The sequence below is a fragment of the Clostridium sp. AF34-10BH genome, from assembly GCF_003478095.1.
GTDB classification, from domain to species: Bacteria; Bacillota; Clostridia; order Lachnospirales; family Lachnospiraceae; genus Acetatifactor; species Acetatifactor acetigignens.
In genome coordinates this window covers 279,196-336,866 of the sequence record NZ_QUEC01000001.1, presented here as the reverse complement: position 1 = coordinate 336,866, position 57,671 = coordinate 279,196, and the positions used below count along the sequence as shown (strand labels likewise).

Genomic DNA, 57,671 nt, shown 5'->3' with positions numbered 1-57,671 from the left:
TCTTCGGTCTCATCCGTCAGCTCCTTATAGCTTCCGGTAATGGAAAAAGTCACTATGGACGTGCCGGTCTCATCCTTGCTGTCCGTAATATTGCTGATCTCTACATCATCAATGCTCTGCATGTTGCGGATATTCAGAATCGTACGGGCTGCCGCTGCTTTCCCTTCCACCGTCACTGACATGCTGATGCCGGTCTGGTCGGAGCTGAAGCTATTGGTATAGAAGCTGTCCGGCAGGATCTGTTCCAGTTCATTGATGAACTCCACCAGATTCTCATTGGGAGTCTGGGTATAAGCATATAAATATGTGTATTTATCATACTGGGCTTCTGCCGCCAGATAATCGTTGTATACTGCCTGTGCCGGCTGCAGCTCCTGTACCCGGTTCTGCAGATACACATTCTGCGCCACATTTCCCAGATATCTGGTCACAGAGGTGGCTGCCATGGCGATGGACAGGATCACTCCCAACACCAGTACTGCCACACTGACGAAGGTATAATTCGTGCCACTGACCACGGTCAGTCCCTTGGACTTCTGGGTGCTCTTGTCGATCAGTCCCACAGGGGCGAGCACCGCACCCAGACAGGAAATATAGGCTGCGGGTCTGGTGGAACGGATGGCCTTGCTCATGCCGATCTTGTCATCCATCTCGGACAGGGTATGTACCTTGCGCTCCAGACAGTTGGTGAACAGCTTGCTCATGCCGCTGAAGCTGCCGCCCAGACCGGTAACATAGGACTTTTCAATGAGATTTTCACTGTTTCTGGAATCATAGAAGTCAATGACACGGCTGACACCCACGATCAGAGGCTCCAGAGAAGCGGTGATCTTTTGTCTTGCTGCTGTGACCTCCACATTACCGGCATCCTCATCTTCCCAGCGTCCGGCATTTTCTTCCCAGACTTTGTCTCCCTGATGGAGTACTCTATTCAGACATGTTTTCTTCTGGAAACGTTCTACCGCACTCATGGGATCGTTCACGGCATAGGCTCCGGAAGCGATCATAGTATCAATAGCATCCTGCACACCGTAAGCCACCGTTCTCTGTAATAACACCTTACCGGCGGAAAGCACGGTCACAATGGTGCTGTTCTCGTCGATCTTGATAACCATGGTGACCTTCTCGGATTTTTCATCACGAAGCACCTGGTATAAGCTGTTACTGCTGTAGTCGAAACACTCGATCTCCCAGCCGCACATCTGCGCCAACTGATAATAGCTGTTTAAAAGAGCCTTGGGTACGGCCAGAGCCATGACACGAAGCTTGCCATTCTCTGCCAGACCGCCTGCCAGATAATGTCCGATCTCATATTGGGTCAGATCCACCGGAAAATAGTCACTGGCATTGGTCTTCACCAGTGCCTCGATCTTACTCGCCTTGACATTGGGAATCTGTACCTCACGGCTCGCCACTCTGGTAGAAGAAATGGTAAAGATTACTTTCTTCGTCCGAATGCCGTTCGTCCCCAGTGCATTCGCCAGATGATCTGCGTAATCCTGTGTCGGCTGCAGCATACCATCCACCACGATGCCCTCCGGCGTCTCCACTGTCAGTACCTTATAGACCTTCGGCTTTTTCACCTTATAGTCCATCTCGCAGATCTTCGTAAAAGAGTTTCCGATCTCAATACTCAATACGCGATTGTTCATTGCCATGTTTCTACCCTTCCTCTTCCCGGTATTTATCATATTTCAAAAGCCTTCCGCCATCGCGGAATCTTTGAAGAACTTTCTGAAATCATGTTCGAAATGCTGATATCATTTATAAGTAAAAATGCAGATACCACTGTAAGAATTCATTTCCCCAGAGGACGGCGATTGCCACCCCCGCAGAAAGATACGGTCCCATGGCGAGGACATGTCCTTCGCCGCTTACTTTCATACGGATCAGATGGATCACGGAACCGATGATACATCCCAGTAAAAATGCGAAAATAATCAGTTTCCAGCCGAGCAACAGTCCGCAGACTGCCATCAGCTTCACATCTCCGCCACCGATGGCTCTGCCTCCGGTAACATAATACAATAGAAGCAAAAATACACTGACACACAGGAAGCCGATCAGGAAATCCAGCCACTGTGTATAGTGGAAGATTCCTTGGATCAGCCCCAGTGCCAGTATAAATAAGTTAAATCCCACAGGGATCTCATATGTTCTGAAATCAATCACACTTAAAGCAAGAAGTGCACTAAATAACAAGCAGTAGACTAGGGAATCCACGCTCATCCCAAATTTCCAGAATACGATCAGGTACAGCACTCCGTTCAGTGCCTCGATGACGGGGTACTGAGCGGAGATATGTGCCTTACATTTCCGACATCTGCCTCCCAATGTCAGGTAGCTGAACAGCGGTACGAGATCGTACCACCGCAGCTGGTAACCGCAGTTCATGCAGTGAGACCTGGTCGTTACAATATTCTCTTTTTTCGGGATACGGTAGATCAACACATTGAGGAAGCTACCGATCACGATTCCATAAAGGAAAATCACTATGTAGAGAAGAATTGTTGGGAGCATGTCAGGTGCCTTTCAAAGAATTAGTGTGAAGCGCCCTCATAAGCAGACGCATCGGGATAAATAGCATACGTTCCCAGTGTAATTCCAGTTACACCATTGGTACTATCAAACGTTATGTTCCACTCGTAGGTTTTATTAACCTTTGAAATAGGTATCTTTGTAAAGCCATCAATATTTGAAACCGCTGCACCACCTGCAATATCAGCACCAGAGGTAATACCAATAGTTGAAATATCAACTTTATCATCAGCAATAGCAACATTAATTGCAGATGCAATCTCCTGTGCATTTGTTACGTCGGTAGAAATCTTAGATCTCTGTACATATTTCAAATACTGAGGTGCCAGTACACCAATCAGAACTGCCATAATAGCGATAACGATGATCAGCTCTACCAGGGAGAAACCTTTGTTAGTTAAGCTCTTCTGTTTCTTGTTCATAATTACATTCTCCTTTTTATGTGTTTTTTAATTTCAGGGTAGTAATTTTTCCGCCCCATTTATTAATTATCGTTCTGTCCCTACACAGAACGGATAATCCAATATTATAAATTATCCAATGCCGCATACATAGATACCATAGGTGCCATACATGCTGCGATCAATCCACCAACTACAACTGCCAGTACAATGATGATCATAGGTTCCAAAGCAGCCATCAAAGACTGGATTTCCATTTCTACTTCTTCATCATAGTAGTCTGCAATCTTGTCCAACATTTCTTCCGTACTACCGGCTTCTTCACCGATACGGATCATCTGGTATACCATAGGTGGAAACAGCCCACTCTCCTGCAATGGTCTGGATAAGGGCATACCGATGGTAATTTCTTCTCTTGCATCCTGCAAGGCTTCTTTAAAATAGATATTGTTCATAACTCCGGATACGATATCCACAGCTTCAATCAACGGAACACCTGCACCCATCAGTGTGCTCAGAGTTCTTGCCATCATAGCGGCTGCCGACTTCACGGTAAGTTTCTTGAAAATCGGCAGTTTCAAAGCAATCTTGCCAAATACATGCTTTCCGGGATTCGTACCTGCAAAATATTTAATTCCAATTGCCGCCGCAATAATAACCGGAATAATAATAAACCAATAATTTTGTATGCCATGGCTCATTGCCACATAAAATTTAGTGATCCACGGCAAATCCGTTCCTAAATCAGCAAACATATCCTCGTAGGATGGAATAACCTTTACTAACATTACAATCGTCACGATCACAGCCACGATACATACCACAATCGGATAAATCATTGCCTTTTTCAGCATTGCCTGTGTCTTGCTGTTTTTCTCCAACTGCACTGCCACTCTATCGAGTGCAATTTCCAAGCTACCGGATGCCTCACCGGCAGCCACCATGTTCACCATAATCCCTGGGAATACCTTCGGGTGTTCTGCCATGGAGTCTGCCAGGGTCTCACCCTTTTCCACGCTGATGCGGACTTCTTTCAGTGCATCCTGTAATCTCTTATTCTCTGTCTGTTCACAGAGCATTTTCAGGGATTCGAGGATGCTGACGCCCGCTTTGGTCATGCTGACGAACTGGCGGCACATGACGCTTAGATCCCTGGCCTTGGGCCATCCGCCGATCTGGATGTCGATGTCTTTCGTCAGGAAGCTCTGTTCTCCCAGATCGATAACGGTCAGCTCCTGCCTTCTCAGTTCTGCCATTGCCAGATCTTTGTTGTCCGCTTCCAAACTTCCCTTTACTTCTTTTCCAGCCTTTGTGATGGCCTTGTAGCCATAGGTCGCCATGTGCCTTCCCTCCAATTACGTCTCTATCTTTAACTGTCTCCCCAACTATGTAAGACGGACCCGGGTCCTAGAAAGGCCCAGGTTTTTGAAAAAATTTTATAAATTTTGATAAATTTCTATAAAATATTGCGGTTTTTATAGAATTATACGTCAAATGATACCTTTACCATCTCGGAGAAGGAGGTGGTGCCGTCCAGTACGTAGTCCGTGGCACTCATACGCAGGGTATGCATTCCTTCCTTTAATGCTTCTTCCTTTAAGATATCGGCACCCTCCCGCTTGCTGATAATGGTTTTCAGTTTCGGAGTGATCTGCATGATCTCATAGACACCGATACGGCCTTTGAAGCCGGTATTGTCGCATTTGCTGCATCCACAGGGCTCGTAGATGGTCACATCTTCCTCTTCCCTCATGCCCATGAACTCTTTTTCATCCCTGGTTGCCTGCTTCGGCTTTTTACAGAAAGGACAGAGTCTGCGTACCAGTCGCTGGGCGATAACGCCGATGACGGAATCTGCGATCAGGTAGGATTCGATGCCCATATCTTCCAGACGGGTGATGGTGCTGGCGGAGGAATTGGTATGCAGGGTACTTACCACCAGGTGTCCGGTGATGGATGCCTGTACGGCAATGCTGGCGGTCTCCTGGTCTCGGATCTCACCGATCATGATGATATCCGGGTCCTGTCGCAGGATGGAACGCAGTGCCGATGCGAAGGTCAGGTCTGCCTTGGTGTTGACCTGTACCTGGTTGATACCGTCAATATTGGCCTCGACAGGATCCTCAACGGTGATGATGTTCACGTCTTCTTTATTCAGTTCGCTCAGTGCGGTATACAGGGTGGTGGACTTACCACTTCCGGTAGGTCCGGTTACCAGGATGATACCGTGAGGATTTTTCAGGATATAGTCAAACTGTTTTAATTCGTAGGGTTTGAAGCCTAACTGGCTCTTGTCGCGGTTCAGTGCACTCTTCGCAGCAAGACGCATTACGACTTTTTCCCCGTATACGGTAGGCAGGATGGATACACGGATATCGTATTCCACACGGTCTACCACCTGGGTGATACGGCCGTCCTGCGGCTTTCTCTTCTCGGAGATATCCATGCCGCCGATAATCTTAATACGGGCGATGATGGCAGACAATACATTGACACCGTATCTCGCTCTCTCATAGAGGGCACCGTCGATACGGTAACGGACACGGATGATATTTTCCATAGGTTCGATATGGATATCGGACGCACGCTGGCGGACTGCTTTTTCGATCATATCCTTTACCAGCATTACGATCGGGGAACTGTTGATGTTCTCCTCCGTGGCGATGTCTTCCACCACGTCCAGTTTCTTCTCTTTGGCGTAGGCCGCCAGTGCCTCGGTTACTTCCTCCTGACCGAAATATTTATCGATGGCCAGCATGATGCTGCGGGTGGTGGCTACTACGGGCTCTACCTGGAAGTTGGTGATGATGTTGATGTCATCGATGGCGTTGTAATCCAGGGGATCCGCCATGGCGACCATGAGAACGTTGAAGTTATTTTCTTTGTAGGCGAAGGGGAATATCTTGTTCTTCTTCAGGACGTTGACCGGTACCAGATTCAGTACTTCCTTGTCCACATTGACGCTCTGGAGATCGATCATATCCAGATCCAGCTGGCGGCTCAGTGCCTTCGCCAGATCATCCTCCGATACGATGCCTTCATCTACCAGGAATTCTCCCAGCTTCTTGCCCTGACGATTGGGGTTGTCCAGTGCCTGCTGCAACTGCTCTGCCGTGATCACCCCACTGTTTACCAACAATTCACCTAAACGGACTTTTTTTCTGCCTGTTTCCATAAACTCTCCCACCCATTGCTTTTGTCGATAATTGGAAATATGTGTGAAATTGTAGTATTTTTTGGCTACAACTCACAAATATTTTGTCTCAATACGGAAATATTATAGCATATTTTAGATTTATGTAAATTGCTTTTAGTACTTTTGTTTCAATTTCTGAGAAAAACATTTTTGTTGCTTTCTTTCCTGTTACACAGTACAATTATTTCATTTTATTTTGAAAGTTTCTAAATACGCCAATTCTTCGGCGAATTTTCCCAACATTTATTGACTTCACGTATTATACGTGTTACCTTAAGAAAGGAGAGATAATCCATGCGTTTTCGCGAATTAGAGCGAATCATCCTTGACGATGGCTGGGTTTTGTCTGATATCAGAGGCGATATTCCTTTGCGAGTTGTTAATTCTATTTTTAAACAGGCTGGACTAAAATAATATGGAACAGCCTTTGAAAGGAGTGATCTTATGAATTATATATATCCGGCTATTTTTTACCCGGAAGCGAATGGGAAATACTCTGTCATTTTTCCCGATCTTAATGATCTCGCCACCTATGGTGACAGTCTTGCAGATGCCTTTGCCATGGCACAGGAAGCATGTGCACAATATCTGTTTACTTCTCTGAGAGACGGCGATGCTCTTCCCGCCCCTACTGCAATTAATGCAGTGAAATCAGATGATCCCACTGCATTAATAAATCTAATCTGTGTGAATTTGGATAATTATGCCCGTGCTTATGATGACAGGGCTGTTAAGAAGACACTGACTATTCCGGCGTGGTTAAACACTGCCTGTGATAATTGCGGTATCAATTATTCCAAAGTTCTAAAGGACGCTCTCATTGCCAAACTGCAACAAGTGCAAATGTGACCGTATCACAAAGTCACCGCGTATTCACTGTCGTACATTTTCTTCAGATTTTCTACGCTGTTATATTTTTCGCCGATGCAGAATTCCTTGGACCAGGTCATGTAGTAAGCCCAGGGGATTCTGCTTTTTTGCAGAAGATCCACATCTGGAAGGTATCCCACTTCTGCCAGGGCAGCCACTTTGCCACGGGAGGTGGCTGTCACCAGTTTCTCATAGGCATCCGCATAGTCTGTGGACTGATACTCCGGGAGGTAGACATCCATGGATACTACATCCACGTATTCATCTCCGGGGTAGGCTTTTGGTACGTCGCTGTTCCATACCCAGAGAAGGTTGTGCAGGTCTTTCTCACCTGTGTAGTAATCGAACATCAGGTGATACAGGTTTCTCGCCACTTCCGGGCCCTGCGCTCCCCACCAGAACCAGGTACCGTAGGATTCATGGAACGGGCGCCAGAGAATGGGAATCCGCTCTTCCTGAAAGCGCCGCAGGATCTCCGCAATCACACCCATGTCATGATAGAATGCCGCTCTCTCTGGGGTTCCCTCTTTCAATACTTCCCTTGCATCAAAATCCGTGTGTTCGGTATAGAAGCTCTTGTCTCTGCCTTCCAGAGGCGAGAACCAGTGAAAGGTAAAGGTGAGAATACCACCATTTCCGGCTTCCCGCTGTTTTCTGGCCCATTGCAATGCCGTCTCCACGGTCCCCTTATTTTCTTCCACTTCCTGGATGCATTCCGGGGAAGCATCTTCATAATTGATATTCGGAGAATACGCCAGCAGTTCAAAGCCCCGCAGCTTCGGCTCTTTTCCGGTGGTCTGCCGGATATAAGCAATCTCCTCACAGGGGATGGTCTGGGTGTGCTGACCGGTGATGATCTTTTTTCCTGCGACGCAATGAAGCTCTCGCAGCAGCTCCTGCGCTTCCTTTGTTGCCTCTGAATCCGCTGTTGTAATATTTTTCTCGTCCATATATACACCTCTTTCTCCTCCATACCCGCACTTACGACTTCCCCGGGTATACAAGCTTGTTTTTTCTCTCCATGCCCGCCGCCACAAAAAAATCGAGGGTACAGAGACAATCTTTCCCTCTCTGTACCCTCAGTTTAATGCAATACGGAACGAATCGCAAGCTCTATTCCGGCTTTATACTTCCTGATAATCGTTACCGGTGTCGTTCTTCTCTACTGGCTTTGCATCTTCTGCCTTTTCCTTGGCAAAGCCCTTAGCCAGCATCTCGTTGATGTCCAGTCCGGTGGACTCCTTGATACCATCGGTAACCTGGGTTACAGTGGTCATGATGTCCCCTGCCAGCTTGCTGGAATCGCCACCGAACATCTTGATGGAATCTACGTTCATGTAGCCCTTAGCCACAGCCTCGGCGATCTTGGGCAGCTGCTCGAAGTATACTTTCAAAGTATCCAGCTCCATCTGCTGTCTTGCAGCATCACCGTACTGTTTCATAGCTTCCGCTTTCTTCAGAATACCGGCTGCCTCTGCCTCTGCTTTTGCCTGAATGGCTTCTGCTTCCGCCTTACCTTTGGCTGCAACGGCTGATGCCTCTGCCAGGCCTGCTGCCTTGACTGCCTCTGCCGCCTGCTCCTTGGCGAATCTTTCTGCCTCGGATTTTGCCTTTTCTGCCTCTGCCTGTCTCTGGATTTCGAAGAGTTCGGCCTCCGCTCTCTTCTGTCTCTCATACTGCTCGGCATCTGCCTTCTGCTGTGCTGCGTATTTGTTTGCTTCTGCGGTCTTCTTGACCTCAGCTTCCAGAGCTTTCTCCTTGATGGATACTTCTCTCTCCTTTAATTCCAGTTCCTTCTCCTGACGGGCCAGGTTCGCATTCGCTGTGGTGATCTCCACGGTCTTACGCTGTTCCTCTTCCTGGATCTTGTATGCTGCGTCAGCTTCTGCCTTCTTGATATCGGACTCTTTCTTCAGTTCTGCCTTCTTGATCGCCAGTTCGGTCTGCTTCTGGGCAATCTCGGTCTCTGCGATGACCTGTGCATCATTGGCATCCTTCTGTGCCTGTGCTCTGGCGATGGCCACATCTCTGTCTGCCTGTGCCTTTGCAACGGAAGCATCCTTCTGGATCTGGGACATGTTATCCTGTCCTAAAGCAGTGATCAGGTTGTTCTCATCCTCGATCTTCTGAATGTTACAGGACTCGATCCAGATACCTAAAGCGTTCATATCCTTCTGCGCCTTTGCCTGTACCTCATCACCGAAAGTCTTACGGTCATTACACAGTTCCTTCAGGCACTGGGTACCGATGATCTCACGCATGTTACCCTGTAAGGAATCAGTCAGTGCATCGCGGATCTGATCTTCGTTCATGTTCAGGAAGTTCTTCATGGCTGCGTTAGCCATCTCGGTGGTGATTCTCTTGTTCGCATCCGCACCTGCCACGACTTCACCCTTCGCATTTACGGTGACATCTCTCTGGGTCAGGACTCTGACCTTTGCCACGGCGTCGATATCCACACCGATGAAATCCTTGGTAGGTATATAACCGTTGGTCTTGATGTCGATACTGATCTGCTTCAGGATCAGCTCATCCTTCTTCTCCAGAAAAGGAATCTTGATGCCGGCACGACCGATCAGAACCTTAGGTTCTCTCTTGATACCGGAAATGATGTAAGCTTTGTTCGGTGACGCCTTCACATAACCGGATGCCAGGATGGCCAGGATGGCAATGGCCAATACAATAATTGCGATAATACCAATGTTAATTTCCATATGTACTCCCTCATTCTTTCTGCTTTTGTAATATATGAAAAGCTGCTTGTATGGTATGTATTTTACCATACAGGCAGCTTGACGAACAGTGATATCTATTATTTTTTTCTCATTTTATTGTAGCAAAATGTGCACGATATTCCACGTGTGTTACCGGTCATCGGCATTCCTTCAGGTATTCCATGAAGTTCTGCTTGTTCTCCAGTGCCGTGGTGGTGGGTCTTCCGAGATCTTCCCTTGCGCCGATACCACATTTTACTTCGATAAAGGTCAGGGTCTCTCTCTCTTTTGCAGCGGTCAGTTCCCGGTCCAGTTCCTCATAGGTGGTAACGGATACTGCATGGGGATAGCCGCAGGCCTTTGCAATGGAGACAAGATCAATATCGGCTGCCACGGTAGGCATACCGCCCACGGTCTCATGGGCACCGTTATTGATGACGATGTGTACCATATTTTCCGGGGCCGTGCTACCCAGTACTGCCATGGAACCCATGTGCATCAGCACTGCGCCGTCACCGTCCACGCACCATACCTTCGTCCCGGGCTTCTGTACTGCCACACCCAGGGCGATACTGCTGCTGTGTCCCATGGAACCTACGGTCAGGAAATCATACTTATGGCTCTGTCCGTTGTGTTCTCTGATCTCGAACAGTTCTCTGCTGGCTTTGCCCGTGGTGCTGACAATGGGATCCTCGCCGGAAGCCTGCACGATGTGGCGGATGATCTCTTCCCGGATCATGGGATTGTCGTTGCGATACTCCACCTTTTCCTCATAACTGAGGGCACCCTTCCGGATCACGAACGCTACATCCTCACCACGATCCAGCTCCTTGCGGAACTCCTGCATGGCAGCACTTACTTCCTCTTCCGTTGTGTCTTTTCCGATGACAAAATAGCGGATTCCCATATCCTCCAGCAATTTCAGGGTCACTTCACCCTGGTAGATATGCTGGGGTTCGTCGTGGATCCCCGGCTCACCGCGCCAGCCGATGACGAAGATCATGGGGATGGCATAGACTTTATCGTTCAGCAGGGATGCCACGGGGTTGATGATATTGCCTTCTCCGCTGTTCTGCATATAGACTACCGGGACTTTGCCGGTAGCCAGATGATAGCCGGCGGCCAGTGCCGTGCAGTTGCCTTCGTTCGCCGCGATCACATGATGCTTCGGATCGATCCCATAGGTGTGCATCAGGTAATTGCAGAGGGCTTTCAGCTGGGAATCCGGTACCCCGGTATAAAAGTCCGCATTTAAAATTTTCGCAAAGTTTTCTGCTTTCATGTAAGTATTCCTTTCCTGCCCCTGTCAGTTAAATTTCGTCTATTAAAGTTATAATATCTTTGATCGGCATCAGTCTGCTGTCCACTTCCTGTGCCCTGTGATACCGCAGGATGTCCTCGGCGGTCTGCTGCATGGCGGGGAAGGCACTTCTGGTCAGCTGGTTCGCATAGATCACGATATTGACGCCGTGGGCGGCCAGTTCGTTTTCCGTAATGCTGTTAAAGGAAGACGGCACCACCACGATAGGTGTCTTCGAATCCTCTGCCCGGAATTTATCACAGAATTCCAGAATCTCATCCGGGGATTTCTTACGGCTGTGGATCATAATACCATCCGCTCCCGCTGCTACGAAAGCTCTGGCACGGTTCAGTGCATCTTCCATGCCTCGCTCCAGGATCAGGCTTTCGATTCTGGCAATGATCATGAAATCATCTGTCAGCTGTGCCTTTTTGCCGGCTGCGATCTTGGCACTGAAGTTCTCGATGCTGTCCTGAGTCTGCTCCACTTCGTTGCCGAAGAGGGAATTTTTCTTAAGTCCGGTCTTGTCCTCAATAATGATGGCGGAAACACCCATTTTTTCCAGTGTTCTCACTGTGTATACGAAATGCTCCGTCAGTCCGCCGGTATCTCCGTCAAAAATAATGGGCTTCGTGGTCACTTCCGTCACGTCATCAATGGTACGGAAACGGGAAGTCATGTCCACCAGCTCGATATCCGGCTTGCCCTTCGCCGTGGAATCGCACAGAGAGCTGATCCACATGGCGTCGAACTGGTCCAGCTCGCCGTCATGCTCCACGATGGTCTTCTCTGCGATCAGCCCCGTCAGTCCGCTGTGTACTTCCAGCGCCTTGACAATGGGACGGATCTCAATGAGCTGGCGCAGGCGCTTTCTGCGGTATTCCGGCATGGCCAGCTTTTCCTTGATCCTCGTATCAATTCTTTTTACTTCTTCATTATATGTATAAGGGACATCTATGATCTCACCGCCGTATGTCTTCAGCAGTCCTTCCACGTTGTCACGGATAGCCTTCAAAGCTCCCTCCTGCCAGTTATCCCCATGGATCACGTAGTCAGGGCGCAATTCTTCAATGACCTTATCATACATTACATCATCCTGCACGACCACATTGCTGACTTCCGGGATATCTTTTACCAGCTGCATACGCTCCTCGAAGCTGATGGTGGGAAAACGGTTAAAACGGATCATTGCCGCATCACTTAAGACGCCGATGGTCAGCTCGCCGTATTTTCCGGCTTCTCTGATGATATTGCGGTGCCCCTCATGAATGACATCTGTACAGAAACAGGTATATACTCGCTTCATTTGATCCTATGCCTCCTTATATTTTGCCGGAATCTGAATTTTATTGACTTCCAGTGCTTCTCTGAACACTTTGAAAAAGGCTTCGATATCCGGTCTGTCAATCGCACCCAGCGCACACAGGCGGAAGGTATTGGTAGTAGAGATTTTGCCGGGGTAAATGGTAAATCCCCGCTCATAGCAATAATCATGTACTTTTTCAAAATTCCAGTTTGGATCATCGGGATACTTCACAGACACAACCAGTCCCGACTGCCATTCTCTGCGGATCACATCGTGGAATCCCAGTGCATCCAGTCCCTCATGGATAGCTTCGAAGACTCTGGTGTGTCTCGCCCACTTGGCTTCCTCTCCCTCTGCCCAGTATTCCTTCAATGCCTGGATCGTAGCGTAGATTGTCTGTACCGGCGGGGTAAAATGCATCTCCCCGGTTCTCTGGAAAAAGTCATACTGCTGATACAGGTTACAGTAATAAGAGCGCTTCGGATAGTCCTTCGATGCCTCTAAGACTGCCCGGCTTCCCACGACAAAAGAAAGTCCCGTCATGGCCATCAGACCTTTCTGTGCGGAGGCCATACAGAAGTCGATATTGTCCTCTTCTATATTGATCGGCCGCATGGCATAAGTCGAGGTGGTATCCACGGTAAAGGTGGCATGATATTTGTGGGCCAGTGCACCGATCTCACGGATCGGATTGAGAATGCCGGTGCCGGTCTCATTATGGGTGGTATGTACCAGGGCAATGTCCGGATTCTCTCTCAGAGTCTGCTCCACTTTTTCTAAGTCTGGCAGTTCGTCCACCGGGAATTTCAGGTCAATATAGGGAAGTCCGTAATACTGGCATACTTCCACAGCTCTGGTGCTGTAGGCTCCGTTATCCACCACCAGTACTTTGCCGCCCTCCGGCAGCAGGGAGCTGATGCAGGCATCAATATTGATGGTGCCGGATCCACAGAACAGGACGCTGGTATACTTTTCCAAGTCTCCATGCACAATTTTTACAAGGTCTTCTCTGAGCCCCTTCATCAATCCGCCGAATTCTTTCTCTCTGGGACAGATGTCCGGCACGACCTGTGCGTATTTTACGGTATCAGTGGTGGTAGACGGTCCGGGATTCAATAAAATATTTCTTTTGACGGGTTTTTGTATCAACTGCTCCATTATGGGATTCCTCCTTTTTTTGTTCACGTTCTTTTCCCAATCGTTCATTAATGTATGATATGTTTTAATTCTTTGAACGGTTTTCATAGGTTTTCGGCTAAAATAAGTACACAAAATGTCTGCGTTCCATTTGCAGACACTTTGTGTTAAATATGAACATATCATAATACCATTCGCACAAAATAGCAATACTTATTTTTCCTTAAACATCATACGTCTTGTCGATGGCTTTCAGTTCCCGGAAAGTATCGATCTCGATAATGTCATTTTCCTGGCATTCACGTACTTCTACCTTATAATGCTTCTTGCAGAATACCAGAGGCACCTGCTCCCAGTAGCGCTCTTTTCCGCCGGGTTGCTCATAGGTCATCTTGATATCGTCTGACAGCTTGTGTCCATCCTCTTCGTTCCAGTAAGAGATTCCCACCATCTGCCAGCAATCCAGTCCGCCGACCTTCTCCTCTACGATGACGCCGTCCTTCACTATGAAGCACCAGTCATCGGTTCTGTCCTTTTTAATAGCCAGGAAATCAGAGGTGTAATGATACTTGGTAATGATCTTCGGATTGGAGATCAACAGATCCGCCTCGAAGACATAGGCATTGGAAAGCATGTATCTGGCCACCATGGCGGAGGAAATATTGTTAGCTTCATTGTAAACCGGATTTTCCAGGAATCTGATCATGGGATATTTGTACAGCAGCTGATCAAACTGCTCTGCCAGATACCCCCGGACAATATAGATTTCATTAATCCCGGCATCCAGACAGGCATCGATCAGTCCGTCAATAATACGCTGTCCATGCACACGTACCAGTGGTTTCGGGGTGTTAAAGGTAATGGGCACCAGCCGGCTGCCGAATCCGGCTGCAATGAAGATGGCGCGTTTTGCACGGTAAGGCTCCAGTGCGGAGATTCCGGCACCTGTGATCTCTCCCTCTGTCACATACTGTAATTCGGTCAGTTCCTGCATGACACGGTTGACCGTTCCCAGAGAGTGTCCGCTCTTTTCTCCCAGCTGTCTCTGGGATAAAGTACCTTTTTCCTCTGCCAGTATCGATAAAATATCAAATTGTTTTCTTGTCAGTGTCTGATTCATCTTCTGCTTCCTTTCTTTTTTCCATTCTCCATGACCATCGTCCTGTTTCTATCGAAATTATCGAATTTCCGTTAAGTCATATGGTGTTGTCTGGTATACATAATAATTGAGCCAGTTGCTGTAAAGGTTGTTACAATGAGATCTCCACTGTAACAGAGGTCTCTGCTCCGGGTCATCGTCCGGGTAATAATTATAGGGGATCTGAATGGGCAGTCCCTTGTCCAGATCTCTATGATATTCGTTGTTCAGTGTATAACGGTCATATTCCGGATGGCCCGCTACAAAAATCTTTTTGCCCTCTTCCGCCATTGCCAGGAATACGCCGGCCTTCTCCGATTCCGCCAGGATCGTCAGATCCTTACAGGCATGAATGGCCTCCGACGGAGTCTCGGTATGACGGCTGTGCGGAGCCATGAAAATATCATCAAATCCCCGGACCAACGGAACTTTCCGGTTGGATACCTTATGCGCATAGACGCCGAACAGCTTCTGGGACAATTGTCTCTTGTTGATTCCGTAATAATGATAAAATCCGGCCTGTGCCGCCCAGCAGATATGTAAGGTGGAGGTCACATGGGTCTCCGCCCAGTCCAGGATCTGACAGGTCTCCTCCCAGTAATCCACTTCCTCGAAGGTAATATCCTCCACCGGTGCTCCGGTAACGATCAGTCCATCGAATTTACGATCCCTGATCTCATCAAAGGTAGTGTAAAATTTGTTCAGATGGCTGGCCGGGGTATTCAGTGACACATGGGTCTTGGTGTTCATGAAAGTGACATCCACCTGCAGCGGTGTATTGGACAACGCCCGCAGCAGCTGCAGCTCCGTATCCTGCTTTACCGGCATATTGTTCAGGATCAGTACCTGCAGGGGACGCATGTCCTGATGTACCGCACGAAATTCGTCCATGACGAATATATTTTCATTTTCCAGTATCTCTTTGGCAGGCAGATCATTTTGTGTTTTGATAGGCATTTTATTTTCCTCCGGGTCTTTCTTGCTTATTCCTCGTAAGGAATATTATAGGTTCTCAGAAATTCCTCTTCTGTCAGAATGGGAACCTGTAATTCTTTTGCTTTTTTATTTTTCGATGATGTAGATGTAATATCATTGTTGATCAGGCAGGTGGTCTTGCCGGTGACACTTCCGGTCACCTTGCCGCCTTTTTCCTCAATGACCTCTTTCAGATCATTCCGGCTGGCATAATGGTTCAGGCTTCCCGTCACCACGAAGGACATTCCTGCCAGTGTCTGTGCACTCTCATCGATCTGTGGTGTCTCTATCGTCAGGATTTCCTTCAGATGAGCTATTTTCTCCAGATTTTCCGCATCCCGCATATAATCCGTAAATGTAGATGCCAGCACCTCTCCCACACCGGGAATGGCACTCAATGTTTCTTCGTCCGCTGCCTGCATTCGTTCCAGATCGTAATCAAAATACCGGCACAGCACCTTGGCATTGGCCACGCCGATTCCTGCGATCCCCAGTCCGTAGATCAACCGGGGCAGTGTGGTATGTCTTGCAGTCTCGATACTGTCCATCATATTCTGATAGGATTTTTCTCCGAATCCTTCCATTCCGGTAATGACCTCCTTGTAACGGTCCAGCCGGAACAGATCCGCATATTCATGGATAAAGCCCTGATCGATCAGCTTCTCCAATGTTGCCTCGGAGAGTCCGTCAATATTCAGCGCATCTCTGCTGACGAACAGAGTGTAGGATTTGATCTCCTTGGCCGGGCATTTCTCATTGGTGCAGTACAGAGACTGTACCTCATTCATCTGTCGGATCTCCGTGGGCTGTCCGCACACCGGACACACCTTTGGAATCTCCACATTATCACTGCCTGTCAGATTCTCAGCGATCTGGGGAATGATCATGTTGGCCTTATAGACCGTGATATGGTCTCCGATTCCCAGTCTGAGGGATCTCATGATACTGATATTATGCACGGAAGCGCGGCTCACCGTTGTGCCTTCCAGTTCCACCGGCTCAAAAATAGCTACCGGATTGATCAGACCGGTACGGCTGGCGCTCCACTCGACCTCTTTTAATGTAGTCTCCCGCAGTTCATCCGCCCATTTGAAAGCAATGGAATCTCTGGGGAACTTCGCGGTTCTGCCCAGGGACTGTCCGTAGCTGATACTTTCATAAGTAAGTACCAGACCGTCGGAAGGAATATCGTAGTGCTCGATCTTGTGTTCAAAATCTTCAATGGCAGATAAAATGTTCTCTTCCGTTACTGCCACATGTTCCACCACTGCAAAGCCCTGCTCCTGCAAAAAAGCAAACTGGGATTCCTTGGAATCATGAAAATCCACGCCATCCGCCTTTACCAGCGTAAAAGCAAAAAAGCGGACATTCCGTCTGGCCGTGATCTCATTGTTGAGCTGCCTCACAGAGCCGCTGCACAGATTTCGGGGATTCTTGTATTTTGCCTCTGCATCTGCGATCTCCCCGTTGATCTTCTCAAAATCACTGTAGGTGATCACCGCTTCTCCCCGCAGGATCAGTTCTCCGGTATAGGAAATATTCAGCGGAAGATTCTTAAAAGTACGGGCGTTATTTGTAATGACCTCACCGATCTCGCCGTTGCCACGGGTAACCGCTTTTGCAAGTTTTCCTTCACGATACGTCAATACAATGGTCAGCCCGTCCAGTTTCCAGCTGAGAATTGCAGGATTGCCTTGCAGCCAGTCCCGCAGTTCTTCCCGGCTTTTCGTCTTGCCCAGAGACAGCATAGGACTCTCATGGCGCTCCTTGGGAAGCTCATCCACCGCTTCGTAGCCTACGTTTACCGTAGGACTGTTGGCCAGGGTAACGCCTGTCTCTTTTTCCAGTTCCACCAGTTCATCATAGAGCTTGTCGTATTCGTAGTTGCTCATGATCTCCTGATCCTTGGCGTAATAGCTTTCGGAAGCTGCATTCAGTTGTTCTACCAGATCTTTGATCCGGTCTATTTTGGAAGACTGCATCTTGTATTCCTGCCTTTATATATTTAATTGCGATTTAACATTCCGGTGTCTCTTTGAAGCTGTTCCAGCTCTTCTCCGGTGACCTCGCGCCACTTTCCCGGCTTCAGATCCCCCAGCAGAACGTTCATGATCCGGATTCTTTTCAGCGCTTTTACCCGGTATCCACAGGCTTCACACATCCGCCGGATCTGTCTGTTGACTCCCTGAGTCAAAACGATACGGAAGGTAAATTTTCCGATCTGTTCAATCTCACATTCTCTGGTAGTGATGTCCAGATCTTTCAGATAAATACCTTTCGCCATTTTCTCCAAAAAATCGGGTGTTATTTCCCTATCTGTCTTTACGATATATTCTTTTTCATGACGGTTGGCGCCCCGCATCATGGCATTGATCAGATCTCCATCATTGGTGAGCAGGATCAGGCCTTCGGAATCTTTGTCCAGACGTCCCGCATAGGTCAGCCGTTCCGGATAGCGGATCATATCCATGATCTTTTTCTCTGCATGAGGATCTCTCTCCGTGCAGGTCACTCCCACCGGCTTGTAAAATGCCAGTACCTTCTGTGTCTGTTTTCCCTGCAGAATCTTCTTACCCACCTGCACGGTGTCCGTTTCTTCCACCTGCTGTCCCATTCCGGCCACCTGACCGTTGACCAGTACTTTTCCCTGTTCAATCAGCTTATCCGCATCTCTTCTGGAACATACACCGCACTGTGCCAGATATTTATTCAGACGCATTCTATTCCTCATTCCTTTCCGAAGCCCTTAACTTCCGGGCTACAGACACACGGCCGCAAGTATATGTTTTCACGCTTCCACACCATCTGCCGCTTCGAAGTCACTGAGACTTTTGACTTTGGGAATACCGTTTCCGTTTGCCACACCCAGCTTTGCGGTCTCATCTGCCAGCTCGTTGTATTTTACCTTCGAATGAGCCGGTACTTTGGTAAAGCGGATCTGAATCTTCTGTCCCCAGCCCAGCATGGTCTGTGCATATTTTTTCGTCAGATCATTCTTACTTTTCCAGGCACCGGTGACCCATTTCTCGATTCCTTCATAGTCGTAGCGGATCTCGATGACTGTAAAGCCGCTGTTTAAGGCAAACCGTACCGCATACATGGCTCCCAGCATCTCTCCGGAGACATTCCGCTGTTTCAGAGAGTCCGGATTGTCACCATTACCGTATTCTGTATAGATGCGTCCATCGGGAAGAATAAAAATACAGCCGAAACCGTATTTTTTCAGTGCATCCTGATAGCTTCCGTCCACATAGGCCAGCAAGGTACCCTCTTCCGGACGATCATTCACATCCGCATCCTCCGGATATCTTCCCAATCCATTCCACTCTGCCATAATTCATCTGTCTCCTTATCGAATAAAGTTGGTCTTCTGCGCCGGTTCTCTCTCCGGGAAATCCACGCCCGCAGCTTTTCCTGCGGCAATGCATTTGAGCAGCCATGCCATATTGTTACCCAGGGTACGCATGGTCTGCATGCCTTCCAGATCCTGTTTTACCTCTTCGGGAGTATTGCCGTGTACCTGATTCCAATACTGGCTGGATACCACCGGCATACAGTTGATGGTAAAATATTTGTTCAACTGGTCAAAGGCTGCGGAAGCCCCACCGCGTCTGCAGCTGACGATGCAGGCACCGGGCTTGCCCTGGAACAGGGCGCTCTTGCCGTAAAATGCCCTGTCCAGGAAGGAAGTGATCATACCGGAAGCAGATGCATAATGCACCGGAGATCCGAAGACAAATCCGTCTGCAGTCTTCGCTTTTTCCACAAATTCATTCACGCCATCCTCCCGGAAACACTTTCCGTTCTTCAGACAGGCATTGCAGCCGATACATCCGGCGATGGGCTGTGTACCCACCTGGATGATCTCCGTCTCAATACCGTTTTTCTCCAGTGCTCCCGCTACTTCCTCCAGAGCTGTGTAGGTACAGCCCTTCGCATGTCCGCTTCCGTTTACCAGTAATACTTTCATTGCTTTTACCTCTTTTTCTCTTATTGTTTCTCTTCTCTGTTATTACCACCCGAAATGTGGTATGCTATCTGATAGATTTTGATATTTTTATCAGCATTTTAACAAACCGGAAAGGATCCCTTATGAATCATCGCACCCGTTCTTATCTGCTTTTTGTATTGCTTATCGGCTGTATCTGTTATCTGGTGTCCCATTTCGTGGTACAGCTGTATTTTGTAAACGGTTCTTCCATGGAACCGACCTACACCTCCGGGCAGCCGGTCTTCCTTCAGAAATTCGGTCTGCCAGACTGTCTGGACTATAACGATGTCGTTGTCATCCGCCACGAGACGCTGGGACGCGATATCGTCAAACGGATTGTGGCCCTGCCGGGAGATACGGTACAGATCACAGAGGGAATCCTCTATGTCAATGATGTTCCTCAACCGACCCCCGATGGCTTCTCTCTTATGGAAGACGCCGGCAATGCCGCAGTTCCCATAACTCTTCAGCCCGGAGAATATTTCGTTCTGGGCGACAACCGCAACCACAGCATTGACAGCCGCTTTGCGGAAGTCGGGATCATCCCCGCCGCTTCTATCGCAGGAAAAGTTATTACCGGTCGAACACCCTTCCGGTAGGCACCATAGTTGTCAGATCCTGTGCATGGCCTTTCTGGAGATATTCTACCATGTGTTTCTCGTTGCCGGGAGCGTATTCCAGAAAACGTCTCTCTCTGGTATCTCCCTCTTTCCAGTCAAACACTGCGTCGCTCTGCGCGCCATCCAGCAGTCGGACATACGCCTCCTGCAGGTCTTCGTAGCTGATGGGTGCTTCTGAAATCTGCATGGTATCGTGCTGTTCATTTCTTCCTTTGATCAGAAGCAGCGCTGCCTGCCGCAGAAAGTCCTCTTCCTTTTCTCCCATGCCGTTGTATCCGTGATCCGCCATTACGATCAGAGCGGTGTTGTCATAGGCACCACTGTCTTTCAATGCCTGAATATAATTTGCTGCCAATGTAATGGAAGCTTCCATGCTCTGACGGTAAGATCCCTGTTCCACACCGATAACATTGGCGTCCTTGTCATAGATAAAAGGTGCGTGGGCTCCGTTCAGATGGATGAACTTGAAACGGTTTCCCGTCTCATCCATCACCACACCCTGGGCTGCCAGCCCCTCCTTGAAAGCCGTATTATCCGCAGTAAATGCCTTGGAATCCGAACCTTCCGGATGAGATTCCCGTAATTCATTAAAATAGACTTCTTTGATCACGCAGTATCTTTTCAGATCATACGGTGCATACCGGAATCCAACGAGCTTCAGCTCCTGCTTTGCCAGTTCCAGATAAGAAACGGGGGTGACCTTAGTAAAATAGACATTGTCAAAATTGTCCACGATGGAAGCATCCTGTGCACGGATATCATCCTCATAGAGGTCGATCTGATAATTTCTGCTCTTCAGTTCCTTCCACAACGGTGCCTCTCTGTAGACTCTGTCCAGATAGTCCTGAAAAGATCCCTCATTCTCATACCATTCACCGGATAAAATAAAAGGAATAGCATTCAATGTGCTAGTGTAAGTTCCCATGGTATTCTCAAAATAAGTAAAATCTCCAAAGATCTCCCGGTACTCCGGATGTTCCTCTAACAGTGAGGTAAACTCCCTGGAATCTGCCGTATCCAACACAAGGATCACAAAATTGTTGTCCGCAGACATCTCGAATTCTTCTTCCACGCTGACATGCAGATGCAGTTTGGAATGCAGTGCCCCGCTAGTAATCACGGTGCTGCATGCGGTAACCAGAAGCATCAGGGTCATGCATCCGCTGATGAACATTACCACATGGACAAATTTCTGCTTTCGCAGCGCGATCATTGCCGCAATTACAACGATCAGCACTACTACCCAAAGAAGCAATGTATCTTTCCGGAGAATATCGTATTTGCCCCACCAGATTGAAGTTCCGTCCAATGGCGGCAGTCTGTCGATCATAAAATTCCCCTGGATATAGGTGCAGATAAAAAGTGCAATTCCTCCGGCCAGTGTGATCCGGTACACATATGGATGAATCAGCATAGCAATCAGATACAACACCGCCAGTACGGCGAAACAGGCTGCAAACATCCCCAGTGCAGTGATCAATAACGTGGAAAAATCAAACCAGAATTCCGCTGTATTCGCACAGTACAGATCGATCGGAGCATACAGAAACAGCAGGAAACTGATGGCCAGGGATATGAAAATCCCCGGCATCAGCTGTCTGCCTGTTATCTTTTTTCTCACAGTATTTTTACTCACACTTATTCTCCCTGTCACATTGTTGCATTTCTTTCTAACGATTATACTCTCTTCCGGTAGCCTTCATGGTATTCCTGTCAAACGCATATCCCGTCTGCACATATTCCTGCATGTGATCCTCATCCAGAAAAGAATATTTTAAGAACCGGCGCTCCCTTACATCGCCTTCCTTCCAGTCGAAGGCGGCCGTGCTCTGCTTTCCGTCCAACAGACGTGTATATGCTTCCTGCAGATCTTCAAAGCTTATGGGTGCCTGTGAGATCTGCATGGTATCATGGGTTTCCCCCATGCCTTTTATCAACAGCAGCGGACACTGACGCATCCAGGCTTCCTCTCCGCTCTCATCTAGGCTTCCGTTGTATCCGTGATCCGCCATAATGATCAGCACCGTATTGTCATAAGCTCCACTTCCGCGCAGCTTCTCCACATAGTTCCCAGCCCCGGAGAGCACCGCCAGCATCGTCTGTTCATAAGTTCCTTCCTCTTCATCAATAATATTCATATTTTCATCATAGATGAAGGGGACATGGGCTCCATTCAAATGAATAAACTGGAATTTTGCCTGTGTATCCTGTTCACTGATCCCTCTTTGGTCCAGTTGACTCTTAAATATATGATCTTGCTGGCTGAAACTGTATTTTTCTTGTGCATTTTCCACTTTGACCAGTTCATCGATAGCCGCCATCTTGAAAATACATTTCTTCTTCAGTTCAAAAGGGGCATATCGGAATCCCACCAGTTTCAACAAAGGTTTTGCAAATCTGACATAGGAACTCAGTTCAAAATCCACCCGGTATACATTGCTGAACATCTGGGCTATCTCGTCATCCAGATAAAGTTCTTCATCATAAAACTCCATCCGGTATCCCCGTTCCTGTAATGTCCGGAACAGTGGAGATTCTCGGTACATCCGGCGCATATAATCTTCAAACGGTTCATCATTCTCGTACCATTCCCCTGACAAAATATAGGGTACGGCTCTCTCGGTACAGGAATACGCCCCTACGGTATTTTCAAAATAAGTAAAATCCTGAAACTCAGCTGCATATTCCGGATGTGTCTCCAGCAATTCTGCAAAAGTTCTGGAGTCCACGGTATCCAATACCAGAATTATAAAATTCTGTTCATCAGACATTACGAATTCGTTATCTCCGCCAAGCTGATAACGCGCTCTCTCCTGCAATGCCCCGCTGGTAAATACTACGCTGACTGCCGTGATCAACAGCATCAGGGTAAGTCCACCGCTCAGATACATTACGGTTCTGGAAAACAGATCTTTTTTCAGAAAAACGTACATAAGAACGACGATCAGCAAAGCAACACTCCAGAGGATCAGATCTTCTGTCCGCAGTATCGTATAATTCTCCCATTTGATGGTCGTTCCATCCAGCGGAGGCAGCTTGTCGATCATAAAATTGCCCTGGATATAGGTACAGATAAAAAGTGTCAGCCCTCCAGCCAGTGCGATCCGGTACACATACTGATGAATCAGCATGGCAATCAGATATAACACCATCAGTACAGCAAAACAGGCAGCGAACATCCCCAGTGCAGTGATCAATAACGTGGAAAAATCAAACCAGAATTCCGAAACATTCGCGCAGTACAGATCGACAGGTGCATATAAAAACAACAAAAAGCTGATAGCCAGGGATATGAAAATCCCCGGCATCAGCTGTCTGCCTGTTATCTTTTTTCTCACAGTATTTTTACTCACACTTATTCTCCCTGTCACATTGTTGCATTTCTTTCTAACGATTATACTCTCTTCCGGTAGGAATCATGGTATCCATATCAGAAGCATACCCCGTCTGTATATACTCCTGCATATGATCGTCATCCAGGAAAGAATACCGTAAGAACCGGCGTTCTCTTGCATCGCCTTCCTTCCAGTCAAAGACCTCATCACTCCGCCTGCCGTCCAGCAGACGCACATATGCCTCCTGGAGATCCTCAAAGCTTATGGGTGCCTGTGAGATCTGCATGGTATCATGATGCTCATTTCTTCCCTTGATCAGAAGTAATGCACACTGACGCATCCAGGTAGCCTCTCCGCTTTGTCCCAGGCTTCCGTTATAGCCATGATCCGACATCACAATGAGGACTGTATTGTCGTAGGCTTCACTGTTGCGCAGATGTTCGACATAATCCATTGCACCGACCATCGTGGCCTGTGCGCTCTGTTCATAGGTGCCGTCCAGTTCATTGATGATATTCATATCCTTATCATAGATATAAGGAACATGTGCTCCGTTCAGATGAATAAATTTGAATTTTTTGGAGGAATCTTCCACGGTAATTCCCTGCAGATCCAGCTGACTCTTAAATACATGATCCGATTCACTGCAGCTGGTTTCCTCAGGTGTATTCTCTACCTGGAGCAGTTCTGCGAATGCAGCCTTTTTAAATGTACACATTTTCTTCAGTTCAAAAGGCGCATACCGGAAACCGATCAGCTTCAACAGTGGTTTCGCAAATTTCGTATAAGAACTCAGTTCGAAATCCACTACGTGAATGTTGCTGAACATATGCATCAGTTCGGTATCCATATACAATTCAGAATCACAGAGTTCCATATTGTAGCCACGTTCCTGCAATGTCTGAAACAGTGGGGACTCCTGGTACACCCTCTTGCCGTAATCATCAAAGGGTTCATCATTTTCATACCAGTCTCCTGACAGAATATAGGGAACGGATCTCTCTGTGCAGGAGTATGCTCCTACCGTATTTTCAAAATAGGTGAAATCACGAAATACCTCACTGTATTCCGGATGCTCGTCCAACAGTTCCGTGATCGTTCTGGAATCCACCGTATCCAGCAGAAGGATCACGAAGTTCTGGTCTTCAGACATCACAAACTGTTCGTCCGCACCATATTGATAATGTACTTTTTCCTGCAGTGCACCACTGGTAAATACAAAACTGACTGCTGTGATCAGCAGCATCAATGTCAGTCCACCGCTTAAATACATTACCGTTTTGGACAAAAGATCTTTTTTCAGGAAAATATACATGAGCACTACAACAACAAAGCCGATGCCCCAGAGAATAAAATCCTCTGTCCTCAGAGATGCATATTCTTCCCATCGAATCGTCGTTCCATCCAGGGGCGGCAGATTCCTGATCAGAAAATTTCCCTGAATATAGGTACAGATCAGCCCTAAGAATCCACCTGCCAGTCCGATACGGTACAGCACCGGATGGATCAGCCACAAGACAATATAGATCAGAAGCAGCACAACGGTGCTGATCAAAAACAGGCCCAGTGATGCCCTGATCAGAATTCCGAAATCAAACCAGAACTCGGATATATTACTACAATACAAATCTACCGGTGCATATAAAAACACCAGGAAACTGATGGCAGCCGCCACCACGATTCCCGGCAGCAGTTGCTTTTTATCCCGCTTTTTCATGTCAGATTACTTCTCCTGCTTGTCCTCTGCCTGATCCAGCATAATGTCATCGGATTCTACTTCTTTGTTTCTGTTCTCATCGATTCCCAGACTCTTGTCGATCTTCTTCTTGGCCTTTCTCCAGTAGATACCGGCTGCAGCGCCTACGGCGATGACTACACCGGCTACTGCCTGAATAGCATAGTTCATAACAGAAGGGTCAATATATGCATCTGCAGTTCCGGAAAACAGTACTGCGAATGCTGCTGCAAAAAATGTTACCTGTGCGATCTTGCTTAATTTTTTCATGTTTTTACCTCTTTCTTTTACTCTTTTTGTATTTCAGATTTTTATTGTTCTTTTGCTTTTTTGATCTGTTCCTGGACTGCCTGTACAATGTACTTTGCACCTACTTCGGCACTGTTGCCCAGATTGTATACATATTCTTCCACGAACTTTTCGATTCTGTCATGGTAAGCATCCTTCTGCTCCAGCAGATTTCTGACCTTGCTTTCGGTCTCCTCTGTCTTTGCAGGATCCAGACGGTCTCCGATGACATCCCTCATCCAGATATTGATAGGTATGGTGTCGATCTTCTGGTATTCCGGATTCATGACCTTCATGGGAGTATCCACGAACAGAACCGGCTTCTTGGTCGTAAAGGCATATTCATACGCGATACCGGACCAGTCAGTCACCAGCAGATCCGCCTCGAATACCGTGCTGTTGGATGAGAAGTCTGTCTGAATGTCAATATCCGGGTTCTTGGCATAACGCTCTTTCAGGCGATCCATCTTATCCTGCTGCAGACGCACCTGTTGAGGATGAGGACGTACTACCACTTCATAACCCTTACCTGCCAGATCATCCAGCATGCCTTCCAGACAGCTGTCCACGATATTGTCCTTCTGCCAGGAAGGCGCGATCAGAATATGCTTTTTCTCATGAGGCGTCTTATCCGCTTTCCTGTAATCTTCGATCATACGATCCAGCAGGCAGTAGCCCCAGTCGATCAGTTTCTTGGGCGGCAGACCGTAAGCTTCCTCTGTCTTGCGGATTTCCTCAGTATGATGCTTACCGACGCAGTATACGGTATCGTAGTGATCCATGGAACCGGTACGCATGGTCATATTCAGACTGTCCATACAGTGAGGAATATAGATATATTCAATATCCTTCCTTATATAGCTTCGCTTAATATGGAAGTTCTCAATATCCGGCATAGTCATGACCACTACGTCTGCATCCATCTTCATCATCAGTGTGATCAGACGTTTTTCTCCGATATAATACGCCCGGATCTTGTCTTCTTTTTCCGCCAGTGCAAAGATCTGATCTTCCGGATCACTGGTGATATAGTGGATAGTCAGATTGGTATGTGCCAGGAGCCATTCGATAATGCCCTGATAATATTTATAGAAGCCACTGCTCTCGGAATAAAATACCAGATGCTTGTTCACTACAGAGAAGAAACGTTTGAAATCTTTCTTCTCTCTCTTGGCATAGGGATTTTTCTCGAAGAGTTTCTTCTTGCCACCAATGGACTGCAATTCCTCCAGTTCCTGTTTGCTGGCCTCCAGTTCCTCATAATCCACATAATCCTTGGGATTGATGGCCCAGTTCAGCAGATACTGCTGTAAAATTGCGAACAGGTTGCTGGCGATCCAGTACAAAGCCACACCTGCCGGAACAAACCAGCCCAGATACAGGGACAGGCCTACCGAAAATGCCATCATACCGTATTTGTTCAGCTTGGACTGCTCTGCCTGAATGACATTGGCTGCATTCTGTGCCACACACAACAGCCATGCGGAAATACCGGCTGCAATGGGAACGATGATATCAATGCCCCCCACTTCGGAAGGTACCCAACTTAAATTCATGCCGCAGAAGTTCAGGGAAATTCCCTGCACCTGCTGTAATACAGACGCAATGTCCACACCTGCCAGTCCTGACTGCAATGCTGCGAACTGTTCTGCATAATTACCACTCTTGATCATCTCCACTACTGCCAACTGAATAGAGGAGCTCTCCGGATTTGCTCCGGCCAGGCTGACAGCCAGGCCATTGAATGCCGTGATCACATCCTGTGGCAGATGAAGCAGATAATCCAGCGGGTGATAGATAACCTCTACCAGTCCCATCAGCAGAATAATCTGAACTGCCAGCGGAATCAGGGATGCCAGCGGATTGTACTTCTCTCTCTTGAAGATCTTGGACTGTTCGTCCGCGATCCGGTCTGCATCCCCGAAATGTTTTGCCTTGATCCGGTTGATCTCAGGCTGCATCTTTACCATTTTAATGGAATTCTTCTGTACCCAGACGGATACCGGCAGCAGTACAATCTTGCTGATCAAAGTGAACAGAATGATTGCCAATCCATAATTATGCACCAGATAATAGCAAAAGTACATTACATATCCCAGTGCTTCTGATAGTATTCGCATTTTAATTAACCATGCCTTTCTCAAAATCTGCAAAGTTTGGGCCGCAGGCACAAATTTGCGTGTGAAATTTATTTTCACACTGTTCTCCTTTTAGTCAATAGTACTAATTATAACATAATCGTATGTTTTTTCAACATGGAAAGCAATTTTCCGTTCAAAAAACAGGCAGAACCCTCTGTTATTATAACAGCAAATTTCTGCCTGCTTCCCTATTTTTCTGTATTCTTTGTTCTATTTCCGTTTTATTGCGTATTGTCCGTTGTTTCTTCCTCTGGCTTTTTATAGAATGCAAAATCATTCTTGCCGTTCTTCTTCACCTGATACATGGCATCATCCGCACACACGATCAGCTGTTCCAGATTATCCGTATCCTTAGGATAACTTGCAATACCAATGCTGCCGCCGATCTTCCGCTTCGTACCGCAGAGCACCACATCCTTTGTGAATACCTGTCTGCACTGGTACGCTGTCTTCTCCACCAGCATATTCTGGCTGCTGCGCAGGATCAGAATAAATTCATCTCCGGCGAAACGGTATGATGTCAGTATCTGGGACTGCATCTCTTTCAGGCGGTTTGCCACCTGCTGCAGCGCTTCGTCTCCTGCCGTATGTCCGTAAGTGTCGTTGATCTTCTTGAAATTATCAATATCCAGCATCATGACGGTACAGGGAACCTTCGCATCGATCATCTGCTCCAGATCCTTCATGAATTTGCTGCGGTTCGGAAGTCCCGTCAGGAAGTCATGCTGTGCTGCCGCCTCCATAATTGCACGTGCCTGCTCCAGTTCCTGCAGCAGCTTTCGTCTGCGGTAATTATCGAAGCACACCCAGCAGATAATAACATTGAGTGCAGTGATAAGTATAAGTGCCGGTATCAAAGCCTCTCGGTTCCTGACAAAAAAATTCTCCCGATGATTTACAAATTCGGTATCTTTGGGAAACTGTGATGCCTCCAGCCCGAACTTCCGCATGACGTCTTCATCTACACAATAAATGTTGGGACTGTCCTTTACCACATTGATCTCTGCACTGTCGGTACCATTTGCGATATCCATGGCCATCTGTGCTGCGATCTCTCCGGACTTATACATGGATACCACATTACCGCCCAGCAGTCCGTCACCGATTCCGGCCTCCACCATGCGGTAAACCGGTACTTTGGCATAATCCACAATCATACACAGCGCCTGGTCACTGGTATATTGTTTGCCACTGCCGTCCTTAGACATAACGATATAGATCAGTATCGTCTTATCATCCACCTTACTGATAGCCTGCTGCAATCTGGCTGTTTCCAGTTCCGCAGCATTGATCTCAGAAAATTCCAGCTCCGGATAGTTTTCCGCTGAGTTGTAAAAATTCTTCCGTTCTGCATCTGCGGTCACTGAATCATCCAGTATCGCCACTACTTTATCGGCTGTCGGATTCACCTTCAGCGCCATGTCTATGTTCTTCTCTACGGACAGTTTTTCAATAATTCCCGTCACAAGAGGATTCTCTGCCGCTTTCATGGCATATTCTTCATCGTTCACACCTTCGAAGACAACCGGTATCTCCGGGAACAGTTCTTCCCGGTATTCCATGGCAAACTGCAGCGCCGCATCATCTCCCACGATCACCACATCATAGGGATCCGTATTCTCCAGATGGTATTTCAGCATATCATGAAACATATTCAGCCACTCATCTGTCCGAAAACGCTTCGTGTCCATAAATTCATAGTCGATAGTGGTATTCTCGTCCACCCCCGCCTTGATTCCTTCGATCTGCGTCTGGACTGTGTCCCAGCCATAAGAATACGAGCTGATAAACAATACCCGCTTTCCCTGATTCAGATTCTGTGCTTCTGCCGTTACTGACACCGTCCCAATAGTCCCAATGCCTATGAGAACAGCCAGCGCAAACAGCCATGCTTTCCACTTTCTCATATTCCTTCCCCCTAATTCCAACAGGTATGCTACCGGGGTCAAAAGTCTGAACCCAATACCACGATATGAGGAATTACATTACTGGTACTATTGTACCACATTGTCTGTTGAAAGCAAAGAGCTTAATTTAATCTTGCGATAATACCTTCTTCTTTTTTCTGTTTCATTTTTCCGATAACGGTAGGGATTGCTCCGAGCGCCACAAACAGATACTGTAGAACCAGATTGCCTATGTAGCTTCCCATATCAATAATTTCTGCGGAAAGTGCCGCAGGGATCAGTCGATAACACTCGAACAGACTATAACCTGCTTCCGCACCGCCGCCCTGATTGAACAAAATAATCGCCCAGTCCACACGGTCTGCAAAATACGTCATAAGGATCATGATCACAGCGCTGATGACTACTGCCTTTTTGGTCAGTTTTCCGCCCAGCAGCTCATATCCCTTCAGAACGCACACCGCCATGATCACACCGGATAATGCTGCTACATATCCCAACTGGCTTAAGATCAGAACACTGAGCATTCCCAACAGGGATCCTAACAGGGCACCTACAATACCGCCTACGATGTTTTCTTTCTTCTGCGCCGTCTGTTGTGCATTCATCGCGATGTCACTGCGCATCTTCATCTCGCAGTCCGGACATAAATGATAGTATTCACCGCCCATTCTGAACGCTCCGGTCTCTACATTCTGACCGCACAGATCACAGCAGGGGCTGTAACTGTTTGTACGCAGGAATGTCGTTGTAGCTGCAAGTGCTTCGTTCAATGTATCCTTACATTTTTCCGCATTGGACTGTGCCTTCAGTGATACTCTGATATCCAGATTCTTCTGACCAAAACTCGCGATCTTCTTGCTGCTTTTCTGAAACCCTTTCACTGCCTGCTTGTCAAATGTCGACCCGTCAGCGCTTTTTGCCGCCGTATGCAGTACCATCATATACGGATATCTTGCATCGGGTGCATAGACGATAAAGTCAAACCCATCCCGTTCCCCATGAAACAAGTCATTGGTTTCATCATAACGCAATCCGGTTCCCATGGCAATCTGCTGATAATTTTCAATCTTCTTTTTCTGATTCATTTTTCTTCCCATCCTTTGTAATAGAAAATTAGTAATCGCTCTGAAAAGTTACGAAAACCACACTTTTCCATTTTACACTTTACCGTGTCAACATGCAACCCTATTAGGGGGTTTTTAGCCGATTAACCTATTTTCTATGAAAAAACTGTAGGCACATCTGTGTAACCTACAGTTTTTGAACTTCCTTATAAATAGAACAAGGTAATCGAAATCACGCAAATACGGATTTGCATTCCATCAGCATTTGATCTCAAGGTAACCTAACAGCTTGCTCATATCATACTCTTCCATTACGCCCAGATTGGAATCGTAGAACTTGCCATCGTAATGTACCAGATAGTGGCAGAAGCGTCCCATCTTCTCCATCATGATGCAGCACTTAGGCAGTACAGCGGGTCTGCCCTCGGTATATACGATGATATCGGTATGGTCAATGCCGTAATAGTTCAGTGCAGAGATCACGCGGCCCATGGTAGCCTGCCACTCTCTGCAGTCCATAACGCTGATAACTTCTGCAATGGTAACACCAGCTAACATTGCCACACATGCCTGACCGCACAGACCGTCTTCGGGCTGGATGATCACATTCATGCTGTCGATCTTACGGATGGGCTTCTCGAAACTGTAAGGGCTGTTCTGGTCCATGCGGATCAGGGAACCATTGACATGCAGCAGAATCTTATGTGCTACACCAAGCTCTACCTTTACAGCATTCTCATCGGTGATAACGATCTCGTAATTGCCCTTTTCCTTGGGATGAAGTTCACACTCGATGATGTTGTTGTCCAGAACAATGTCTCCTTTGATGACTTCTCTCTGCTTACATACTTCCCATACATTGAAAGGGATCTGGATGGTATATCCGGCATCCTTTTTTTCTACTTTAGATTCAAAAAAATATCTCATGACTTATTCCTCCGTTGCTTTTGCTGTTCCCGAGTATTCTCTTAAGAAAGATATTTACGAAAGCGGTTACATTTGCTATTTATCTTGATTCTAGCAAAAATTTCCGTCCTTGCAAAGGGCTTGTCGGAAAGTACTGAAAAAAAAACATCCTGTCAAATTTTTATCATAATAACAGTGTATAAAATAAGCCATGCTCCACAAAAATGCTTCTTTCGCGGGTGCATGGCTTATCCACAATTTCACATATTTAAATCATTCGAATATTGTCTGATATCTATAGTCCCATGATAGCGGATGCCACACGGAAGTATACCAGCAGGGACAATGCATCCACAATGGTAGTGATAAACGGGCTGGCCATAACCGCCGGGTCGAAGCCCAGACGCTTTGCCAGAACCGGCAGCAGACATCCGATGATCATGGCGATCACTACTGCAGCTACCAATGTCAGGCACACGGAAGCTGCCACCAGCACTCCTACCCTGTCCAGTATCAGAAGTTTTACAAAGTTTGCCGCAGACAGCGTAATGCCGCACATCAGAGCCACCCGGATTTCCTTGAAAATAACCTTGGGCACATCCCGGTATTCGATCTCATTCAGAGACAGTCCACGGATGACTGTAACACTGGCCTGGCTTCCGGCATTACCACCGGTGTCCATCAACATAGGGATATAAGCCACCAGTACCGCACAGACACTCAGAGCATCCTCAAAGGAGGAAATGATGGCACCGGTAAAGGTTGCGGATACCATTAAAAGTAACAGCCAGGGAATACGCTTTTTAAAGGTCTCGAATACTCCCGTCTTCATATAGGGCTTATCGCTGGGCACGATAGCCGCCATTTTTTCCATATCCTCCGTGGTCTCTTCTTCGATGATATCCACGATATCGTCCACGGTGATAATACCTACCAGCCGGTTCTCATTGTCCACTACCGGCATGGCTGTAAAGTCGTATTTTTTGAACTGTCTGGCAACTTCCTCCTGGTCCATCAGGGTATTGATGGAGATGACATTTTCATGCATGATGTCACCGATGATCTCGTCACCGTCCATGAGCAGCAGATAACGCAGGGCCACGGTTCCCACCAGTCTTCTCTGGGCATCCAGCACATAGCAGATATTGATGGTCTCACTGTCGAGGCCTACCTTACGGATCCGCTCGATGGCCTGATTCACCGTCAGATTCTCCTTCAGGTCTACATACTCGACCGTCATGATGCTTCCGGCGGAATCTTCGGGATAACGCAGCAGATGATTGATGTCTCTGCGTACCTCAGGGCTTGCGTTGGTCAGAAGTTTTTTGACAATGTTGGCAGGCATCTCTTCCAGCAGGTCAGCCGCATCGTCTGCCATCAGGTTGTTGATGATGTTCGTTGCTTCCTTATCTGACAGGGAGGTGATGATCTTCTGCTGATTGTCCATATCTAAATAGGAAAAAACGTCTGCCGCCAGGTCCTTGGGAAGAATGCGGAAGACTTTGAGCATATCCTCTTCTTCCAGTTCTTCCAGAAGTCCTGCAATATCGGCATCGTTGAGTTCAGCCAGATACTGGCGCAGTTTGGTATACTGCTTGGTGTTAAGAAGCTCTAAGACTTCTTCCAGTTCTTTGATCTGTTCCATGATGATCCTCCTTATGATGTTTTCTATGGGTGTAACTTATGCAGTAACTTCGCCCCGGAAGTGGGTTGTCAGAACTCTTCTGTGTACACTTCATAAAAACCACCACCTTTCTGTAGGATCCATCCAGAACCCCATTCGCAAAATCGCCTCTACGAGGCTTTCCTTTTGCTCTTGACATATATTCTTACAATGTAAACATTCGACGAATATCCGTCAATATTTAATGGTTCTGAATTGTTAATAATATTTTAACTTTATGACTATTCTTTGTCAATGAAATAAGTTTCTTTCAATTTCTCAATTTTTACCTTTCCACAGGTGGTTTCTGTCAGGTTTTTCCTGAGACCATCCTCTTTTTCCACCGGGACAAGTAAAATAAATTTTACGTTTTCCGCATAGATGCTGTCCGCAGGAACGATGCCCTGCTGTCCGAAATAGTACTGCAGTTTGCCCACGTCATTATAATCTGTTGTCACTTCCAGTTCGCAGCCCTTCCGCATAATGCCGGTCTCGCAGTGGTCCAGTCCCTCCTTCACCGCCTGGGTATAGGCCCGCACCAGACCACCGGTGCCGAGTAACGTGCCACCAAAATATCTGGTCACTACCACCGCAATATTGCGGATACCGGATCCGGTCAATACTTCCAGCATCGGACGCCCCGCCGTTCCGGAGGGTTCCCCGTCATCGCTGCACCGGGTCAGTTCGCCTCTGCTTCCTATTATAAATGCCGAACAGTTATGTCTGGCATCCCAGTATTTTTTCTTCATTTCTTCTATAAAAGCCACTGCCTCTTCCTCGGTTTCACACTTGCGGATCGTAGCAATAAAACGGGACTTTTTCTCCACGATCTCACCTTCCCCACCGGACAAAAGGACTCTGTAGCTGCCTGTTGCTGTCATGTTGTCCATGTATGACCTCTCTTATTTTCTGCTTTATAAATTCTTATTTTCTTTTGCTTTCTTTTCCAGTGTAGCATAACTTCTCCAAAATGTGAAACAATTCTAAAAAGCCTTTATTTACATAGCATTATTTGGTATAATGTCTTCGTCTGTATCTCAGACAGAAAGGACTTGTTTTATGAATTATGGAAAAAAAGGTGTCCGTGCGAAGCAGAAGACACTCAACTCTAAATCACAAAAATGGGGAAGAAAAATCGCTCTGACCTGTGTCAAGGTCATGCTGGCAGCTGTCGTAGGCATCGGCATCTGCGGTGTAGCCGCCGGTATCGGTGTTTTCCGCGGCATCCTCTCCTCCACCCCCACGATCCGTCTGTCGGATGTCGTGGCAGTCGGCGAAGCTACCATCGTCTATGACAGAGAGGGCAACGAGATCGACCAGTACGTCAGTACCAACTCCAACCGTCTCTCCGTCGGCATGGACGAGATTCCCGACTACATGGGCAAGGCTTTCGTAGCCATTGAGGATGAACGCTTCTATCAGCATAACGGGATTGATTTCAAGAGTATTATCCGTGCCGGTTACCAGTTTTTTAAGACCGGTGGTGAAGAAGCCCAGGGTGCCAGTACCATTACCCAGCAGCTTCTAAAAAATACCGTCTTTACGGACTGGACCTCCGAGGGTAATAACAAGATCAAAAAAATCAAACGTAAGATTCAGGAGCAGTACCTGGCACTGGAGATTACAAAGTACTACTCCAAGGACGAGATTCTGCTGCGTTATATGAATGCCATCAACCTGGGTCAGAACACCCTGGGTGTGGAATCCGCCTCCTTACGTTACTTCGGTAAACACTGCAGCGAACTGACCATTTCCGAATGTGCGGTCATTGCCAGTATCACGCAGAATCCTTCTAAATACAATCCCATCCGTCATCCGGAAGAGAATGTAAAACGTCGTGAGAAATGTCTGACGAAAATGCTGGAGCTTGGCTTCATCACCCAGGCGCAATACGACGAAGCCATGGCAGATACCGATGCTGTGTACGAGCGGATCGGCCTGTACGACATCGATTATCAGGAGGCCAATGCCACCACAGGTTCCTACTTCTCCGATGCGGTATATGAACAGGTAAAACAGGATCTGATCCTGGCCGGCTATAATGAAACCATGGCAGAGACACTGCTGACCTCCGGCGGTTTACGTGTGGAATCCACGTTAGATCCCAAGATCCAGAATATTCTGAACGAGGAATACGCAGATGCTTCCAACTACCCGGAGAATGTAAAATGGTATCTGAACTATGCTCTTACCATTATCTCTCCCGACGGTACCAAGAATAACTTCAGTAAAGAAAACATGATGACCTGGTTCAAGCAGAACCAGAATTCAAAATTCAACCTGATCTTTTCTTCCCAGGACGATGCCTATGCGGCTGTAGACACTTACCGCTCCGCAATGCTGGCGCAGCTGGGTGTGGAAGACAATGCGGACAATTACGAAGAAACTATTTCCATGACTCCACAGCCCCAGTCCGCTATGGTCATTGAGGAGCAGAACACCGGCTATGTGGTAGCCATGATCGGCGGCCGCGGTGCCAAAGAGGGCCGCCGAACCCTGAACCGCGCCACCAGTGCCAAGCGTCTGCCGGGATCTACCTTCAAGGTAGTGGCCTCCTACGCTCCCGCTCTGGACAGTGCCGGCAAGACCCTGGCTACTGTATACAACGATGCACCGTTTAACTATGCCGACGGTACTCCCGTCCGTAACTGGTACAAGACCGGTTACCGGGGCATCCAGAATATCCGAAGTGCGATCCGTGATTCCTTGAATATCATCGCAGTTAAGAACATCACGGTGATCACTCCGAGACTTGGTTATGATTATCTGCTGAACTTTGGATTTACCACTCTGACCGACGGTGTGCAGGTCGGCAACGAGATCAAGTCCGACGTGAACCAGTCCCTGGCTCTGGGCGGTCTGACCTACGGTGTTACTCCTTACGAGCTGACTGGTGCCTACGCAGCTATTGCCAACGGCGGTACTTATGTCACCCCGAAGCTGTACACCAGAGTCACCGATTCCGATGGCAATGTAATTCTGGACAACACCAATCCGGCTACCAGACAGGTCATCAAGGAGACCACTGCTTTCCTGCTGACCAGTGCCATGCAGGATGTAGTTACCTCCGGTACCGGTGGCCGTGTAAATTTCGGCGGTATGGCTATCGCCGGTAAGACCGGTACTACCACCGGACCTACCGATGCCTGGTTCGTGGGATATACCCCTTACTACACCGCTGCTACCTGGACCGGTTATGACAACAATGTTGACCTGAACAGTGCCGAGGACGGTGTCTCCAAGACCTTATGGCGTAAGGTTATGAAGCGTGTTCACGAGGATCTGCCTAACACCCAGTTCCCGGTTCCCTCCGGTATTGTACAGGTAGCGGTATGTTCCCAGTCCGGCAAGCTCCCGATTCCCGGTCTCTGCGATGGCTGTGTATATACAGAGTATTTTGCTGAGGGTACGGAACCAACGGAAAGCTGCGATGTACACTATCAGGGCGAGATCTGTGCTTACGACGGATTACCCGCAAGCCCTGACTGCCCGTTCAAGTACACCGGTGTTGCCACCATGCCTCTGGTAGAAGATCCTGCATTACAACAGGGCTCCACTGTCATCATCAACAATCCGGATGGCACGCAGACTGTCAGCACACCGAACACCAGAAGTCAGTGTCAGCATGATGCAACCTTCTTTGCCAATCCGGACTACGAATCTGTGATCAACCAGCAACAGGCCGAGATCAATGCCCGTAATGCTGCAGCGCAGCCGCAGACAGAAGAATAATATGTGAACCATAGAATACCATAGAAATAACAATACCCGCCCCTGTACCACTGCTCCACGCAGCTACAGGGGCGGGTATTTTTTGCATAAAAAAATCACCGGATCAAACGTTTTCACATTCGATCCGGTGCTCATGATATACCTTATGTTTTCAGATGTTCCTATACAATACCCTGTGCAGTCATAGCATCTGCAACCTTCAAGAAGCCTGCGATGTTAGCACCTGCTACATAGTTACCTTCCATGCCGTACTTCTTGGCTGCATCATCCAGATTGTGGAAGATATTAACCATGATGGTCTTCAGCTTTGCATCAACCTCTTCGAAGGTCCAGGAAAGTCTCTCACTGTTCTGGCTCATCTCCAGAGCGGAGGTAGCAACACCACCTGCATTGGATGCTTTGCCGGGGCAGAACAGAACGCCGTTCTTCTGGAAGTACTCGGTAGCTTCCATGGTGGTAGGCATGTTAGCGCCCTCTGCTACAGCGAATACGCCATTAGCTACCAGCTGCTTTGCATCCTCCAGATCCAGTTCGTTCTGGGTTGCACAGGGAAGAGCTACATCACACTTAACAGTCCATACACCGTGCTCACCGTTCTTCTTCTCATGATACTGTGCACTGGGTCTTGCAGCAGCATACTCGGTCAGTCTTGCACGCTTTACTTCCTTTACTTCCTGCAACAGTGCTACATCGATTCCTTCGGGATCATAAATCCAGCCGGTGGAATCGGAACAGGTAACTACCTTGGCACCTAACTGCTCTGCTTTCTGGATAGCGTAGATTGCTACGTTACCGGCACCGGATACAGCCACGGTCTTGCCTGCGATATCCTTGCCATTGCACTTTAACATCTCCTCGGTCAGATACAACAGGCCATAACCGGTTGCTTCGGTTCTTGCCAGGGATCCGCCATAGCTTAAGCCCTTACCGGTCAGAACACCTTCATACAGGCCGGTCAGTCTCTTGTACTGTCCGTACATATAACCGATTTCTCTTGCGCCGGTACCGATATCACCTGCAGGAACATCGGTATCTGCTCCGATATATTTGTAAAGTTCTGTGATGAAGCTCTGGCAGAAAGCCATGATCTCTCTGTCGGATTTACCCTTGGGATCAAAATCGGAACCACCCTTACCACCGCCGATAGGCAAGCCGGTCAGAGAGTTCTTGAAAATCTGCTCGAAACCAAGGAACTTGATGATACCTAAGTTAACGGAAGGATGTAAACGTAAGCCTCCCTTGTAAGGTCCGATTGCGGAGTTGAACTGTACACGGAAACCGTTGTTTACCTGTACCTGACCCTTATCATCCACCCAGGGTACACGAAACAGGATCTGTCTCTCGGGAGTTACCAGTCTCTCCAGCAGAGCATCCTTACGATATTTTTCCTCGTTTGCCTCGATCACCACGCGAAGAGATTCCAGAACCTCTTTGACTGCCTGGTGGAACTCGGGCTGTGCAGGATTCTTTGCGACTACCAAATCAAATACTTCATCAACATATGACATTTGAATGTCCTCCTTCAATTGGTATACAGATTCATGACAACCTGGTTGCCATATGCTTTATTATAAAACGACTTTTTTAATTGTACAATAAACTTTATTTCACTAAATCGTAAAAGTTTTTGGCCATTTTCTATAAAAATTGCACAAAAAGGTATGCAAGTATACAATTTGTGCGTTATGATGTACGTTAAATTGCCGAAAGCGGTCGTTTCGTATGCTATAGATATTCTTTCAGAGTCCGGATGTTGGCATTCTCCATCTCGATCAGTTCCTTCGCCAGACTGCGGCAGGGGCTTCCGGCAAACTCTTCATTGTGTGCCAACACCTTCTCCATCTCCAGCACACCGTTATTACTGCCCTTGATGATCATTTCTGCGATATGACTTGTGCTGGTGTTGAGCAGGGTGTTATAACCGATTCCAAAGCGCAGCATCATGTTCTCCATGGCATTCTCCCGGTAGGTCTGGGCCTTGCCCTCCACCAGATTCTGCACTGCCCTGTCATGCAGCCTGGAGTACTGTAATTCCTGTTCCGCCACCACGGCTGCCAGCCTGTCGTCGTAGATTTTGTCCGTAACGGCATCCAGGGCCTTCATGGCCATTTCCGTGTTACGCTGGATCTCCCGGTAGATGTTGATCTCCTGTTTCTTCAGATTGTGATTTCCTGTTTTATTCATAGAAAAGCTCCTTACCGTTTTTGGTAAGAAGCTTTCCCTGAATTTTCTTATTTTATTCCAAGCCCGCAGTGCACCGCTCAAAAATGCTTCGCATTTCTTCGCTGTCGGGCATTCGCCCTATCATTCGCCGCGCAATACGAATTGCTCCGCTGCCTTCGCCGCTCTCGCAATTCTACCTACATTCGGATTCCGCTGATTTGCTTCCGCAAATTGCTTCTTCCTCATTCCGCAGTGTACAGCTCAAAAAAGCTTCGCGTTTCTTCGCTGTCGGGCATTCGCCCTATCAAAAAAGAATCATCAAAAATCCTGCCTGCAAGCAGTCAGATTTTTGCCGCTTCATTTTTTGGCACTGCTCATTATTGTACATATTCACTCTTGACGTATCCGATCTGGCCATTGTACCTGATCTTGCTCCAGTCGCCTTCTGTGCCGACCAGTTCCGCGGAATCGCCACCGGAAAGAACTCCCAGACGATCTGCAGTCTCACTGGCGGATGCACGTACATTGATATTGGTGGTAGCGGTCACGGTTCCGATGGTCTCGGCACCGGCTGCGCTCTCTGCCAGCTGCAGGAACTCTGTCTTGATATAGCCTTCCTTACCTTCATAATCTACCTTGGTCCAACCGTTGGCGCGCTGCTCCAGTACCTGAAGCTTCGTACCTCCTGCCACTTTACCCAGCTTATCCGCCTGCTCACTGTCGGAGCTTCTGACATTTACGGTAGTAGTTGTCGTCACATACTGCGGTCCCTGCTCTTCTGCGGGCTGCTCTGTGCCTTCGGCAGAAGTATCCTGACCGTCTGCCGCCTGATCACCGCCTTCCGCAGAGGTATCTGTATTCTGATCTCCGGCTACCTGATTGGCCAGCTTCTCTCCTACGGCAATGCTTACCTGAGAATCCAGCTCACTGATATACTGCAATACTTCCGGATGATCTACCATCAGTTCATTGTATTCCACTGTGATCTTGTTGTTAAATTCCACAACATCATCCTGCGTGCTTAACGTCTTGATATAATCGTTGACTTCCTCACTGTTCTCGCCGCGCTTGATATACATTTCTCCCTGATCATTGGTGCAGATATAAAGTGCCTGATAACCGGGCACCTCTTCCTCATGACCCACAAATGCAATCTTGTAATATACATAAGCGATCACCGAACCCTCTTCCGGGCCGGTCTTGGTATAGATCTCCAAAGTCGGATAATAATCAATATACTGTGCCAGTTCCAGATAACGATACATGTCTTTGTCGGAGATCTCATCACAAACGGAACGTAACGTTGTCTCATCACCGGTCGCCATGGCATTATAATAAGTAGCTACCAGAGTATATACCGCACCTTCCTCATTTGCTACCAAAGGTACATCCTCTGTTGTCGGTTCCGTAGCAATCTCACTGGACACTGCCGCTGCGCTCTCTGCGTTCTGCTGCTCCTCACGGTGACGGTTGTTCATACTCAGGCTTACGGATACGGTGACTGCCACTGCCACAACAACGACAGCCGGCAAAACTACTTTACTATGCTTTATGATATAGTTTCCAAGAAAATGTAATTTTTCTTTCCACATATTGCGTCCTTTCCAAATTCTGAAAAAAAGTTCTTTAATCGCAAAAAGCCGCAAGCGGCTTCTCTCATCTCTCTCCCTATAATCAAGGTGATGTAAATGCATCCGACAGGAATCGAACCTGCATTAAAGGCGTCGGAGGCCTCCGTTCTATCCATTAGACTACGGATGCAAATATTACAAATTTGTTACATCACCTCGACTATAATATCATAAAACACTACATATGTCCAGTTTAAATTGTTGGAATTATTTAGTTTTTTTCAAACATAATATTCACTCCGGTATTCTACACTATCCTTACTTCCCTCTCCCGGCTGCAATACAGATATAAATGGTCCGACAGAACTTCCTCCGGCGGCAGCTCCGTCCGGTTCACTTCTGCGATCATTTTCTTCAGTTCTTCCCTGTCCTGTTCCCGTTCCCTGGGAACCAGCAGGAATTCATGAACAGAACTGGGGATCATGTAATAATCGCCGCCGATACGCTCTGCCAGCTGCTCCAGCATCCCGGGATACAGGATGCTGCAGGCACCGTAAGTCTTGCGGGAATTCGTCAGGATCATCATGGATACCTTCCTCAAAAATTCCCTCCGGACTTCCTCCGGAAGTTCCTGCAGTGCGTCTCCCAGCACATCCTCCATGGGAATGGTCTCACCGGGAAACAGTCTGGGGGTATTTTTCACTGCAATCTCCAGCAGATCCCTGTCTGTCACCTTCCAGTTGTCCAGATGGGATCTGTAGATGGGGATCATACCGTTGTCCACTCCTGCTTCGTCAAACGCATAGTAGAAGCAGATTGCCAGATCAAGTATCGGAATATACGGCACTTTTTCCAGCTGCTCCCGGTTCTTCTCCCGGTTCACCAGCCGGAAGCACAGTTTCTCCTTTACCTTCTCAAAATCCTGAAAAAAGGAAACATCGATCTTCCGGCCGATTCCGTCCTCCTTATAGATACTGATGATCTTCTTAATAATATCTGCAAAGGTCACGCCACCCTCATAAGCTTCCCAGAAGGAATTAAGATAAATCGTAGGTGTCACATTGTCCTGTCCCTTACGGATCATCAGTCCCTGAAGCAGCACTCCGTTATTCTTCTGCACTTCCCGCAGTTCCACTGTATACTCCTGTCCCAACACTTCGCTGACAGCCTTCTGTACCTTTACTTTAAATGTAGAAATCTCCATAGAATACCTCCATGCCTCTCCGAAGCAGGCTCCCCTCCTGCTTTTTCCCATGTGGTATTTCCGGTGTAAAAATGTAGAAAATAACAAAAGCAATAAGCCATCCCGAAACAGGATAACTTATTGCCTTACAGGTTCTCTTATCGGATATTGCTCAGAACAGTGGTAGTCTCAACAATTATGCACGAGACAGATATTCACCGGTTCTGGTATCGATCTTGATCTTGTCGCCCTGGTTAACGAACAGAGGTACTGCAACAGTAGCTCCGGTCTCAACGGTAGCAGGCTTGCTGGCACCGGTAGCGGTATCACCCTTGAATCCGGGCTCGGTCTCAGTGATCTCCAGTTCTACAAACAGAGGAGGCTCCACGGAGAATACGCTGCCATTGTGGGAGCAGATCTTGCACATCTCGTTCTCTTTTACGAACTTCAGTGCATCGCCTACAGTCTCAGAGTTCAGTGCAACCTGATCGTAAGTCTCGGTATCCATGAAGTAGTACAGATCGCCATCTTCATACAGATACTGCATATCCTTTCTATCAATACGCGCCTGAGGGCACTTCTCAGTAGGACGGAAAGTCTTCTCGACAACACCGCCACTCTTGATGTTCTTCAGCTTGGTTCTTACGAAAGCTGCGCCCTTTCCCGGCTTAACATGCTGGAATTCGATAATCTGGTAAACATTGTTATCATACTCAATGGTAATACCATTTCTGAAATCACCTGCAGAAATCATAATGTATTCCTCCTAAATATTTTCACGTCATAATTCTTTAACATTTTAATATAAAAACATGCACATTTCAACTACTTTTGAAAAATTTTTTCAAATTTCTCGGGAAACTACTGCCTGTTCTCCCGCAGGAAATCGATAGCCTGCAGATAACCGTCCAGTCCCTGTCCGTAAATCTGCCTGTTACATACCGGTGCTGTCACAGAAATCTTGCGGAACTCTTCTCTGCTCGTAATATCGGAAATATGAATCTCCACCTTGGGAATATCCACGCTTGCCAGAGCATCCCGGATGGCATAGCTGTAATGGGTGTAGGCACCGGGGTTGATCACGATCCCCTCCGTTCCGTCAGAATATGCCTCCTGGATCCTGTCGATGATGGCTCCTTCATGGTTGCTCTGGAACACCTGGATCTCCTCTCCGGTTTCTTTTGCTTTTTTGTCGATCAGATCCAGTAAATACTGATAGTCCTGTGTTCCGTAGATCTTTTTCTCACGGATTCCCAGAAAATTCAGATTCGGTCCGTTGATCACCAGAATTTTCATCTTTTTTCTCTCCTTTTTTCTCTGTATGTCTTTCTGCTTCCGTAACTGCAGCTGTAACTCTTCCGCCAGTTCATCGGAATGCCTGTTATCCACATCCAGTATAATGTCCGCACATTCCGCATAGATTTTGTCCCGGATCTCCAGCAGTTCCCGGATCCTTGTCAGAGGATCCTCACACTGCAGCAGGGGCCTTGTAGTGTCATTTTTCAGCCGCTCGTAGACCACTTCCGGCGACACTCGCAGATATACCACTGTTCCACACTGATGCAGCAGGGGCCGGTTCACCGGATTGACCGGAGTGCCTCCTCCCACAGACAGGATACGTTCGTATTTCTGTTCCCCGCATTTTCGCAGCAGTTCCGTCTCCAGTTCCCGGAAATAGGATTCACCGTCATCCGCAAAGATCTGTGTGATGCTCCTGCCCTCCTGTCTCTCGATCAGCTTGTCCGTGTCTTCTACCGGCATCCGTAGCAGATAGGACAGTTTCAGTCCCAGTGTTGTCTTCCCCGATCCCATAAAGCCGATCAGGACGATATTCCTTCGTTTGTGTTTCATTTTTTTATTTTCCGTCCTCTGTCTTTTTTGCTTTCTGCATCCGTTCATAGACTTTGTCTGCAAGCCAGGGTTCCACCTGGCAGCCTGTCCACAATTCAAAAGCAATGATTCCCTGATAGAGAAGCATCTTCGCACCATTATAGGCTTCACCACCCTGTGCCTCCACCAGTTCCATAAACCGGGTCTTCGGTGGATTGAAGATCAGATCATATCCGGTGTGTACTCTCTTATAAAATGTGGGATCCTCGATCACCGCCGCATCACAGTCCGGATACATACCCACACTGGTGGCCTGTATTGCCAGATAGCGTTCTCCTTCCGGCAGCGTATCATACGCATCTATAGACAGGGCTTTTGCAAATTTCCGTTTTTTTCCGATGAGGTGATTCACCTCGTCCGCTATGCTCTGTGCCTTTTCCACCGTACGGTTCAGGATAATGGCCTCTTTCGCCCCCTTATCCAACAGCATCATGGCTACCGCTCTGGCTACTCCTCCGGCTCCCAGGATCAGCACTTTCTGTCCCTTGACTTTGACGCCGTCCTCGCACATGGCCCGGTACAATCCCGGCATATCGGTATTGTAGCCTTTATAGCCCTTTTCCGTGCGGACCAGCGTATTTACAGCACCGATATTTGATGCCAGCGGATCTATGTCATCCAGGTACGGGATCACATCGCTTTTATAGGGAACCGTTACATTTATTCCTAGCAGATTCAGTGCAAAAGCACCCTTCACGGCATCCTCCAGTCTTCCGGTCTCCACATGGAACGGGACATAGGCCAGATTTTTCCCAAGCACCATGGACAGGGTATTGTGGATCACCGGAGACAGGGTGTGCTCCACCGGGTTTCCGATCAGTCCGCAGGTTCTGGTATAGCCATTGATATCATTCAGCATTTTGATTTCCTTTCCGACGCTTTTCTCTATGGTAGAAAAACAGTACGATCTTTTCCAGATATCTCTTGAGTACGATCTGAATCTCTTCTTTCGGATGAATGGGTTTCGTCAGATAAGTCATGATCCCGCATTTCTTAGCCCCCCACACATCGGTGAACAGCTGATCCCCCACAAAAAGTGTGGTATCCGCCCCGGTATGCATCTGTTCCATAGCCCGCAGATAACCTTCTCTTCCGGGTTTCCCGGCCTTATAGATATAGGAAGCACCTACTGCATCCGCAAAACTTTTTACGCGGGGCTCCTTGTTGTTCGATAACAGCAGTGTCTGAAATCCCAGTTCCCGCAATCTGCCGAAGAACTCTGTTGCCTGCGGTGTTGCCGGTGCCCCGTGCGGTACGAGTGTATTGTCAATATCAAAAATGATTCCGCGATACCCCTGTTCATATAATGTTCTGTAATCTATGCCATAGGCGGAATCCGCCTCATAATCCGGGTAAAACTGATGCAACATCTGTCTCGCCTTTCGTCTGTTTTATAATGTAATCAGTATTCTCCTCTAGGGAAAATGCCTGAAAATATGCTTCTTCCAACGGAATCCACAGCTGCAGGAAGTCCTGTAGTATGTCCTCTCCGTTCCTCGTGCGGATCCGCTCCGTCTGCGTCTCATGGTCTATATCCAGAAATACTTTCCGGTCCATGTATTCTCCCAGTACCGGATGGCAGCTGTAAGCGCCTTCCACGAATACAAAACCGTTATTTTGTACCGGGAGCCAGTCTCCCGGTGCCATGCGGGAACAGTCAAATCTCTGATAGGAAAATGCTTGTCCCGATGCAAGCTTCGGTATGACTTCCGTCAAAAATCGTTCATAGTGCACATTTCCGCCGGGCTCGCTTCTGCGCTCCTGCGTCCGAAGTGCAGGTGGCAGAAAAAAATCATCCATATGGATCACATCTCCGCCCAGTTCTTTTGCAAGTCTGGCAGCCAGTGTTGTCTTCCCGGCGGCGCATCTGCCGTCAATGGCAATAATGCGCATTCCGGTGGGAAGCACACGCAATTCCTCTGTCAGCTCAGAAACAGTTCTCAGCGATCTCATCCACAGCCTCCGCAATGTATTCTCCCAGGCGTCTGCTCTCGACTCCCACGATAGTGGCATGGCATTTACTCATGGGGATCAGGATCAGTTTTGCATCATTCGAAGCTACCGCTGCTGCCATGGTGGGGGTGATCTCACCTAACATGGCATCCGCCATGACGATTCCCACCGGTCCTACGATCACGTCTGCTCTCTTACTGTTATATACCACGGCATTCTCCCCGGTGGCACCACTTGTCACGCCGCTCTTCATCATATTCGCCGTAGCTGTGGCGTTGGTTCCCACTGCGATCAGTTCCGCCTCCGGAAACCGTTCCTTCAGAGCCTCCAGCAGGCTTCTGCCTACGCCTCCGCCCTGGCCGTCCATTACCATAATACGCATAACTTTACTCCTGCCAAAAATAATACATACATGTTCCATGATAGCATGGCAAATGCTTTTTTGCAATTTATCTTGACAAAAAAATGCCCACCCTTTATTATGTATTATGCTTCAGGAAGGAGCTTAACGCCAGAAGGCATATTTATCCCAGAAGGGAAAAGTGTGCCGTTCTGGCTTTTTTGTTACTGTTCAGGTTTCTCCGTCTCGGAGAGGCTTTTTGCGAATGGAGACTCTGAACAGTTATATCTTATCAGGAGGTTTTCCATGAAAAAATTAACTGTTTTAAACAAAAGCATCCTCACTGCTCTGTGTATTGCCTTATGTGTGGTTCTGCCCATGACTCTGCACGCCATTCCCAAGGGCGGTGTCCTGTTCTCCCCCATGCATCTGCCCGTGCTTCTGTGCGGTCTGGTCTGTGGAGCACCTTTCGGTCTGGTCTGCGGCATTCTCGGACCTCTGGTATCCAGTCTGCTTACCGGTATGCCCGTTTTCGGATATATGCCTGTCATGATGATCGAGCTGGGGCTCTATGGTCTGATCAGCGGTCTGGTCATGCAGTTTCTTCGCAGCGGTAAACTGGTTGTTGATCTGTATGCAGCTCTGGTCATTGCCATGCTGGGCGGCCGTGTGATCACCGGTATCCTGCGCGCACTGATCTTTGCAGGCGGTTCCTACAGCTGGTCTGCCTGGGCTACCGGATATTTCGTATCCTGCCTCCCCGGTATCATTATCCAGCTGATTCTGATCCCCATCATCTATGTTGCACTGGAACGCGCTCATCTCCTGCCGGTTCGTTACGCTGCTGTTTCTGCTGCCGCAGAGACCGAAGCTGCATAAATCCATACACCCTCGAGCCGGCCGGCTCATCGCATCACAGCAAAATGGCTCCTCTGTCTTACGACAGGAGAGCCATTTTTTGTCTGTAGATCCGTATGAAATAGAGGATTTCCGCCACTGCGGTGATACTCCATGAAAAGACATATAGCAGATACAGGGACGGTATCGTATGGAAATAGGCAAATATGGTGTAAACCCAGATTACACGGAACACGCAGGAGCCCATGATGACAATGAACATAGGTATAATGCTCTTGCCCATGGCTCTGGCCGCCGCAATGGTACAGTCCATAAATGCCGAAATACAATACGAAAATCCCATGATTGTCAGACGGTACATACCGGCATTCATAACTGCCGCATCTCTGGTAAACAGGGACAAAAACGCTCTTCCGAAAAATACCAGTGACACTCCCAGGATCAGACCGATGCCGAAGGAATATGCCAGGCTGATGAGGTAACTGTTCCGCACCCTTTTCTTCTTGCCCGCACCGTAATTCTGTCCCATAAAGCTGCCGCAGGCGGTATAGAATGCCGCCATGACATCGTATACCATGGCATCTGCATTGGTGGCTGCGGAATTGCCTGCCACCATGGTGGCATCAAAGGAATTCACACCCATCTGCACAAAGCTGTTGGCAAACTGGAAAATTACGTTCTGCAATCCGGAGGGCATTCCCAGCTTCAGGATATCCTTCGTAAGTTCCGGATCCAACCGCAGCTTTCCCGGATGCAGGGCATAAATGTCTTTGCAGCGACGCAGTGCCTGCAGGATTAATGCTGCAGATACATACTGGGAAATGATACTGGCCAATGCCACTCCTGCCACATCCATATGACAGACGATCACAAAAAACAGGTTCAGAATAATATTCAGCACTCCGGAAAAACCAAGATAATACAGAGGCTTCTTCGTATTCCCCACTGCGCTGTACACCGCATTACCAAAGTTGTAAATGGCCAGCGCCGGCATTCCCAGATAATAGATCCGCAGGTACAATACTGCTTTGTCCAAAAGTTCCTCTCTGGTCTTCAGCATTGTCAGCATCCACTCCGATAAGCCGACTCCCAGTACCAGTAACAGCACTCCCATGATCAGGCTGACCAGTGCGGCGGAATGAATCGTCTTCGACAGACTGTCCTTATCCTTCGCTCCGTAATATAACGCTGTCAGCACATTGATACCGCCGGACAGACCAATGAGGAATCCGGTAAACATGGTGACCAGTGTGGCTGTGGACCCTACCGCTCCCAGCGACAGGGAACCGGCGAACTGACCGATCACCGCAATATCCGCCATGTTGAAAAGCACTTGTAACAGATTGGACAGCATTAACGGCACGCTGAAGATCAGTATTTTCTTTCCTAAGGATCCTTCCGTCAGATCCTGCATGTTCTGTTTCATTTTCAATCCTATCCTTTTATCTTCTTCTCATATTTGTATCTCTGTTATTACTCTTCCCATCAGCATCCACTCTGACGAAAAGAACGGTCAAAGAGTTTTTTGCTCCTTGACCGTTCCTTATTCTAGCATATCTTATCTTTCTTTTCTACCGGAAAATCAATTTTTTTGACAACTTATGCTGCCTCTTTTTCTGAATTTTTCCCGGCACCGAACAGCTTGCGGATGCAGCTGTAAGCAACCATAACTCCCAGTACCATAAGCAGTATGGCTACGATCAGCTGTAAGCCGTCTACCAGGAAGGTTGCCTGTCCGGCTGCCACATTTTTCACCAGGGCAACTGTCTTCTGGATCAATGCAGTAAAGGTTACGACCAGCATCATTCCCATAGGGAAGTACAGTGTCCAGCCGGTACGACCGGTAGTCTTTAAGAATACGGCCAGAGCGATCAATACCAGTGCTGCCAGCAGCTGGTTCGCAGAACCGAACAGCGGCCATACATTGTTGTATCCGCCAAGAGTCAGCAGATAACCGAAAAACAAAGTGATCACAGTTGCAAAATACTTATTGGTCAGAACTCTCTGCACGGGAGTCATCTTTGCGGTATCTGTGGTGTCTCCCAGGAACAGCTCCTGGAAGGACATACGCCCGATTCTTGCTACGGAATCCAGAGAAGTCAGTGCCAATGCAGATACACACATGGTCATGAATACAGTTGCTACGGTTACGGGAACCCCCATCTTCTCCAGGAATCCTGCGACACCGGAGGAGAAAATGGAGAACGGTGTACCATCGGGCTTCGTGCCATTGACTGCAACTGCACCGACAACTACCAGTGCAACCACACCCAGCAGACTCTCTACGATCATGGCACCATAACCTACCATGGGCATATCTTTTTCATTGCTGATGGTCTTGGATGAAGTACCGGAGGATACCAGGCTGTGGAAGCCGGATACCGCACCGCAGGCGATGGTGACGAACAGAGTCGGGAACAGGCTGCTGTTACCTACCTGAAAACCGTTAAATGCATTCAGCTCCATATCGGGATGAGCCACAACCACACCAAGTACGGCACCGATGATCATACCCAGCAGCATAAAGGTGGTCATGTAATCTCTGGGCTGCATCAGAAGCCACATGGGCATTACGGATGCAAGGAACAGGTATGCCATGATGATGTAGATCCATGCAGTCTTGGAAGCATAGATGGGAAGATGCATACCTACAGCGAACATTACTACCAACAGACCGATGGCTACGACTGCCTTGACCCACTCATTCATCTTGCCGACCTTTTTCTGGATCAGACCGAAGATCACTGCTACAACGATGAACAACATGGAAATGGATGCCGCACTGCCGTTGGCATATGCCACACTGGCATCTTCCAGTCCGGTACCTACGAAGGTACCTGCCACCATATCGGTAAATGCCGCAATGACTAACAGAGTGAACAGCCAGCAGAACAGCATGAACAACTTTCTGCCGGTCTTACCAATGTATTTTTCAATGATCATTCCCATGGATTTTCCTTCGTTCTTCACGGAGGCATACAGCGCACCGAAATCCTGTACGGCACCGAAGAACAGACCGCCGATCAGAAGCCACAGGAGCACGGGAACCCATCCGAATACCGATGCGAGGATGGGACCCGTCACAGGACCTGCTCCGGCGATAGAGGAAAACTGATGAGAAAATACAGTGAATTTGGAGGAAGGTACAAAGTCCTCTCCGTCTTCATGGGTAAAAGCAGGCGTCTTCGCCTTCTCATCAATTCCCCACTTTTTGGCAAGCCATCTTCCGTAGAAGACATAGCCTGCTGCCAGCACTACCATTGCGATCAGAATGATTACCAAACTGTTCATTTTTGTTTCCTTCTTTCTTGTGTCTTGTTGTTTTGTCGTGACAGAAAGAAAAATTCTGATTGCCCGTAAAACAAAAAAGCTTTCCGTCTCCAGTGCTTTATAAGCACTCAAAGACGAAAAGCTCTAAGCTCTCCGCGTTACCACTTTGCTTGCCGTATATCTTATACGACCTCTTTTTCCCATCTCCATGAAACACAAATATCTCATTTCCAACAGGCTTCTAAATAACGGTAGAATACCGGTGACACCTACTTAACTGCTTCAGTGTACTTCTCACAGAGGATAGTCTGCCATACTCACATGCCGTCTCACACCAGCCGTCGGCTCTCTGAAATGCTTCCGTATGCAGATCTTGTTCTGCTCATCGAATTTCACTTTCTGTTCGATAGCAAAGATACCACTCTGATTTTATAATGTCAATAGTTTTCTTTTAATTTTTTATTGATCTATTTTATCATTTTCCCTTTTTATCCGCGATCAGAGGTTTGATAGCGGAATAAATCTCGCTGGTACGTTTGCTGTCCTTGAACTCTTTGTTCAGGGCATTGTTGATTCCCTGTTTGGTCTTGTACTGGCGGATGAATTTTACCACCTGAGGGACGATGGTCTGGTCGGAAAGCACCTTTTCCACTGCCTGGGCCAGTTCATCCGGTTCTTCTGCTGCCTTCTTCTCTGAAGCCTTCTTATCAACAGTTTTCTCCGTCGTTTTCTTTTCTGTCATATTTGCAGTATTCTTCTTCCGGGTATTTCCGCTCTTTTTCCTTACCGTTTTTTTCACGGGTTCCACAGGCACAGGTTCCAGTATCTCAGGCAACGGTTCTTCCAGGATCTGCACGCTCACAAATGCTGGCTCTGCAATCTCCTCTGCATCCACTTCCGCCTTCGGTTCCTCCGTCATTACCGCTGTTGCGTTCTCTGTCTCCTGTTCTGTGATTTCCACTGCCATCGGCTCTGCAGCTTCCACCGACAGAGCCTGCACGCTCTCCTGTTCCACGCTTCCCGTTATTTCCTCCGCATTTTCTTCGGCCGCAGGATTCTGTTCCGCTGTCGGGTTCTTTCCCCACAGAAGATTGCGGGTGATCCGCACGGGAACTCCCTGTGCTTTCCAGTATACCATCAGACTGGTGAATCCATTGTCCTTGGTCACGATAAAGTAATCCGGGTGTATTCCTTCCCTCTGCTGCTCACAGATCAGGTAACCGAGATACGTTGCCAGCTGGAAATCCAGTGCATTCTTGGTACCCACTGCTACCTTGTGGTAAATGATCTGTGCTTTCGTCTCATTCAACTTCCGATGCAGGTCAAAAGTCATGCTGTCCGCATTGTCACTGTAGAAAATGCAGACGGTATCCTCCTCCGCCAGCAGTTCCACTCCCTCCATGCCTCGGCTCTTTACATTTTCAAAATCAATCAGATAATAGGCCATTATTTCTCCTCCCCATTTGTTGTATCAATTTCTTCCGCTTTACCAGTCTCTTCCGGTGTCCCCTGCTCCGGTTCCGCAGGTGCATCCTTCTGTTCCACAGTCTCTACAGGCTCTGTGTTTTCTACCGGTCCGGTTGTCTCCGGCGTCCCGGACTCCTCTGCACCTGCCTGCGGCTTTTCCTCCGTCACGGCTTCCGGCTCTTTTGGGATGCCTGTCTCCGTTCTGCTCTCCTCTGTGGCTTTCTTCTTCGCCGGAAGCTTTTCGCGAATGCTTTCTTTCCAGCCGGTGAGCTTCTCATCCCTCCGGTTCTTCCGTTCCCTTCGCTTTGCTGCCCGTTCCTGTCTGGCCTCTTCCTTAAGTTCCAGTTTTTCCTGTTTTCTGGCCTGTTTTGCCAGTGCCTTTTCTTCCAGTTCCACTTCCTTGACAGCGGCTTTTTCTATATCCCGGATATAGCGGTCCGCCTTTTTGTGGTTCTTACGGTCCAGGCGGTATGGGTCATACACAAAGTACGATACCGCTCCCAGCACCAGAATCACCACACCGGCAATCGTCAGTACCGGTACGACGATCCCATACTCCGTAAATCCCAGTTCAAAACAGACAAATACGATCAGCATGGCCGGAAACAACAGCAGATACAGAATTCTTGTCACCATATCCAACAATGCATGCTGTCTTTTCCCATTGGTCAGAAGTGTTCCCTCAATAGCGGTATAAAATGCCATAAAAATACACAATTCCGAACCGAAGCCATGAAGATATCCGCAGATTCCGGTCAGAATCAGCGACAGAAAAAACATGCCGAACGCCGTTCCCTGATACCAGGCATTGCGGTACTCCGTCATTCCCTGCAGCTTGTCCTCACTGATGCCGTGCATCCGATAGACATCCTTGCGGATCAGCCGTTCAAATTCTTCGTTATACCGCTGTTCCTCTCTGGTATTGCGCAGGTGGTCTTCCACCGCCTTGCTCATCTGCTCGATATATTCCTGCTCCTTGCGGATCCGTTTGGTTCTGAGCTGCTCCAGCTCATTCTGGCGCCTGACTTCCTCTTCCAGTTTCCGTACCTTTCCGATCCGGGGATTCTTTACCATAATCTCCGGATTCTCCGGAAGCACAGTTGTTTCGTTCTTCTCCTGATTCTCCATTGGGTCCTCTTTCCGTTTATATTATCATCCAATAGCCTTATTATAGATTTTCCGGCCCAGAAAAACAACCTTTTGTTCCCTGTTTTCATTGCTTTGGCTCTTCATCCTGTCACTCGAGAAAAATGCCGCAAGTACCGGCAGCATTACCATAATGGGGAATAAATAACGTACCTGCACTACCGGCCCCAGCAACATGGTCCCAAAGTATAAAAACGGCAGTAAGCTCATCTGGAAACACCAGTATTTTCTTCGATACAGGCACAACACCATCAAAAAGAACAGGCTCCAGCTGTATAGAGATCCATGAAAAATAACGGAAAGCACCGGCCATTCATTAAAGCAGTTACCACTGACGATCTTTTCCAGCACTTTTTCCAGTGCCGGGAATTTCGACCGATGTTCAATACTGCCGTAGCCTTCGATTTCCGAGGAAGTATAGGTAAAGAGCACACCATACCTTGTGTCTGTGCCATAGCCCAGATTTTCCGCCCAGGAGAAATCATCCCAGAACCAGTATCCTCTGGTCAGTTCCAGAAAAGCATCCAGGAACTCGTTCGGATACCGTTTGCCCACTCGTAGCCAGTCTCTCAAAAACTGCCTGGAATTCTCCGTATATGCCGAAGCATTTACCGCGCCCTTGATGGTATCCGCCAGCGGCGCATAATAAGCATCCCAATGATCTCTCGGCACATATTTTTCCAGCAATGCCGCCAGCTCCGGATCCTGCGCCTCCAGTTCCTCTCCATGATAATATGCCACTCTGGCAAACTGCTGGATGGGAACGCTGTAAGCCTCGATCTTCGGAGCCTCCAGCCGGGTCCCTATGGCTGTCTGGATCACATTTCGCATTCCGGTCTCTCCCAGTACCAGACAAATCCCCAGAATCAGAATACCCAGTTTTTCCTTTTTCGGCCGCAGGATCAATAACAGCAGCATAAATACCGCCACCGCATATACTGCATTATTACGAAACTGCATCATCAGACAGCCCTCAGCCACCAGAAGAATGTTCATGAGGATTTTCTTTTTTCCGTTGCTGAAATAATTTCTCTCCAGAAAAAGTAAAAAGAACAACGTAAACAATATGGTAAACAAGGTATCCTTTGTGGTACACACCACTAAAACCGTGTTGTATGGGAAAAGCGCCAGAAATAGTGTTGTTACCACCACCGGCCATTTTTTAGCAGTCATCCGCCAGATCATGGACGTGGCATAACCCATGACCAGAGCATACAGCACCATCTGGAATACCGCCATACAGGCCATTCCCGCCTCGTAGGATCCGATGGCCGTTCCAATCTGTAAAAACAGCCGGATCAGCCATGTATGTGCAATGGGCTGCAAGGGATAAAACCATTCCAGGCCCTTATACGCTTCGTTGACCTGTCTGTGAAAATCGTAAGACATGATGATCGGGTAATAAGCCAGCCATACCGGAATCAGGCACAGGAAAATAACGACTGCCGTTGCTGCGAATACAATGTCGGTCTTCCAATATCTCCCCGACATCGTTGCTTCTCCTCTCGCAGAGAGTCGGTCTATCCCGTCAAGCAACAGATTTGCAAAAGGAAATGCGGCAACACTTAAGCACAGCGCACGGATCAGGATCATCCCTTTGCCCCGGACTCCGCAATCCGTCATTCCCAGATTCTGCAGCTGATATCCCATGACCATGGACAAGGCAAACAGGAAGCTGATCACTGCCACATAACAGATTCTGCGCTTCCTGTCCCTTTTCTCCTCTATTTTCCGGAGATTTTGCTCCGTCTGCTGCAACATAGAATAGATTCCCACAGCCAGCAGCACATTCAGAACACTGTAATAGATCCGGTTCACCGGCTGTAAGCTGAACAGATATGCCACCCCGTAGACACCGCACAGAGTCAGAACCGCTCTACCCGAAGTTCCTTTGTATTTCATCCATTTATCCTTTGCAATAGTCAATCGTAAGATGCCTCCATACATTTATTTCCATTTCTTCCACTATATTGAAATTTACACTTTCTGTCAATCATTGTAAGTTCTTTTCTATTTGATATATTGTATATATTTAACAAATATAGTAATGATTCCTATTATTATATTTATAATTTTTGCGCATTTCTTTTTTTTATAAAAAGAGATATACTATATACAGAAACAAGGAAATGTTTCCACAAACTCATAAACCAACAGAAAGGATGATAGATTATGGCAAAATTATATACGATCACTTTAAATGGCGTTACAGAGGAAACTTACAATCAGGCTACCGATTATATTCAGAAAAACGCACTGCGTCTGAACTACCGGCCGGTTGCTTCCACCATTGATGCGGAATTTCCAGATGACATCGATCCCGCGAAAGCTCCGGAGCTTACCGACGCAGTGATCCGCGAGGTGCATCAGACTCTGTAATTTTTTTGATTTTTACTTTTGTAAAATAGCAAAGCAAAAAAAGTCCGTCGATGCTTTAACGCTCCGACGGACTTTTTTTGCTTTATTCATACTCCGGTTGTCCTATAAATTCCATAAGTTCTTTTGTATCTCTCACTCCTCTTGCCTTATGCTTGTCTATCAGAAACTGATTTCCCTCCGGAGACAACTTGCCATTCGTCTCAACAAAATTTAAATATCTTTCATCAGGATTAACCCCTATGCTTCCGATTTGCACTCTAATATCACGACTTCCGTCATATGCCAGTTTATCAATCGTTTTGTTTCTGATCAGATAATTAACTTTATCTATACGATTGTTCTGTGCCAATCTGCGTGCTAATTCAGCAATTCCAGACTCATTCGTCTCTCCTTTGGTATGGGAAGGCAACACACAAATACTCACATTTTCACATATTTCATCATCTAATTGTTGAAAGAAATAGGATATGTTCCACTAAACATGTATTTTCAGGTATTCATCATATAAGATATCCATGTGCAGCCAGTCATAGTGGTTCCGCATATAGTAACAATGCCCCCGGTATCTGCCACTTATTCTGAATCCTGCCTTCTCGTAACACTTAATGGCAGGGGTGTTCGTTTCCAGTACATCCAGATGGACACTATACACTCCCAGCGCCATAAAGCAGTACCGCAAGAGTATCTGCACGACTTCGGTTCCAATGCCTTTTCCACGCACCGACTTTTCTCCGATGTTAATGGATAACCAGGCTGACATATCCTCAGTTCGATGGTCAATATGACAATATCCAATCAATGTGTCTGTCTCTTTCAGGACAATTCCCATCCGCATGACAGAATGGTCTCTTACCCAACCGGGCATCCGGGTGATGTCCACCACAGAATGCGCATGCTCTATAAAGACACAGGTGGTTTCATCCGACATCCACTTCGCGTATAAGCCGACTGCCTCCTCATCATCCCTCAGTACGGATAAAAAAATTTGATTTCCATCTAATCTGCATATATTTTTACTCATCATGCCACCTTACATCTGCTCTGTGTGTTGCGAAGTCCTTGATGTTATTTGAATTATAACATAGAACTTCCTTTTTGGGCACTATATTCTTCGAACATCCGCCGCTTACGCAAAGCCCAAAGTCTCCGCAGACAATCACATAGTCCTGTTCGCCTTCACAATCTCATTCAGGCGTACCGGTCCGTATCCATATAACATGCAGCCCACATTATAAGCGTTCTCCCCCTGATTCATATATTCCCATGTTTCATCCCTCTTATCGTGAATATGACCATAAAAGTGCAAGTGACCTCTGTAAGAGCCATTCCATTCCGACATCGGATAATGGTACAGACCCAAGAACCAGATGCTTATGTCCCTTTAGTTGACTCAGATACCATTCCGCACTTTTTTCGTTTCTATAGCAGAAATCCCCCAAAATATACACATTGTCATCATGATTTACTCTTTGATTCCATAAGGATATCATTGCCTCATCCATGACTTCCACATTTTTAAAGGGGCGATGGTCAAAGTCAATTACTCGCCCTGCATCTTGGGCATAAAGGGATACCCGCAGGGTGTTTTCTTAATTTTGCCCTGCTTTCTGGGCATAGAAGTATGCCGCAGGCAAGGGCGGAAAAAAGGAACTGCCGCATAGACAGCCCGAAAAACATGGATTCCGTGTAATTGCGGATTTCTTTATTTATCTTTACTTCCAATCCATAAACACCTCCTTTTTAGCACAAAAAAATTGCCATCTTTGGAAAAATGACGATTCTTCAAGTTTTACTCCGTTTACTTCCAACTCATTCTTGCGTTATATACATTGTTTACAGCTTCAATATAGCATATGAAAGAGGGATGGTCGTGGTCGTTCTGCCGCAGGTATCTGTTTTTGATATTCAAATACTGCGTTCTGACAAGCTGCCATTTTCCCCTTTTCTTAATATACTTAGCCTTTTTCTGTATTCCTGCGGAATGAGGGGCTTTGTTCCAATAGTATTCATCCCGATAAGTGAACCCTGTTTTTTTGTGAATAAGTCTGTAAAAATCTTCCTCTGTATCTCTGCATACAATGCAGACATCCATTGAAAACTCAGTAGGATTTCCTCTAACAAAATGAATTTCCCCCGTAGTCAGAGAAGATGTTGAATCCTCACAATCTCCTAAATCACGCTCGTTTAACGCCTTATTAAAGGATTTCCTCGCACATTCTTTTAGATTTATGCGATCCTCAAAATCTTCACATCTTACAATCTCAAGGTTGTAATCCAAATCTATCGACAACGAAGCATTTTGTACCCCGTCCTTAAATATATATACACGTTTCATCCGCTTTCTCCCTTACAAGCCCATCATTTCACGCACGACACGGTCTGCCATCTTGACCGCACCGACAAGGACGAGCATATTGAATACCAGTTCCCCGATATAGCTCCACACCATCGTGACCGTAGCCGCATCGGGATTGACCACGGGCGGGGAAGC

General features: G+C 47.5%; 49 protein-coding genes, 1 tRNA gene, 3 pseudogenes and 1 other annotated feature (2 of these 54 only partly in view). Of the genes and pseudogenes, 5 read left to right on the top strand and 48 right to left on the bottom strand.

The genetic code is table 11. The features are described 5' to 3' along the window. The 5 genes from pilM to DWZ61_RS01580 form a co-directional block, all read right to left on the bottom strand. Positions 1 to 1,658: the 5' portion of a pilus assembly protein PilM gene (gene pilM, locus DWZ61_RS01600; RefSeq protein ID WP_182426963.1), read on the bottom strand. 40 nt of this gene lie to the left of the window's left edge; the window shows 1,658 of its 1,698 coding nt (coding positions 1–1,658); the start codon lies at positions 1,656 to 1,658; the stop codon falls past the left edge of the window. 106 nt (positions 1,659 to 1,764) lie between these two features. Next, the gene (locus tag DWZ61_RS01595; RefSeq protein ID WP_118537201.1) at positions 1,765 to 2,520 is read right to left on the bottom strand and encodes an A24 family peptidase; all 756 of its coding nucleotides are present in this window, start codon (positions 2,518 to 2,520) and stop codon (positions 1,765 to 1,767) included. Between the two features lie 20 nt (positions 2,521 to 2,540). Beyond that, positions 2,541 to 2,960 (bottom strand): prepilin-type N-terminal cleavage/methylation domain-containing protein, encoded by a 420-nt coding sequence (locus DWZ61_RS01590; protein ID WP_118537200.1) that lies wholly within the window; start codon positions 2,958 to 2,960, stop codon positions 2,541 to 2,543. Between the two features lie 104 nt (positions 2,961 to 3,064). Beyond that, positions 3,065 to 4,279, bottom strand: coding sequence for a type II secretion system F family protein (locus DWZ61_RS01585; RefSeq protein ID WP_118537199.1), 1,215 nt, complete (start codon positions 4,277 to 4,279; stop codon positions 3,065 to 3,067). 143 nt (positions 4,280 to 4,422) lie between these two features. Continuing rightward, positions 4,423 to 6,114 carry an ATPase, T2SS/T4P/T4SS family gene (locus tag DWZ61_RS01580; protein ID WP_117464925.1) on the bottom strand — a complete coding sequence of 564 codons (1,692 nt, stop codon included), beginning with the start codon at positions 6,112 to 6,114 and terminating at the stop codon, positions 4,423 to 4,425. A 465-nt stretch (positions 6,115 to 6,579) separates the two neighbouring features. On the opposite strand from DWZ61_RS01580, the gene DWZ61_RS01575 reads away from it, so the two are divergent. Further along, a complete protein-coding gene (locus DWZ61_RS01575) occupies positions 6,580 to 6,984 on the top strand; it encodes a type II toxin-antitoxin system HicB family antitoxin (RefSeq protein ID WP_022313353.1) in 405 nt (134 codons plus the stop codon). A 5-nt stretch (positions 6,985 to 6,989) separates the two neighbouring features. On the opposite strand, the gene DWZ61_RS01570 is transcribed toward DWZ61_RS01575, so the two are convergent. The 11 genes from DWZ61_RS01570 to DWZ61_RS01520 all read right to left on the bottom strand — a co-directional run bounded on the left by DWZ61_RS01570 (position 6,990) and on the right by DWZ61_RS01520 (position 19,545). Further along, complete coding sequence (locus DWZ61_RS01570) at positions 6,990 to 7,955, bottom strand: glycosyl hydrolase (protein ID WP_118537198.1); 966 nt, start codon at positions 7,953 to 7,955, stop codon at positions 6,990 to 6,992. A gap of 174 nt (positions 7,956 to 8,129) precedes the next feature. After that, positions 8,130 to 9,719: a flotillin family protein gene (locus DWZ61_RS01565; protein ID WP_118537197.1), complete on the bottom strand. Its 1,590-nt coding sequence runs from the start codon at positions 9,717 to 9,719 to the stop codon at positions 8,130 to 8,132. A 157-nt stretch (positions 9,720 to 9,876) separates the two neighbouring features. Continuing rightward, positions 9,877 to 11,001 (bottom strand): phosphonopyruvate decarboxylase, encoded by a 1,125-nt coding sequence (gene aepY, locus DWZ61_RS01560; protein WP_118537196.1) that lies wholly within the window; start codon positions 10,999 to 11,001, stop codon positions 9,877 to 9,879. 28 nt (positions 11,002 to 11,029) lie between these two features. Beyond that, on the bottom strand, positions 11,030 to 12,325 hold the full coding sequence (aepX, locus tag DWZ61_RS01555; RefSeq protein ID WP_117464919.1) for a phosphoenolpyruvate mutase: 1,296 nt from the start codon (positions 12,323 to 12,325) through the stop codon (positions 11,030 to 11,032). A gap of 6 nt (positions 12,326 to 12,331) precedes the next feature. Continuing rightward, the gene (locus tag DWZ61_RS01550) at positions 12,332 to 13,483 is read right to left on the bottom strand and encodes a 2-aminoethylphosphonate aminotransferase (RefSeq protein WP_118503281.1); all 1,152 of its coding nucleotides are present in this window, start codon (positions 13,481 to 13,483) and stop codon (positions 12,332 to 12,334) included. Positions 13,484 to 13,685: 202 nt separating this feature from the next. Next, entirely contained in the window at positions 13,686 to 14,582 is an 897-nt protein-coding gene (locus DWZ61_RS01545) for a sugar phosphate nucleotidyltransferase (protein ID WP_022313344.1), read from the bottom strand. A 57-nt stretch (positions 14,583 to 14,639) separates the two neighbouring features. Then, on the bottom strand, positions 14,640 to 15,557 hold the full coding sequence (metA, locus tag DWZ61_RS01540; protein WP_117464916.1) for a homoserine O-succinyltransferase: 918 nt from the start codon (positions 15,555 to 15,557) through the stop codon (positions 14,640 to 14,642). A gap of 26 nt (positions 15,558 to 15,583) precedes the next feature. Next, positions 15,584 to 17,557, bottom strand: coding sequence for an NAD-dependent DNA ligase LigA (ligA, locus tag DWZ61_RS01535; RefSeq protein ID WP_118503279.1), 1,974 nt, complete (start codon positions 17,555 to 17,557; stop codon positions 15,584 to 15,586). Between the two features lie 23 nt (positions 17,558 to 17,580). Beyond that, complete coding sequence (locus DWZ61_RS01530) at positions 17,581 to 18,294, bottom strand: pseudouridine synthase (protein ID WP_118503277.1); 714 nt, start codon at positions 18,292 to 18,294, stop codon at positions 17,581 to 17,583. Positions 18,295 to 18,363: 69 nt separating this feature from the next. Further along, positions 18,364 to 18,909 (bottom strand): RNase H family protein, encoded by a 546-nt coding sequence (locus tag DWZ61_RS01525; RefSeq protein ID WP_022313340.1) that lies wholly within the window; start codon positions 18,907 to 18,909, stop codon positions 18,364 to 18,366. A gap of 15 nt (positions 18,910 to 18,924) precedes the next feature. After that, positions 18,925 to 19,545, bottom strand: coding sequence for an NAD(P)H-dependent oxidoreductase (locus DWZ61_RS01520; RefSeq protein ID WP_022313339.1), 621 nt, complete (start codon positions 19,543 to 19,545; stop codon positions 18,925 to 18,927). 122 nt (positions 19,546 to 19,667) lie between these two features. On the opposite strand from DWZ61_RS01520, the gene lepB reads away from it, so the two are divergent. Continuing rightward, positions 19,668 to 20,165, top strand: coding sequence for a signal peptidase I (gene lepB, locus DWZ61_RS01515; protein ID WP_118503275.1), 498 nt, complete (start codon positions 19,668 to 19,670; stop codon positions 20,163 to 20,165). Here the strand turns inward: lepB and DWZ61_RS01510 are convergent. The 10 genes from DWZ61_RS01510 to DWZ61_RS01465 form a co-directional block, all read right to left on the bottom strand. Further along, positions 20,140 to 21,822 (bottom strand): sulfatase-like hydrolase/transferase, encoded by a 1,683-nt coding sequence (locus DWZ61_RS01510; RefSeq protein ID WP_118537195.1) that lies wholly within the window; start codon positions 21,820 to 21,822, stop codon positions 20,140 to 20,142. The genes lepB and DWZ61_RS01510 overlap by 26 nt on opposite strands. A 34-nt stretch (positions 21,823 to 21,856) precedes the next feature. After that, positions 21,857 to 23,539 carry a sulfatase-like hydrolase/transferase gene (locus DWZ61_RS01505; RefSeq protein WP_118537194.1) on the bottom strand — a complete coding sequence of 561 codons (1,683 nt, stop codon included), beginning with the start codon at positions 23,537 to 23,539 and terminating at the stop codon, positions 21,857 to 21,859. A 34-nt stretch (positions 23,540 to 23,573) separates the two neighbouring features. Next, positions 23,574 to 25,238, bottom strand: a complete 1,665-nt coding sequence (locus DWZ61_RS01500; protein WP_118537193.1) for a sulfatase-like hydrolase/transferase — start codon at positions 25,236 to 25,238, stop codon at positions 23,574 to 23,576. Positions 25,239 to 25,244: 6 nt separating this feature from the next. Then, a complete protein-coding gene (locus tag DWZ61_RS01495; RefSeq protein WP_022313335.1) occupies positions 25,245 to 25,526 on the bottom strand; it encodes a hypothetical protein in 282 nt (93 codons plus the stop codon). Positions 25,527 to 25,567: 41 nt separating this feature from the next. Then, positions 25,568 to 27,664 (bottom strand): membrane protein insertase YidC, encoded by a 2,097-nt coding sequence (yidC, locus tag DWZ61_RS01490; protein ID WP_118537252.1) that lies wholly within the window; start codon positions 27,662 to 27,664, stop codon positions 25,568 to 25,570. 242 nt (positions 27,665 to 27,906) lie between these two features. After that, positions 27,907 to 29,592: an ABC transporter substrate binding protein gene (locus DWZ61_RS01485; protein ID WP_117464908.1), complete on the bottom strand. Its 1,686-nt coding sequence runs from the start codon at positions 29,590 to 29,592 to the stop codon at positions 27,907 to 27,909. A gap of 122 nt (positions 29,593 to 29,714) precedes the next feature. Continuing rightward, positions 29,715 to 30,680 carry a hypothetical protein gene (locus DWZ61_RS01480; RefSeq protein WP_118537192.1) on the bottom strand — a complete coding sequence of 322 codons (966 nt, stop codon included), beginning with the start codon at positions 30,678 to 30,680 and terminating at the stop codon, positions 29,715 to 29,717. A 237-nt stretch (positions 30,681 to 30,917) separates the two neighbouring features. After that, positions 30,918 to 31,586, bottom strand: a complete 669-nt coding sequence (locus DWZ61_RS01475) for a DUF1905 domain-containing protein (protein ID WP_118537191.1) — start codon at positions 31,584 to 31,586, stop codon at positions 30,918 to 30,920. 274 nt (positions 31,587 to 31,860) lie between these two features. Next, the gene (gene mgtE / locus DWZ61_RS01470; protein WP_172594756.1) at positions 31,861 to 33,210 is read right to left on the bottom strand and encodes a magnesium transporter; all 1,350 of its coding nucleotides are present in this window, start codon (positions 33,208 to 33,210) and stop codon (positions 31,861 to 31,863) included. Positions 33,211 to 33,470: 260 nt separating this feature from the next. Further along, entirely contained in the window at positions 33,471 to 34,118 is a 648-nt protein-coding gene (locus DWZ61_RS01465; RefSeq protein WP_243026328.1) for a YigZ family protein, read from the bottom strand. 169 nt (positions 34,119 to 34,287) lie between these two features. Here DWZ61_RS01465 and DWZ61_RS01460 point away from each other — a divergent pair, with 169 nt between their 5' ends. Further along, positions 34,288 to 36,960 carry a transglycosylase domain-containing protein gene (locus tag DWZ61_RS01460; protein ID WP_118537190.1) on the top strand — a complete coding sequence of 891 codons (2,673 nt, stop codon included), beginning with the start codon at positions 34,288 to 34,290 and terminating at the stop codon, positions 36,958 to 36,960. A 161-nt stretch (positions 36,961 to 37,121) separates the two neighbouring features. Here the strand turns inward: DWZ61_RS01460 and gdhA are convergent, their stop codons facing one another. The 12 genes and pseudogenes from gdhA to DWZ61_RS01400 form a co-directional block, all read right to left on the bottom strand. Beyond that, positions 37,122 to 38,468 (bottom strand): NADP-specific glutamate dehydrogenase, encoded by a 1,347-nt coding sequence (gene gdhA / locus DWZ61_RS01455; protein ID WP_022313315.1) that lies wholly within the window; start codon positions 38,466 to 38,468, stop codon positions 37,122 to 37,124. Positions 38,469 to 38,685: 217 nt separating this feature from the next. Next, entirely contained in the window at positions 38,686 to 39,144 is a 459-nt protein-coding gene (locus DWZ61_RS01450; protein ID WP_022313316.1) for a hypothetical protein, read from the bottom strand. Between the two features lie 356 nt (positions 39,145 to 39,500). Beyond that, positions 39,501 to 40,715: an SH3 domain-containing protein gene (locus DWZ61_RS01445; RefSeq protein WP_172594757.1), complete on the bottom strand. Its 1,215-nt coding sequence runs from the start codon at positions 40,713 to 40,715 to the stop codon at positions 39,501 to 39,503. Positions 40,716 to 40,812: 97 nt separating this feature from the next. Next, positions 40,813 to 40,884 (bottom strand) — tRNA-Arg (locus tag DWZ61_RS01440). Between the two features lie 117 nt (positions 40,885 to 41,001). Next, positions 41,002 to 41,898, bottom strand: a complete 897-nt coding sequence (locus DWZ61_RS01435) for a DUF5688 family protein (RefSeq protein ID WP_022311916.1) — start codon at positions 41,896 to 41,898, stop codon at positions 41,002 to 41,004. A 175-nt stretch (positions 41,899 to 42,073) separates the two neighbouring features. After that, positions 42,074 to 42,631, bottom strand: a complete 558-nt coding sequence (gene efp / locus DWZ61_RS01430) for an elongation factor P (RefSeq protein WP_022154943.1) — start codon at positions 42,629 to 42,631, stop codon at positions 42,074 to 42,076. Positions 42,632 to 42,738: 107 nt separating this feature from the next. Further along, positions 42,739 to 43,173 carry a type II 3-dehydroquinate dehydratase gene (gene aroQ, locus DWZ61_RS01425; protein WP_117464990.1) on the bottom strand — a complete coding sequence of 145 codons (435 nt, stop codon included), beginning with the start codon at positions 43,171 to 43,173 and terminating at the stop codon, positions 42,739 to 42,741. Between the two features lie 108 nt (positions 43,174 to 43,281). Beyond that, positions 43,282 to 43,638, bottom strand: a pseudogene (locus DWZ61_RS01420) (shikimate kinase); the annotation flags it as partial. Positions 43,639 to 43,732: 94 nt separating this feature from the next. Further along, on the bottom strand, positions 43,733 to 44,626 hold the full coding sequence (gene aroE / locus DWZ61_RS01415) for a shikimate dehydrogenase (protein WP_118537189.1): 894 nt from the start codon (positions 44,624 to 44,626) through the stop codon (positions 43,733 to 43,735). Then, the gene (locus DWZ61_RS01410) at positions 44,616 to 45,137 is read right to left on the bottom strand and encodes a YqeG family HAD IIIA-type phosphatase (RefSeq protein ID WP_117464898.1); all 522 of its coding nucleotides are present in this window, start codon (positions 45,135 to 45,137) and stop codon (positions 44,616 to 44,618) included. The genes aroE and DWZ61_RS01410 overlap by 11 nt, the downstream gene beginning before the upstream one ends. Further along, the gene (locus tag DWZ61_RS01405; protein WP_118537188.1) at positions 45,109 to 45,720 is read right to left on the bottom strand and encodes a uridine kinase; all 612 of its coding nucleotides are present in this window, start codon (positions 45,718 to 45,720) and stop codon (positions 45,109 to 45,111) included. The genes DWZ61_RS01410 and DWZ61_RS01405 overlap by 29 nt, the downstream gene beginning before the upstream one ends. Next, the gene (locus tag DWZ61_RS01400; protein WP_022311921.1) at positions 45,695 to 46,102 is read right to left on the bottom strand and encodes a DUF3842 family protein; all 408 of its coding nucleotides are present in this window, start codon (positions 46,100 to 46,102) and stop codon (positions 45,695 to 45,697) included. The genes DWZ61_RS01405 and DWZ61_RS01400 overlap by 26 nt, the downstream gene beginning before the upstream one ends. 264 nt (positions 46,103 to 46,366) lie before the next feature. Here DWZ61_RS01400 and DWZ61_RS01395 point away from each other — a divergent pair, with 264 nt between their 5' ends. Beyond that, a complete protein-coding gene (locus DWZ61_RS01395) occupies positions 46,367 to 46,939 on the top strand; it encodes an ECF transporter S component (protein WP_118537187.1) in 573 nt (190 codons plus the stop codon). Between the two features lie 58 nt (positions 46,940 to 46,997). On the opposite strand, the gene DWZ61_RS01390 is transcribed toward DWZ61_RS01395, so the two are convergent. The 5 genes from DWZ61_RS01390 to DWZ61_RS01370 all read right to left on the bottom strand — a co-directional run bounded on the left by DWZ61_RS01390 (position 46,998) and on the right by DWZ61_RS01370 (position 54,727). After that, positions 46,998 to 48,344 (bottom strand): MATE family efflux transporter, encoded by a 1,347-nt coding sequence (locus DWZ61_RS01390; RefSeq protein WP_118537186.1) that lies wholly within the window; start codon positions 48,342 to 48,344, stop codon positions 46,998 to 47,000. 173 nt (positions 48,345 to 48,517) lie between these two features. After that, positions 48,518 to 50,209, bottom strand: a complete 1,692-nt coding sequence (locus DWZ61_RS01385; protein ID WP_118537250.1) for a carbon starvation CstA family protein — start codon at positions 50,207 to 50,209, stop codon at positions 48,518 to 48,520. Positions 50,210 to 50,315: 106 nt separating this feature from the next. Beyond that, positions 50,316 to 50,583 (bottom strand) — a binding site (T-box leader). Positions 50,584 to 50,663: 80 nt separating this feature from the next. After that, the gene (locus DWZ61_RS01380; RefSeq protein ID WP_118537185.1) at positions 50,664 to 51,635 is read right to left on the bottom strand and encodes a PIN domain-containing protein; all 972 of its coding nucleotides are present in this window, start codon (positions 51,633 to 51,635) and stop codon (positions 50,664 to 50,666) included. Next, positions 51,635 to 52,783 (bottom strand): hypothetical protein, encoded by a 1,149-nt coding sequence (locus DWZ61_RS01375; RefSeq protein WP_118537184.1) that lies wholly within the window; start codon positions 52,781 to 52,783, stop codon positions 51,635 to 51,637. Before DWZ61_RS01375 ends, DWZ61_RS01380 begins: the two co-directional genes overlap by 1 nt. Before the next feature lie 24 nt (positions 52,784 to 52,807). Then, complete coding sequence (locus DWZ61_RS01370) at positions 52,808 to 54,727, bottom strand: DUF6020 family protein (protein ID WP_118537183.1); 1,920 nt, start codon at positions 54,725 to 54,727, stop codon at positions 52,808 to 52,810. A 246-nt stretch (positions 54,728 to 54,973) separates the two neighbouring features. On the opposite strand from DWZ61_RS01370, the gene DWZ61_RS01365 reads away from it, so the two are divergent. After that, positions 54,974 to 55,180 (top strand): hypothetical protein, encoded by a 207-nt coding sequence (locus DWZ61_RS01365; RefSeq protein ID WP_117464889.1) that lies wholly within the window; start codon positions 54,974 to 54,976, stop codon positions 55,178 to 55,180. An 82-nt stretch (positions 55,181 to 55,262) separates the two neighbouring features. On the opposite strand, the gene DWZ61_RS01360 is transcribed toward DWZ61_RS01365, so the two are convergent. The 5 genes and pseudogenes from DWZ61_RS01360 to DWZ61_RS01335 form a co-directional block, all read right to left on the bottom strand. Then, complete coding sequence (locus tag DWZ61_RS01360) at positions 55,263 to 55,592, bottom strand: hypothetical protein (RefSeq protein WP_147354660.1); 330 nt, start codon at positions 55,590 to 55,592, stop codon at positions 55,263 to 55,265. A 63-nt stretch (positions 55,593 to 55,655) separates the two neighbouring features. Continuing rightward, the gene (locus tag DWZ61_RS01355; RefSeq protein WP_117464887.1) at positions 55,656 to 56,204 is read right to left on the bottom strand and encodes a GNAT family protein; all 549 of its coding nucleotides are present in this window, start codon (positions 56,202 to 56,204) and stop codon (positions 55,656 to 55,658) included. Between the two features lie 590 nt (positions 56,205 to 56,794). Continuing rightward, a pseudogene (locus DWZ61_RS20035) lies at positions 56,795 to 56,902 on the bottom strand (PrgI family protein); the annotation flags it as partial. 76 nt (positions 56,903 to 56,978) lie between these two features. Then, the gene (locus tag DWZ61_RS01340; protein WP_118503238.1) at positions 56,979 to 57,515 is read right to left on the bottom strand and encodes a hypothetical protein; all 537 of its coding nucleotides are present in this window, start codon (positions 57,513 to 57,515) and stop codon (positions 56,979 to 56,981) included. Positions 57,516 to 57,527: 12 nt separating this feature from the next. Further along, a pseudogene (locus DWZ61_RS01335) lies at positions 57,528 to 57,671 on the bottom strand (hypothetical protein); its annotated part runs 311 nt beyond the window's last position; the annotation flags it as partial.

Bases quoted from the DNA above. Each gene is read 5' to 3' on its own strand.
- aroQ (WP_117464990.1), bottom strand. From the start codon at position 43,173: ATGAAAATTCTGGTGATCAACGGACCGAATCTGAATTTTCTGGGAATC.
- mgtE (WP_172594756.1), bottom strand. From the start codon at position 33,210: ATGGAACAGATCAAAGAACTGGAAGAAGTCTTAGAGCTTCTTAACACC.
- DWZ61_RS01400 (WP_022311921.1), bottom strand. From the start codon at position 46,102: ATGCGTATTATGGTAATGGACGGCCAGGGCGGAGGCGTAGGCAGAAGC.
- DWZ61_RS01595 (WP_118537201.1), bottom strand. From the start codon at position 2,520: ATGCTCCCAACAATTCTTCTCTACATAGTGATTTTCCTTTATGGAATC.
- DWZ61_RS01565 (WP_118537197.1), bottom strand. From the start codon at position 9,719: ATGGAAATTAACATTGGTATTATCGCAATTATTGTATTGGCCATTGCC.
- DWZ61_RS01450 (WP_022313316.1), bottom strand. From the start codon at position 39,144: ATGAATAAAACAGGAAATCACAATCTGAAGAAACAGGAGATCAACATC.
- DWZ61_RS01380 (WP_118537185.1), bottom strand. From the start codon at position 51,635: ATGGCCTATTATCTGATTGATTTTGAAAATGTAAAGAGCCGAGGCATG.
- DWZ61_RS01340 (WP_118503238.1), bottom strand. From the start codon at position 57,515: ATGAAACGTGTATATATATTTAAGGACGGGGTACAAAATGCTTCGTTG.
- DWZ61_RS01525 (WP_022313340.1), bottom strand. From the start codon at position 18,909: ATGGCAGAGTGGAATGGATTGGGAAGATATCCGGAGGATGCGGATGTG.
- DWZ61_RS01495 (WP_022313335.1), bottom strand. From the start codon at position 25,526: ATGAAAAAATTAAGCAAGATCGCACAGGTAACATTTTTTGCAGCAGCA.
- DWZ61_RS01410 (WP_117464898.1), bottom strand. From the start codon at position 45,137: ATGTTGCATCAGTTTTACCCGGATTATGAGGCGGATTCCGCCTATGGC.
- DWZ61_RS01585 (WP_118537199.1), bottom strand. From the start codon at position 4,279: ATGGCGACCTATGGCTACAAGGCCATCACAAAGGCTGGAAAAGAAGTA.
- DWZ61_RS01480 (WP_118537192.1), bottom strand. From the start codon at position 30,680: ATGAATCAGAAAAAGAAGATTGAAAATTATCAGCAGATTGCCATGGGA.
- DWZ61_RS01395 (WP_118537187.1), top strand. From the start codon at position 46,367: ATGAAAAAATTAACTGTTTTAAACAAAAGCATCCTCACTGCTCTGTGT.
- DWZ61_RS01390 (WP_118537186.1), bottom strand. From the start codon at position 48,344: ATGAAACAGAACATGCAGGATCTGACGGAAGGATCCTTAGGAAAGAAA.
- DWZ61_RS01405 (WP_118537188.1), bottom strand. From the start codon at position 45,720: ATGAGATCGCTGAGAACTGTTTCTGAGCTGACAGAGGAATTGCGTGTG.
- aepX (WP_117464919.1), bottom strand. From the start codon at position 12,325: ATGAAGCGAGTATATACCTGTTTCTGTACAGATGTCATTCATGAGGGG.
- DWZ61_RS01460 (WP_118537190.1), top strand. From the start codon at position 34,288: ATGAATTATGGAAAAAAAGGTGTCCGTGCGAAGCAGAAGACACTCAAC.
- aroE (WP_118537189.1), bottom strand. From the start codon at position 44,626: ATGCTGAATGATATCAATGGCTATACCAGAACCTGCGGACTGATCGGA.
- DWZ61_RS01355 (WP_117464887.1), bottom strand. From the start codon at position 56,204: ATGATGAGTAAAAATATATGCAGATTAGATGGAAATCAAATTTTTTTA.
- DWZ61_RS01550 (WP_118503281.1), bottom strand. From the start codon at position 13,483: ATGGAGCAGTTGATACAAAAACCCGTCAAAAGAAATATTTTATTGAAT.
- DWZ61_RS01590 (WP_118537200.1), bottom strand. From the start codon at position 2,960: ATGAACAAGAAACAGAAGAGCTTAACTAACAAAGGTTTCTCCCTGGTA.
- DWZ61_RS01375 (WP_118537184.1), bottom strand. From the start codon at position 52,783: ATGGAGAATCAGGAGAAGAACGAAACAACTGTGCTTCCGGAGAATCCG.
- DWZ61_RS01570 (WP_118537198.1), bottom strand. From the start codon at position 7,955: ATGGACGAGAAAAATATTACAACAGCGGATTCAGAGGCAACAAAGGAA.
- DWZ61_RS01435 (WP_022311916.1), bottom strand. From the start codon at position 41,898: ATGGAGATTTCTACATTTAAAGTAAAGGTACAGAAGGCTGTCAGCGAA.
- DWZ61_RS01545 (WP_022313344.1), bottom strand. From the start codon at position 14,582: ATGAATCAGACACTGACAAGAAAACAATTTGATATTTTATCGATACTG.
- DWZ61_RS01465 (WP_243026328.1), bottom strand. From the start codon at position 34,118: ATGGACAACATGACAGCAACAGGCAGCTACAGAGTCCTTTTGTCCGGT.
- metA (WP_117464916.1), bottom strand. From the start codon at position 15,557: ATGCCTATCAAAACACAAAATGATCTGCCTGCCAAAGAGATACTGGAA.
- DWZ61_RS01520 (WP_022313339.1), bottom strand. From the start codon at position 19,545: ATGAAAGTATTACTGGTAAACGGAAGCGGACATGCGAAGGGCTGTACC.
- DWZ61_RS01530 (WP_118503277.1), bottom strand. From the start codon at position 18,294: ATGCGTCTGAATAAATATCTGGCACAGTGCGGTGTATGTTCCAGAAGA.
- DWZ61_RS01475 (WP_118537191.1), bottom strand. From the start codon at position 31,586: ATGAGATATTTTTTTGAATCTAAAGTAGAAAAAAAGGATGCCGGATAT.
- ligA (WP_118503279.1), bottom strand. From the start codon at position 17,557: ATGCAGTCTTCCAAAATAGACCGGATCAAAGATCTGGTAGAACAACTG.
- DWZ61_RS01485 (WP_117464908.1), bottom strand. From the start codon at position 29,592: ATGAGAAAGTGGAAAGCATGGCTGTTTGCGCTGGCTGTTCTCATAGGC.
- lepB (WP_118503275.1), top strand. From the start codon at position 19,668: ATGAATCATCGCACCCGTTCTTATCTGCTTTTTGTATTGCTTATCGGC.
- efp (WP_022154943.1), bottom strand. From the start codon at position 42,631: ATGATTTCTGCAGGTGATTTCAGAAATGGTATTACCATTGAGTATGAT.
- DWZ61_RS01385 (WP_118537250.1), bottom strand. From the start codon at position 50,209: ATGAACAGTTTGGTAATCATTCTGATCGCAATGGTAGTGCTGGCAGCA.
- DWZ61_RS01575 (WP_022313353.1), top strand. From the start codon at position 6,580: ATGAATTATATATATCCGGCTATTTTTTACCCGGAAGCGAATGGGAAA.
- DWZ61_RS01500 (WP_118537193.1), bottom strand. From the start codon at position 25,238: ATGAAAAAGCGGGATAAAAAGCAACTGCTGCCGGGAATCGTGGTGGCG.
- DWZ61_RS01365 (WP_117464889.1), top strand. From the start codon at position 54,974: ATGGCAAAATTATATACGATCACTTTAAATGGCGTTACAGAGGAAACT.
- gdhA (WP_022313315.1), bottom strand. From the start codon at position 38,468: ATGTCATATGTTGATGAAGTATTTGATTTGGTAGTCGCAAAGAATCCT.
- DWZ61_RS01445 (WP_172594757.1), bottom strand. From the start codon at position 40,715: ATGTGGAAAGAAAAATTACATTTTCTTGGAAACTATATCATAAAGCAT.
- yidC (WP_118537252.1), bottom strand. From the start codon at position 27,664: ATGCGAATACTATCAGAAGCACTGGGATATGTAATGTACTTTTGCTAT.
- DWZ61_RS01580 (WP_117464925.1), bottom strand. From the start codon at position 6,114: ATGGAAACAGGCAGAAAAAAAGTCCGTTTAGGTGAATTGTTGGTAAAC.
- aepY (WP_118537196.1), bottom strand. From the start codon at position 11,001: ATGAAAGCAGAAAACTTTGCGAAAATTTTAAATGCGGACTTTTATACC.